Origin of the sequence: Pseudomonas lijiangensis, assembly GCF_018968705.1 — a bacterium.
Taxonomy (GTDB): Bacteria; Pseudomonadota; Gammaproteobacteria; order Pseudomonadales; family Pseudomonadaceae; genus Aquipseudomonas; species Aquipseudomonas lijiangensis.
Window position 1 is genome coordinate 1,086,209 of record NZ_CP076668.1, and the last position, 57,671, is coordinate 1,143,879.

The 57,671-nt window shown below is 57.5% G+C and carries 45 protein-coding genes (1 of these 45 cut by a window edge); 17 read left to right on the forward strand and 28 right to left on the reverse strand.

The annotated features are described in order from the left end of the window. The 13 genes from KQP88_RS04800 to yaaA form a co-directional block, all read right to left on the reverse strand. Nucleotides 1-878: the 5' portion of a mannose-1-phosphate guanylyltransferase/mannose-6-phosphate isomerase gene (locus KQP88_RS04800; RefSeq protein WP_216704979.1), read on the reverse strand. It extends 574 nt beyond the left edge of the window; only the first 878 of its 1,452 coding nucleotides appear in the window; it begins with the start codon at nt 876-878; its stop codon lies off the left edge, out of view. A 128-nt stretch (nt 879-1,006) separates the two neighbouring features. After that, a complete protein-coding gene (locus KQP88_RS04805) occupies nt 1,007-1,675 on the reverse strand; it encodes an alginate O-acetyltransferase AlgF (protein WP_200995182.1) in 669 nt (222 codons plus the stop codon). A 12-nt stretch (nt 1,676-1,687) separates the two neighbouring features. After that, entirely contained in the window at nt 1,688-2,863 is a 1,176-nt protein-coding gene (locus KQP88_RS04810) for an alginate O-acetyltransferase (protein WP_216704980.1), read from the reverse strand. 10 nt (nt 2,864-2,873) lie between these two features. Beyond that, nucleotides 2,874-4,424, reverse strand: coding sequence for an MBOAT family O-acyltransferase (locus KQP88_RS04815; protein WP_216704981.1), 1,551 nt, complete (start codon nt 4,422-4,424; stop codon nt 2,874-2,876). A 165-nt stretch (nt 4,425-4,589) separates the two neighbouring features. Continuing rightward, entirely contained in the window at nt 4,590-5,723 is a 1,134-nt protein-coding gene (locus KQP88_RS04820) for a mannuronate-specific alginate lyase (protein ID WP_025258716.1), read from the reverse strand. Nucleotides 5,724-5,731: 8 nt separating this feature from the next. Continuing rightward, nucleotides 5,732-7,171, reverse strand: a complete 1,440-nt coding sequence (locus KQP88_RS04825; protein WP_216704982.1) for an alginate O-acetyltransferase AlgX-related protein — start codon at nt 7,169-7,171, stop codon at nt 5,732-5,734. 14 nt (nt 7,172-7,185) lie between these two features. Next, nucleotides 7,186-8,790: a mannuronan 5-epimerase AlgG gene (gene algG / locus KQP88_RS04830; RefSeq protein ID WP_216704983.1), complete on the reverse strand. Its 1,605-nt coding sequence runs from the start codon at nt 8,788-8,790 to the stop codon at nt 7,186-7,188. A gap of 27 nt (nt 8,791-8,817) precedes the next feature. Further along, nucleotides 8,818-10,326 (reverse strand): alginate export family protein, encoded by a 1,509-nt coding sequence (locus tag KQP88_RS04835; protein WP_025258719.1) that lies wholly within the window; start codon nt 10,324-10,326, stop codon nt 8,818-8,820. Further along, on the reverse strand, nt 10,323-11,732 hold the full coding sequence (algK, locus tag KQP88_RS04840) for an alginate biosynthesis TPR repeat lipoprotein AlgK (protein ID WP_025258720.1): 1,410 nt from the start codon (nt 11,730-11,732) through the stop codon (nt 10,323-10,325). The genes KQP88_RS04835 and algK overlap by 4 nt, the downstream gene beginning before the upstream one ends. 2 nt (nt 11,733-11,734) lie before the next feature. Continuing rightward, entirely contained in the window at nt 11,735-12,904 is a 1,170-nt protein-coding gene (locus KQP88_RS04845; protein WP_025258721.1) for an alginate biosynthesis protein Alg44, read from the reverse strand. A gap of 40 nt (nt 12,905-12,944) precedes the next feature. Next, on the reverse strand, nt 12,945-14,426 hold the full coding sequence (alg8, locus tag KQP88_RS04850) for a mannuronan synthase (RefSeq protein WP_025258722.1): 1,482 nt from the start codon (nt 14,424-14,426) through the stop codon (nt 12,945-12,947). Between the two features lie 101 nt (nt 14,427-14,527). Then, nucleotides 14,528-15,844, reverse strand: coding sequence for a nucleotide sugar dehydrogenase (locus KQP88_RS04855; protein WP_216704984.1), 1,317 nt, complete (start codon nt 15,842-15,844; stop codon nt 14,528-14,530). 797 nt (nt 15,845-16,641) lie between these two features. Further along, nucleotides 16,642-17,421 (reverse strand): peroxide stress protein YaaA, encoded by a 780-nt coding sequence (gene yaaA, locus KQP88_RS04860; protein ID WP_216704985.1) that lies wholly within the window; start codon nt 17,419-17,421, stop codon nt 16,642-16,644. Between the two features lie 317 nt (nt 17,422-17,738). On the opposite strand from yaaA, the gene KQP88_RS04865 reads away from it, so the two are divergent. The 5 genes from KQP88_RS04865 to moaE all read left to right on the forward strand — a co-directional run bounded on the left by KQP88_RS04865 (nt 17,739) and on the right by moaE (nt 21,954). After that, nucleotides 17,739-18,875, forward strand: coding sequence for a polysaccharide deacetylase family protein (locus tag KQP88_RS04865; RefSeq protein WP_200995176.1), 1,137 nt, complete (start codon nt 17,739-17,741; stop codon nt 18,873-18,875). A 335-nt stretch (nt 18,876-19,210) separates the two neighbouring features. After that, entirely contained in the window at nt 19,211-20,605 is a 1,395-nt protein-coding gene (locus tag KQP88_RS04870) for a PhoH family protein (RefSeq protein ID WP_025258726.1), read from the forward strand. Between the two features lie 169 nt (nt 20,606-20,774). Then, a complete protein-coding gene (gene moaC, locus KQP88_RS04875; protein ID WP_198727782.1) occupies nt 20,775-21,260 on the forward strand; it encodes a cyclic pyranopterin monophosphate synthase MoaC in 486 nt (161 codons plus the stop codon). After that, on the forward strand, nt 21,257-21,502 hold the full coding sequence (locus tag KQP88_RS04880; RefSeq protein ID WP_198727781.1) for a MoaD/ThiS family protein: 246 nt from the start codon (nt 21,257-21,259) through the stop codon (nt 21,500-21,502). The genes moaC and KQP88_RS04880 overlap by 4 nt, the downstream gene beginning before the upstream one ends. 2 nt (nt 21,503-21,504) lie before the next feature. Beyond that, nucleotides 21,505-21,954, forward strand: coding sequence for a molybdopterin synthase catalytic subunit MoaE (gene moaE / locus KQP88_RS04885; RefSeq protein WP_117164345.1), 450 nt, complete (start codon nt 21,505-21,507; stop codon nt 21,952-21,954). Nucleotides 21,955-22,009: 55 nt separating this feature from the next. Here the strand turns inward: moaE and rhlB are convergent, their stop codons facing one another. Both rhlB and KQP88_RS04895 read right to left on the reverse strand, forming a co-directional pair. Next, nucleotides 22,010-23,461, reverse strand: coding sequence for an ATP-dependent RNA helicase RhlB (gene rhlB, locus KQP88_RS04890; RefSeq protein ID WP_216704986.1), 1,452 nt, complete (start codon nt 23,459-23,461; stop codon nt 22,010-22,012). A 127-nt stretch (nt 23,462-23,588) separates the two neighbouring features. Next, entirely contained in the window at nt 23,589-24,248 is a 660-nt protein-coding gene (locus tag KQP88_RS04895; protein ID WP_200995172.1) for an alpha/beta hydrolase, read from the reverse strand. 480 nt (nt 24,249-24,728) lie between these two features. Between KQP88_RS04895 and KQP88_RS04900 the strand changes: the two genes are divergently transcribed. The 7 genes from KQP88_RS04900 to KQP88_RS04930 all read left to right on the forward strand — a co-directional run bounded on the left by KQP88_RS04900 (nt 24,729) and on the right by KQP88_RS04930 (nt 31,219). Further along, on the forward strand, nt 24,729-25,757 hold the full coding sequence (locus KQP88_RS04900; RefSeq protein WP_200995171.1) for an amino acid ABC transporter substrate-binding protein: 1,029 nt from the start codon (nt 24,729-24,731) through the stop codon (nt 25,755-25,757). Between the two features lie 70 nt (nt 25,758-25,827). Next, a complete protein-coding gene (locus tag KQP88_RS04905) occupies nt 25,828-27,009 on the forward strand; it encodes an amino acid ABC transporter permease (RefSeq protein ID WP_200995170.1) in 1,182 nt (393 codons plus the stop codon). Between the two features lie 10 nt (nt 27,010-27,019). Further along, nucleotides 27,020-28,117, forward strand: coding sequence for an amino acid ABC transporter permease (locus tag KQP88_RS04910; RefSeq protein WP_200995169.1), 1,098 nt, complete (start codon nt 27,020-27,022; stop codon nt 28,115-28,117). A gap of 10 nt (nt 28,118-28,127) precedes the next feature. Then, complete coding sequence (locus tag KQP88_RS04915) at nt 28,128-28,892, forward strand: amino acid ABC transporter ATP-binding protein (RefSeq protein WP_198728530.1); 765 nt, start codon at nt 28,128-28,130, stop codon at nt 28,890-28,892. 145 nt (nt 28,893-29,037) lie between these two features. Beyond that, the gene (locus KQP88_RS04920) at nt 29,038-30,264 is read left to right on the forward strand and encodes a CynX/NimT family MFS transporter (RefSeq protein ID WP_216704987.1); all 1,227 of its coding nucleotides are present in this window, start codon (nt 29,038-29,040) and stop codon (nt 30,262-30,264) included. Between the two features lie 117 nt (nt 30,265-30,381). Then, nucleotides 30,382-30,873 carry a nuclear transport factor 2 family protein gene (locus KQP88_RS04925; RefSeq protein ID WP_200995167.1) on the forward strand — a complete coding sequence of 164 codons (492 nt, stop codon included), beginning with the start codon at nt 30,382-30,384 and terminating at the stop codon, nt 30,871-30,873. Then, complete coding sequence (locus KQP88_RS04930; RefSeq protein ID WP_200995166.1) at nt 30,866-31,219, forward strand: GIY-YIG nuclease family protein; 354 nt, start codon at nt 30,866-30,868, stop codon at nt 31,217-31,219. The genes KQP88_RS04925 and KQP88_RS04930 overlap by 8 nt, the downstream gene beginning before the upstream one ends. Here KQP88_RS04930 and KQP88_RS04935 read toward each other — a convergent pair. Further along, nucleotides 31,209-36,539: an RHS repeat-associated core domain-containing protein gene (locus KQP88_RS04935; RefSeq protein WP_216704988.1), complete on the reverse strand. Its 5,331-nt coding sequence runs from the start codon at nt 36,537-36,539 to the stop codon at nt 31,209-31,211. The genes KQP88_RS04930 and KQP88_RS04935 overlap by 11 nt on opposite strands. Before the next feature lie 353 nt (nt 36,540-36,892). Here KQP88_RS04935 and KQP88_RS04940 point away from each other — a divergent pair, with 353 nt between their 5' ends. Together KQP88_RS04940 and KQP88_RS04945 are read left to right on the forward strand one after the other, a co-directional pair. Further along, the gene (locus KQP88_RS04940) at nt 36,893-37,828 is read left to right on the forward strand and encodes a glutathione S-transferase family protein (protein ID WP_200985853.1); all 936 of its coding nucleotides are present in this window, start codon (nt 36,893-36,895) and stop codon (nt 37,826-37,828) included. 403 nt (nt 37,829-38,231) lie between these two features. Beyond that, complete coding sequence (locus KQP88_RS04945) at nt 38,232-40,436, forward strand: alpha/beta hydrolase (RefSeq protein WP_216704989.1); 2,205 nt, start codon at nt 38,232-38,234, stop codon at nt 40,434-40,436. 133 nt (nt 40,437-40,569) lie between these two features. Here the strand turns inward: KQP88_RS04945 and KQP88_RS04950 are convergent, their stop codons facing one another. Further along, nucleotides 40,570-40,920 carry a glutaredoxin family protein gene (locus KQP88_RS04950; RefSeq protein WP_216704990.1) on the reverse strand — a complete coding sequence of 117 codons (351 nt, stop codon included), beginning with the start codon at nt 40,918-40,920 and terminating at the stop codon, nt 40,570-40,572. Between the two features lie 5 nt (nt 40,921-40,925). Beyond that, the gene (gene yejK, locus KQP88_RS04955; protein WP_025258743.1) at nt 40,926-41,927 is read right to left on the reverse strand and encodes a nucleoid-associated protein YejK; all 1,002 of its coding nucleotides are present in this window, start codon (nt 41,925-41,927) and stop codon (nt 40,926-40,928) included. Between the two features lie 390 nt (nt 41,928-42,317). Here yejK and KQP88_RS04960 point away from each other — a divergent pair, with 390 nt between their 5' ends. Next, nucleotides 42,318-42,599 carry an HU family DNA-binding protein gene (locus KQP88_RS04960; protein WP_020304671.1) on the forward strand — a complete coding sequence of 94 codons (282 nt, stop codon included), beginning with the start codon at nt 42,318-42,320 and terminating at the stop codon, nt 42,597-42,599. Nucleotides 42,600-42,757: 158 nt separating this feature from the next. Here the strand turns inward: KQP88_RS04960 and rlmF are convergent, their stop codons facing one another. The 5 genes from rlmF to KQP88_RS04985 all read right to left on the reverse strand — a co-directional run bounded on the left by rlmF (nt 42,758) and on the right by KQP88_RS04985 (nt 49,362). Beyond that, nucleotides 42,758-43,720, reverse strand: a complete 963-nt coding sequence (gene rlmF / locus KQP88_RS04965; RefSeq protein WP_216704991.1) for a 23S rRNA (adenine(1618)-N(6))-methyltransferase RlmF — start codon at nt 43,718-43,720, stop codon at nt 42,758-42,760. A 215-nt stretch (nt 43,721-43,935) separates the two neighbouring features. After that, nucleotides 43,936-46,782: a valine--tRNA ligase gene (locus KQP88_RS04970; RefSeq protein WP_216704992.1), complete on the reverse strand. Its 2,847-nt coding sequence runs from the start codon at nt 46,780-46,782 to the stop codon at nt 43,936-43,938. 137 nt (nt 46,783-46,919) lie between these two features. After that, nucleotides 46,920-47,378 (reverse strand): DNA polymerase III subunit chi, encoded by a 459-nt coding sequence (locus KQP88_RS04975; RefSeq protein ID WP_216704993.1) that lies wholly within the window; start codon nt 47,376-47,378, stop codon nt 46,920-46,922. Between the two features lie 7 nt (nt 47,379-47,385). Beyond that, nucleotides 47,386-47,814, reverse strand: a complete 429-nt coding sequence (locus tag KQP88_RS04980; protein WP_216704994.1) for a DNA polymerase III subunit chi — start codon at nt 47,812-47,814, stop codon at nt 47,386-47,388. A 57-nt stretch (nt 47,815-47,871) separates the two neighbouring features. Continuing rightward, a complete protein-coding gene (locus tag KQP88_RS04985) occupies nt 47,872-49,362 on the reverse strand; it encodes a leucyl aminopeptidase (protein WP_216704995.1) in 1,491 nt (496 codons plus the stop codon). A 327-nt stretch (nt 49,363-49,689) separates the two neighbouring features. On the opposite strand from KQP88_RS04985, the gene lptF reads away from it, so the two are divergent. Together lptF and lptG are read left to right on the forward strand one after the other, a co-directional pair. Beyond that, nucleotides 49,690-50,811 carry an LPS export ABC transporter permease LptF gene (lptF, locus tag KQP88_RS04990; RefSeq protein ID WP_200995160.1) on the forward strand — a complete coding sequence of 374 codons (1,122 nt, stop codon included), beginning with the start codon at nt 49,690-49,692 and terminating at the stop codon, nt 50,809-50,811. Next, nucleotides 50,804-51,865 carry an LPS export ABC transporter permease LptG gene (lptG, locus tag KQP88_RS04995; protein WP_025258749.1) on the forward strand — a complete coding sequence of 354 codons (1,062 nt, stop codon included), beginning with the start codon at nt 50,804-50,806 and terminating at the stop codon, nt 51,863-51,865. The genes lptF and lptG overlap by 8 nt, the downstream gene beginning before the upstream one ends. A 50-nt stretch (nt 51,866-51,915) precedes the next feature. Here the strand turns inward: lptG and KQP88_RS05000 are convergent, their stop codons facing one another. From KQP88_RS05000 to gcvH, 5 genes are all read right to left on the reverse strand, one after another. Next, the gene (locus tag KQP88_RS05000) at nt 51,916-52,401 is read right to left on the reverse strand and encodes an RDD family protein (protein ID WP_200995159.1); all 486 of its coding nucleotides are present in this window, start codon (nt 52,399-52,401) and stop codon (nt 51,916-51,918) included. 100 nt (nt 52,402-52,501) lie between these two features. Continuing rightward, nucleotides 52,502-52,714, reverse strand: a complete 213-nt coding sequence (locus KQP88_RS05005; RefSeq protein WP_007931076.1) for a cold-shock protein — start codon at nt 52,712-52,714, stop codon at nt 52,502-52,504. 394 nt (nt 52,715-53,108) lie between these two features. Continuing rightward, on the reverse strand, nt 53,109-54,233 hold the full coding sequence (gcvT, locus tag KQP88_RS05010) for a glycine cleavage system aminomethyltransferase GcvT (RefSeq protein ID WP_216704996.1): 1,125 nt from the start codon (nt 54,231-54,233) through the stop codon (nt 53,109-53,111). Nucleotides 54,234-54,299: 66 nt separating this feature from the next. Continuing rightward, entirely contained in the window at nt 54,300-57,155 is a 2,856-nt protein-coding gene (gcvP, locus tag KQP88_RS05015) for an aminomethyl-transferring glycine dehydrogenase (protein WP_216704997.1), read from the reverse strand. Between the two features lie 10 nt (nt 57,156-57,165). Further along, nucleotides 57,166-57,549: a glycine cleavage system protein GcvH gene (gcvH, locus tag KQP88_RS05020; RefSeq protein WP_025258753.1), complete on the reverse strand. Its 384-nt coding sequence runs from the start codon at nt 57,547-57,549 to the stop codon at nt 57,166-57,168. Between the last annotated feature and the right edge of the window lie 122 nt (nt 57,550-57,671).

The window sequence follows — 57,671 nt, forward strand, 5'->3', positions numbered from 1 at the left end:
TCGCCTTTGGTGACGTTGCCGTTGCTGTCTTTTTCATGCACTTCCCACAGCGACGACCAGCAGCCGACATCGCTCCAGCCAGCAGACAATGGCACGACGCAAGCGCGCTGGGTTTTTTCCATGACGGCGTAGTCGATGGAGTTGTCCGGGCAGCAGGCGAAGGTCGCTGGATCGATTTCCACTGAACCTGCGTCCTGCTGGCTGCGCTCGAGGGTCAGCAGGCAGGTGTCGTAGATGTCCGGATCGTGCTTTTTCAGCTCTTCCAGGAAGCGGCTGGCGCGGAACAGGAACATGCCGCTGTTCCAGTAGTAACCGCCTGCTTCGACGAATTCGGCAGCGCGTTTTTCGTCTGGCTTCTCAACGAAGTGCGATACGCGGCTCACGCCTTCAGGCAGCAGGGCATCGGCGGTGGATTTGATGTAGCCGTAGCCGGTTTCAGGCTTGTTGGCCGGTACGCCGAACAGAACCATTTCGCCACGCTCGGCTGCGACGGTGGCCAGGGCCAGTGCGCGCTGAAGGGCTTTCTGGTCTTCGATCACGTGATCGGCCGGCATGACCAGCATCAGCTCGTCGTTGCCTTCATTGACCAGCATCATCGCTGTCAGGGCCACGGCGGGTGCGGTATTGCGCCCGAACGGCTCCATCAGGATGGCCTGGGTGTTGAGGTCCAGTGCTGCCAACTGCTCGTTTACGATGAAACGATGCTCCTTGTTGCAGACCACGATGGGCTCTTGCATACCCTCGAACACCAGACGCTCCAGCGTTTGCTGGAACAGTGTGTGTTCGCCTGTCAGTGCCAGGAATTGTTTAGGGAATTGTTTACGCGAAAGCGGCCAGAGTCGTGAACCGCTACCGCCTGACAAGATCACTGGAATCATTTTGTTTCTCCAATAGCATTCAATAAGTCAATAAGGGCTGTACGTGGTTTCTGTCGTTTCTGTCTTGTTCTTGTACTGCGCTAGCGGGTCCGTGGCTGACAGAGGCCATGAACCCGCCAACTTGATCTTTAGCGAGTTGCTACTGGTGGCTTGACCCACACTGGCGAGAGGTTGCTGCCGCTGCCGGTGATGTACAGCACGGCGGCTTCGCCACGCTCCAGGGCCACAGGCTTCACGTCAGTGACTTTCTTGTCGCCGTCGTACAGCGCCAGGCTGACTTTGACCGGGTTGATTTCACGCTCGCCGGTGCCTTTGGCGCCTACGGTCTTGACCACTTCGGTCTTGCCGTCGGCAGTCTTCAGAGTCAGCGACTTGTCGCTGAGGTTCTGTACGCGAACCAGAGACTTCTGCTTGTTCTTGAACGGAGCTTCTTCAACCAGTTGCGGCTTGCCGCTGGCGTTGTTGACGATGGTGTAATAGTGATCACCCGCCAGTTTCACCGGCAGGGTCTGGCTGCCCAGCTTGGCGGTGTAGTCGCCCTGTGGCATGAAGCTGAACGCGGTGCTGCCCAGTGGCGCGACTTCGTTCAGGTTGGTGTTGCCGACGCTGGCGCTGATCTCGGCGTTGCTGGCGTTGTAGACGCGCACGAAGGTCGAGCCTTTCGGTGCGGTCGGGCCGTAGAGGGCGGAGTCACCGGCAAAGGCTTGCAGGGACATCAGGCCCAGGGTTGCAGCCAGCGCGCAGGTTTTGAACAGGCTTTTCTTGGCCGAACGATTTGGAGTGTGCTGTAGGGTCATAATTGAGTCCTCTCAGTTTTGCGCCTGGTCAGGCGACTCGGATTGTTTGGTGTTAAGGGCCAGGTTCTCTTGGCTATCACGTGACTTTTTCAACTCGGCGATCCACTTTTGATCGAACTCGCCAAGGTCGTTATGAGCAGGCAGATAACGCTCCGGGAACTCCCAGATAACCACTTGTGGTGGAGTGGTCTTGAACGCATCGGTTTGCAGATACTTGAGCATCGGCAGAATCGGTCCGTGACCGTCTTCTGCATAGTTGACGACGTCGCTGCGTAGTGCCTGCTTCAGTGCGCCGACGAAGTTCCAGTTAGGGTTGGCGCTGTAACTGGTGCCAACCAGGCCAACAGGAATTTCGGTGTCTGCAAACAAGGCATCATCACCGGCAGCAGTTCCTTCGACAGGATTTGTGCTGCGTTGTTGCAAATCATCTGGCTTTGGAAGCAAATTACTGAACAGCGGATCCAGTGGCAGGAAGTTGGTCAGGTCGCCTTTGTAAGGCGTTGCTTCTTTGGCCTGAGTAACGAATTGCTCGGGTTCACCTTCCAACGGAGTCTTGCTGGAAATCGCGACACCCAGTTGCTGCGCGGCCACTTCTGCACCCATCGGGGTCCAGTGAGTGTCGGTGCGCAGGAATACCTGGCCTTTCTGCTTGGCGGCCTGCAACGGCGCCAGCAGGTCAGGGGCGAAGATGCCGGCTTGCGCGACCTGCGCATGGAATTGCTGGTACAGGTCGGTGTGCAAGGTGGCCGGTTTTTTATCGCCCATGTGCTCGGGATACAGACGGGTCTTGGCTGGAACAATCGCCAGTACCAGTTCCGTACCCTGCTTTTTCAGCTCGTCGCGTACGCCCTGGATAATTGCCAGGTTGTCCGCTTCGTTTTTCTCGCTATTGGCAATGGCATCGAACTCTTCGTCGGTGTAGAGCCACTGGTCCTTGCCGACCACGACGCCTGGACGGCCTTCGTTGAACAGCTTGAAGTCCAGGGCAGCCCAGAGGTTGGTGCCCAGGCGCTTGATCGGGAACTCATCGTCGTAATGAGTTTCCGCCGCCTTGGTCCACTTGCCGTCGAGCACTGTGGTTTCAGCCGAGGTCGAGAAGTTGCTGAAACTGCGCAACGACCAGATACCCAGGATCACCAGCAGTGACATGAACAGCGTGACGTAGAGGATTCGTAATGAACGGGTCATGTCAGGCTCCTCAGAACTGGAAGTAAAGGAACGGCGAGAAGCTCTGCGCCGAAAGTTTGAGAATCGAAGCGATGAACAGCAGCAGGATCAGCGCACGCATGGCGTAGCGAGACCAGTCGGCAGTCCAGTAGGCCGGTTGCACCTGGGCGTTGGTACCGACGGTGTAGCCAGGCAGGTTGATGCTGCCAGGTGCGTCGCCAGGTACTGCCTTGATGGTGCCGGGCTCTGCGGTCGCCGGGCCGTCTGCCTTGGGCTTGTCGCTTTCCGAGCGGCCCTGGTAGAAGTCGCGCAGACCGAAGAACGCCAGCGTTGCGTAGGCCAGGACCAGCGTTGCCACTTGAATGCCGGTCAGGCTTGCACGGTTGAGTTCCGACAGGTTCCAGTCGCCGAAGCTGAACATGGCGCTGTACATGCGGCCTGCAACGTGCAGGTTTTCAGCACGGAAGATGACCCAGCCGATAACCACCAGCAGGAAGGTCAGTGCCCAGCGGATCGGGTTGAAGCTGTAAGGCTTGGTGTTGATGCCTACCGCTTTTTCGATCGCCAGCCACATGCCGTGCCACGCACCCCAGATCACGTAAGTGATGTTCGCGCCGTGCCACAGACCACCCAGCAGCATGGTCAGGAACAGGTTGCGATAGGTCGCGATTTTGCCGCCACGGTTGCCGCCCAGCGTGATGTACAGGTAGTCACGCAGCCAGGTGGAGAGGCTGATGTGCCAGCGACGCCAGAACTCGGTGATCGACTGGCTGATGTAAGGCTGTTTGAAGTTTTCCATGAAGCGGAAACCCATCATCAGACCCAGACCGATTGCCATGTCGCTGTAACCGGAGAAGTCGAAGTACAGTTGTGCGGTGTAGGCCAGTGCACCCAGCCAGGCATCGCCTGTGGTAGGGTTTTCCAGTGCGAAGCAATGGTCGGCGACAATGGCCAGGGTGTCGGCGATGAACACTTTCTTGATGAAGCCCTGCATGAAGCGCGTGCAGCCTTCGGAGAACTTGTCCAGCGTGTGCGTGCGGTTGTTGAACTGGTCAGCCAGGTCACGGAAGCGCAGCACAGGGCCTGCAATCAGGTGCGGGAAGATCGCAACGAATGCAGCGAAGTCGATCAGGTTGCGCGTGGCCGGTGTATCACCGCGGTAGACGTCGATGATGTAGCTGATGGACTCGAAGATGTAGAACGAGATACCGATCGGCAACAGCACGTGGGTCAGGATGAAAGGTTCCAGGCCCATCGAGGTCATGGCAGCGTTGATGCTGTCCACACCGAAGTTGGCGTACTTGAAGTAGCCCAGGATACACAGGTCTACGCCCACGCCGAGCAGCAGCCAGCGCTGTGCCGGTTTGGTCCTGACTCCACTGGCCCCGATCTGCAGGCCGATCCAGTAGTTCCAGACAGTGACGGCGATAAACAGCGCCAGGAAGTCCACACGCCACCAGGCATAGAAGATGTAACTGGCGATCAGCAACAGCAGGTTGCGGTAGCGTTGCCCGCTTATGTAGTACAAGCCGAAGAAGATCGGCAAGAACAGAAACAGGAACACGTTGGATGAGAAAACCATCCTTATCTCTCCGTTTGTCCAACATTCAAGGGCTCAAAGCCCCCCCAAACCCCCCATGAAATTCGGGGGGAATACTGCATTTACCTGTGCCTGTTCTGTGGGAGGGAGCTTGCTCGCGAACAGCTCAGTCGCGAGCAAGCTCCCTCCCACAGAGCCATGCGTGAATCACGAACCGCCTTTGTCACCTTTGTCATGGGACGGGTCGTAGACTTTGGTCAGGTCGCCGCCCAGACGGAACGTCTTGAACGGTTGCATCTCATGCTTGTGTTCGATCACATCCGGGCTGCAGCTGTAGAGCGAGCAGAACGGTTCGAGCCAGGCGAATTTCGGATCTTTTTTCAGCTCGCTCATGTCCTGCTTCACGCCACCGCGGGAAGAGAAGTCGTCAGGGTCCTTGACCCCGGCGAGTACGCGGTCACCCAGGCGTTTGAGCGCGCCGTTGTTTTCGTTACGCAGATCGATGCCATTGGCCAGGGAGAAGCTGGCGATCATGGCCAGCGGTGGCAGGGCGTAGTTGTGATACGCCAGTGCGCGCTGACGACGCTTGACTTCGTTCGGCAGGAAACCGTCCTTGTCGATCTGGAAGGCAGCGATCTTGTATTCCTTGATTGCCCAGTCGAACAGGTCGCGGCGGTTGGTGGCGACAGCGGTCGCCATCACCGACCAGGCGGCCCAGTACGAGTGGTTGTTGATCTTCTCCATCGGCAGGTTGCTCCAGTCACTGACCACCTGGTCGGCCAGCTTGCTGAACCAGGCTTCGATGACTTGAGTCTGCTGCTGACGGTTGGCCAGCGGGCGCGACTCGGAGAACTTCAGGTGCAGATAGGACGAGGCCATGCTGCCCAGTGCCCATTTGCGCATGGACTTGCCGGTGTGGTTGAACTCACGGGACTCCAGTGCATCGGCCTGGGCCCAGGTGGTGAGCATGTTCAACGCACAGTCGAGTTGTTCCGGGCGGCCGTCACGCATGTACTGCATGACGACTTTGCTGATACCGCGCTCAAGGGTCGTGATGTCTTTGGTTGCATCGCGAAATGCTTCTTCGGACTCTTCATTGAGCGTGGCCCGAGCCTTGTCGGAGCCTTCGTACTTGCTGCGAAACACCAGCTTGTCGGTGTAAGGCTTTGGCACGGCTTCACACTGGAAATCGTGGCTGCCGGTTTTCATTTTCTCGATAGGCGCCAGGTAACCCTGGGGGGGAACCAGCGCCGTGGTGGCGGATGCGCCCGATACCCATGCCATCGATGACAGGATTGCCATAGACAGCAGGGTAGGGCGTATCAGTTTCGGAGTCTGCATAAGTCACCTCATAGTCCGGCTTGAGCGGTGTGTTGCGCGCCGCTTGGGAACACATTGCGCTTGCATACTTTTGCTTCGACTTTCAGTGGTTCTGTTCCGGCTTCCGGGCCCTGGATTTCAAGAGCGAGCAATTGTTGGTTTGCCCAGTCTTCGTCCTCACGCAATTCAAAGGCGAAACGTCCGTCGGTATCGGCGGTGTCCGGCTTCTCGATTTTCAGGTCCTCGTGACGACCGTTCATGTACCAGAGTCTGGCCTGAAGGGTTTTCACCGAGGTGTCGTCGAACTTGATATCGATCTGGTTCTGACTGTTGCGGATGTCCTTGATGCCATTCTTGCCGTTGACCAACACTTCGTTGTTGCCCGGCTTGAGAGTGGTGCTGGCGCTCATCACCGCAGGCTTGCCTTCGCAACCGTTATCCAGCAGTGCCATCATCTGGCGGTAAATGGTTTCCTGGTCCAGGCGATACAGCGGCGAGAATTCCCAGATCAGGATCTTCGGTGGACGCTTCTGGAAGTCTTCGCTGCCCAGGTACTGCAGCATTGCGCCTTCCAGACCGCCACCAGGGAACGCCACGTTCAGCACATCGGCACCGATGTATTCCTGGAGGAATCCACCGAAGTTGTAGTTCTTGCCGCTGTGACTGGTACCGACCAGGGTGATTTCCGGGTTGCCGGAATCGCCGAACAGATCGCCGTCACCTGCTTCGCCCTTGGGCTCGGTGGTGAACTGATCCATGTACTGAATCGCGTAGCTGGTGCCGCACAATTGACCAGCCATGTTGTGCAGGGTTCCGGTCTTGCCCATGCGTCCGGACTTGTGACTCTCGAATTCACGCTTGGGAATGTCGGCGTAGCCCGGAACTTTCTTCACGGTTTCGGAAACGATTTTCGCAGTGCGTTGTGCGCCGTACGGTGTCCAGTGCTGGTCGCCGCGGAAGTAGAAATCATGGGCCTGTTGCTCGTTGGTCAACGGCGACAGGTCGGGCACCCAGTAGCCCATCTTGCTGAATCGACCGAGCATGGCCTGATAGTTTTTCAGGGCCTTGTCGTAGTCGAATTTGTCGCGATCGGCAGGAAACAATTTGTTGCGATCTACCAGGCCGCGAGTCGGCTGATAGACCATCACCAGCTCCACGCCCTTGCTCTTGAAAGCCTCGTGCAGTTCTTTCAGGCGACGATAGCCGGCGGGCGTCGTGTCGAATTCGGTACGCAGGTCTTCCTGGGTACGGAACAGCCAGTCGCCCTCGGCCTGGATCAGGGTGGTGAAGTTCTGCTGATAGCGCGTGGTGTAGTTCTTCGCGTCATGGGCAGCAGGGCACAGGCTGCAGCAAGGCTCGGCCGTAAAGGTCGGCGCTTGCGAGTCATCTGCGCGAGCCGCACCAGCGGCGGCCATCAAGGCGGCGGTCAGGCTGGAGAGGCTCAATAGCTTGATCAGTTTGGCGTGCATAAAAATACCTTTCCTCATTCCCGCAGTTCGGTCTGGCTTTCAACGGGGTCGATCAATACGGCTTTCTTCTGACGTATCAGCAGGTCAAGGATCTCGTCCTGACGTTCACCCAGGATGCCATTGAGGCTGATGCCTACTTGTTTGGTCGGGGCGAGCATCGATACGCGATAAAGCTCCACGCTCAGGGGCGAGTCGATGGACAGCGGGCCGGAGCCGTTGCTGGTCAGTTCGCCACCTACCAGGATCAGCGACACTTCGGCGTCGAAGGGGTCCAGGGCGATGTCGCGGTCGGTATTGGTCAGGTCCTTGATGTGTCCGTAGACGCCCATCAGGCCGTTGGCCATGGCAACGTTTTCATAGAGCTTGATGTTCACGCTGTTACGCACGCGGATACCGTGACGGCGGTTGGCGATGACGCGGTTGCCCCACAGCAGGTTGTTGCCGCTTTCGTACAGGGTGATGCCGTCGGTGTGGTTCTGGTAGATCTCGTTGTAGGCGACGATGTTGTTGACGCTGTTACGGTCCAGTACCACGCCCGAGAGTTTGTTGTTGTGGCTCTTGTTGCGGAAGATGAAGCTGTTGTCCACTTCCCGGGAAATGATGATCCCGTGCTTTTTGCGGGTCCCGTAGACTTCGTTCTCGGCAATGATCAGGTTGTGCGAGCGGTCATGGGGGTCAATGCCATAGACAATGTTGTCTTTGTAGGTATTGCCCTTGACCACGAAGTCGCGGGTCTCGTAGCAGTAGAAGCCGTACCACAGGTCAAAGAACTCCGAGTCGACAATCCAGCCGGTCGGCTCGGGGCGCTTGAGGATCTTCGCGGTGTTGGGTGTGTACTGGGAAATACTGATGCCGTAGGACTTGCTCTGGTCATAGCCCATGCTCGACATCTTGGTATTGGCGATCCAGGTTTCGGAACCGCCCCAGGTCAGTAGGAATGGCCGGAACTCGTCAGGCTTGCGATACAGCGCCAGACCGTTGCGTTCTTCACTCCAGGCGTCGACCTTGGTGTGAGTGATGAGCAACTTGCCTTCGCTGACCAGGAACGAGCCTTTCTCCTGAGACAGGCGCAGTTCCCGGGTTCTCTTGTCGATCTCGAAGATGCCGGTTTCCTTGACCAGGATCGGCAGGCGAGCGATGTACACGCCTGGCGATACTTCGCTCAGAAACTGCTTCGGCACTTTCTTGGCCAGGTCCTGCAGGCTCACATAACCGTCGGAAATCATGATGGCCTGCGGGATGCCGCGTTGGCGGACAACCCATTCGGCCATCTTGTTATCGCCGCCGATGAACTCCTTCAGGCCCGTTTCTTCCATCATGCGCGCCACGGTGACTTTACCCGGCTTGCTACGATCGATCTTTTTCAGGGCCGCTTCAGCGGTGTAGCCGCTGATGTCCGGCAGTACAGGCTTTTCCATCGCCAGCGGCTCGATGGGCGCGCTGCTGACGGTGTAGCTCTTGGCCTGTTGCAGCTCCTTGACGATCGCCTGGGAGGCGACCGGCGCAGTGTTGGCCAGCGCAGCAGTGCTGGCCATCAGCAGTGCGCTGCTCAGCACTGCGCTTTCGAGCAGGGCGTGAGGCCAGGTGCGGTTACGCACATTGCTTGCTTGACTGTTCATCTCATCGCACTCCTTTGGCGGTTCGCATCAGAAGCGCCAGATGACGTCGACAATGGCGCGGTGCATGTATTCATCCACGCCGTTGTGGTAAGCGTCGCCGGGCTTGAAGACACCTGCACGCAAGCGCACCAGTGCCGAAGGTTCGTCGATCGACTGGCTTACCGACGCAGGCAGCAGGCCCTGTTTGAAATACTTGGTGACGACCAGATCCATTTCCTGACCCAGATCCTTGCGGCCGTCTTCCAGCGGCAGGGAACTGAAGGTGTTGGTCGGTATGCCGTTGGCATCGACGATTTCGCGATTCGGGTTGATGCCCGCGCCGCCGATACCCGAGTTGCCGTCCACGCGACGGAACTTGTGGTAGATCAGGGACGCGTCGTATTCGTCGTTCATGCGCCACGAAGCGAACAGCGAGCCGGTTTCCACGTTGGCCATTTCGCCCTGGAAGGCTTCACCGAAGCGGTGAATCCGCGAGCGGGTGCCGGTCCAGTTGGAGCGGTTACTTTCCAGACCGTTCTGGACGTAGTCCTTGCTGGCGCGCGAGTAGGCGGCACCGACTTGCCATTGCGGATCGAGACGCAAACGAATGCCCAGGTCCGTGGCCCAGCCATTGAGGTCATTGCTGGTTTTCTGGCCGGCAAGGTACTGGTCGGTGGCCGGGTTGTAGATGGCACCGATTTCGTCGCGATTACCGGTCATCGCGGTCAGGCTGCCCCAGTAGTTGACGGTGTTGGTATTGCGATGGTTGTAGGCATCGCTGTCAGCCGTCAGACCCAGCCAGGTCAGGTCGCCATTGGACGTCTTGTCCAGATCGTCCAGGACTTCGTTCTGGTTCTTGAGCTTGCCGTCGTCCTGGCTGTGGTGGGCACGGATACCCACCCATTGGCCAGGTGTCCACTGGTAGCTGGCCGAGCCGAACAGGTGCAGGCGGTCTTCATCGTCCGGAGCCAGTTCGGTCAGGTCGGTGCGGTATTCGCTGAAGCGTTGTGCAGCGCCCAGTTCGGCACGCAGCAAGGTGGTGTCGAAGGTCCAGTTGATGGCTTCGATGTTGGTGTCGTGCCACTGACCGTCATCGTTGCGCAGACGCTGGCGACCTACCTTGAGGATTTCGCCAGGGTAGGGCGTGAAGCCGCTGTAGCCGATCCAGAATTCACGCAGTGCCGCGTAGCTCTTTTCGACTTCGCGCTCGCTGGAGTTGCCACGGGAACGCTGGGTGCCGGTTTCGCCATTGTTGGAAGTGGTGGTCTGTTCCAGCGGGTCAGTCTGGATGGTGTCGGTGGCGGTAACCACCTGGCCCATGGCGTAAGCGCTCCAGTTGCCGCTCTGGCCGTAGACCCATGGACGCAGGTCCAGACCCAGGCCCTGTACGTCACCGCCGGAGCGGGTGCCCAGGTCGCGGTCGTCTTCGGACTGTGCGCTGACCTTTACTTCGATACCGAAATTCTGTTCTTCAGTCAGCGCAGCCAGTGTCGGGCAGGCCCACAGCAGAGTAAAACCTAGGCCCATGCCGGCGGCCATCAGGGGATTCAACTTCATAGCGCTTCCTCACCGTCTTTTTCTTCTGTCAGGGTCTGAACCAGTACGTTCTGTCTGGCTGTTACGCCCCGAACCTTTTGTTCGCGTTGCAGCAACCCTTGGGCGGCGGCGCGTTTTTCAGGCGGTAGTTGAGCATCCAGTACCTGGGCAAGCTCGGTGGCTTGCGGTGTGCCTTGAGCCAGTGCCAGCTGGCCGAAGACCCAGGCGTTGACCGGATCGGGCTTGGTGCCCTTGCCTTGTGAGAACAGTTGCGCGATGGCGAAATCGGCGCTGTTCTGGCCGCCACGGGCGGCGGTCAACAATTCATCCAGAGCCTTCTGTGGGTAGACTTCACCCAGATAGCCGCGACGGTAGATCTGACCCAGGTAGTAGTGGGCGGAGAGTTCGGTCGCTGCGGCTTTCTGCAGGTGCTCTTCGGCTTTCTTCGCGTCGGCCGGAACCCACTTGCCTTCGTAGTAGAGACGGCCCAGCAGCAGTTCGGCGCGGGGTTGATCCGCAGCGCGACCGTTGTCCAGGTATTCCATCATCTTGTTCACGTCACCCAGTTCAGGGAAGTCGTAAAGCAGTTTGGCCAGGGTGACCCACGAAATCGGGTAGCCGGGTGCGATATCTTCCAGCAGTTGCTGGGCCGTCTTCTCGTCCGGAGTACCGATCTGGCTGTCACCCAGCACGCGGGCTACGCCGTCCACTCGCTGAGCACCGACGCGACCCGAGGCATGTGCGCTCTTGAGTTGCTCGATCAGTGCTGCCTGCTGCTCGGTCTGGCCGCGTTTCTGGTAAACGGTGGCCAGTTCGACGTAGCAGATATCGGTGCTGTTGAGTGCCTGCTTGCAGATGCTTTCGACTTCATCCAGGTGCTGGTCATAAGTGCCCTGGGTGCGATACAGCAGCACCTGGGCCAGACCGGCTTCCGGATAACCCGTGGCGCGCCACTGGTTGATCTTCTGCTGGGCATTCACGTTAGGGAAGCTTTGCGGGTATTGCAGGTAAAGCATGGCCAGCGGCAGCAGGGTGCCCGACTCACCATTGGCAAATGCCTTGGTGAGCAGCGCTTCTGCTTCGTGGTGCTCGGCCACTGTGGCATCGGGCTTCACGGCCAGCAGACGCCCCAGACGCGATTGCGCCCGAGGTGACGTTTCGGCAGCGGCACGATAGGTGGCCTCTGCCTCTTTGAGCTGAGCCGGATCCCCGGTGCTGACCTGGATGTCGGCCAGGCCGACTTGTGCATCGCTGTAGCCCAGGTCCGCCAATTGCCGATAGTTCTGCTGCGCCAGTGCGGTGTCGCCGTTTTTAAGGGCTTCATTGGCGAGGCGTTGATCGGGCAGGCCGGCACAGCCGCTCAGGCCGATCGCGACGGCGAGGCTCAATAGCGTGGGGGTCGACAGGCGTCGTAGTGGGCTGTTCATGATTACAGACCCGCAGCCATGGCTTTATCGATCAGCCAGTTAACGGACGGGCCACGGTCGCTGACGACTTCGACAGGACGGCCGGCCAGGCTGCTGCTCAGGCTTTCGTCAGGCTGGATCTGTACACGGATGTCGGTAGACAGGTCGGTGTTGCTCAGGTTGCTGCTGCTGATGATCTTGCCGGTACGCAGTTGATCTTCGCCAGCGATCTGGAAGCTCACAGGAGTACCAGGCTTGACGTCGTTGAACTGGCGATAGGTGAAGCGTGCTTCGACAGTGGCAGGTGCGTTACGTGGCACCAACTGGAAGATCACCTGGCCTTTGGAGGCGAACTGGCCATCGGCAACCAGTTGACGAACCACAACGCAATCGCAAGGGCTGGTCATGGTGCCGCTCATTTGCTTGCCATACAGCTCTTCGATCTTGGCCGGTTGCAGGTCTTCACCGGTCAGGCTGCCCTTGAGCATTTCCAGCATGCTGGTGTTGAAGGTTGCCAGCGGTGCGCCTTTGGCGGCATCGCCATTGACCTGAACCAGGCTTTGCACAGTACCTTCGCGAGGCATGGTCACATCCATGCTCGGCACCGATACCAGACCGGCCGAAGCGTGGCTGACGAAGTACAGGCCGTAGACGGTCTTGAAGATGAAGCCGAAGGCCGCCAGACCGACGATGAAAATACCCAGGCTGAAGGTCACTGCACGCAGACGACCCAGGGCGCTCATGCCTGTGGTTTCTTTCTTGTTCTTGCGAGCCTTGGTGAAGTTGTCACGCTGCAGGGTAGCCAGTACTTCACCCATGCTGACGATGTCGCCGCTCAGGTGGGAAGTGATGATGTGGCGCAGGGTGGCGATGTCTTGTGCTTCAAGGTTCTGGAACTGGCAGCCGATACGACCGCTGGAGCTGATGGAGCGCACTTGCATTTCGACGTCCATGGCCAGGCCGAGGTTGTCGATGAGGAACTGCAGGCGACCCTTGATAACTTCGCCTTCGGTCATTTTGACGTTGCTTGGGGCAACGAAGCTCAGACCACCGGCCGACAGGTCTTCGACCCGGACCAGAGGAGCATTCTGCTCACCGTTGAGCAGGCGCAGCTTGGCTGGAACCTTGACCCGTGCGTGTTGGCGCTGGGCTTCGGATTCATGTACGACGTTCGCATTCACGGCTGTATTCATGGCTAATTTTCCTACTTGAGCAATTGATTCATTGGCCCGGTCACACCATCGTCAGCAGTACTGCGACGAAGATGGTGCCAGCTGAAAAAGTCATGGTTCGGGACGACCAGGTGTTGAACCAGCCCTGAAAGCTGGCCATGTCGCGGCTTAGTTTCGTGTCCTGACGCGTCCAGGACTGTCGATCCAGGCGGAAGAAAACGTAGATTTTCATCAGGGCGCCGACGATCTGGTTGTAATAGAGAATGATGGGGTAGGCAGGCCCTATCCTGTGTCCCGAGCAGGACAGCAGCAGTGTCAGGATCAGGCGGGTCATGCCGATCCACAGCAGGTACATCAGGATGAATGCGCCGCCATACTTGAAGCTGGCGATGATGGCGACGGTCAGGCCCAGGATGGATGTCCACATCGACACACGCTGGTCGAACAGCACAACGCTTGTGAACAGACCCAGGCGACGAATGCCCAGACCCAGTGCGCGGGAGTTCTGACGCAGGTTGTTGCCGTACCAGCGGTACATCAATTTGCGACTGGCCTTGAGGAAGCTTTTTTCTGGCGGGTGTTCAACGGTGTTGATGGCTGCATCGGGTACGTAGAACGTGTCGTAGCCCAGACGCATCAGGCTGAACCAGCTCGACTTGTCGTCACCGGTCAGGAACTTGAAGGTCCCCAGACGCCAGTGATTGAGCGAGTCGCTCTCCACGTCGGCAATGAACTCCGGATCGGTTACCACGGTGGCGCGGAATACCGACATGCGACCGGTCATGGTCAGGACGCGCTTGGACAGAGCCATGGAGCACATGTTGATGTGACGCTGGGCGAAACGCAGCTTGTGCCATTCGCTCATGATGTAACCGCCACGAACTTCACAGAACTCGTTGGTGGTCAGGCCGCCGACGTTATCGAACAGGTGGAACCACGGAACGGTCTTGCTGACGACGCCTTCATTGAGCACGGTGTCGCCGTCGATCACTGCGACCACTGCACGATCATCGGGCAGGTGACGCGAGATGGCGCGGAAGCCATAAGCCAGGCCGTCGCGCTTGCCGGTGCCAGGGATACGCACGAAGTCCAGCTTCACACGCTCAGGCGGGTTCATCTTGGTCCAGAGACTCTTGACCAGCAGCTCATCCGACATTTCCACCAGCGAGCAAACGATGGTGGTTGGCAGACCGCAGTTGATGGCTTCACGAATGACCGAGCTATACACCTGGGCAGTGGTCAGGGCTTCGATACGGAAGCTGGTGACCATCAGAAACACATGGGATGGATCTGCAGCCTTGCCCATTTTTTTCAGCTTGCGGCGCAAGTGTGGATAGACCACATACAGAAACAGCATCCCCCGCACAAAGTGCGTGATGCCCATGGAGTAGCGCCAGATGCCGACAGCACCAATCAGGAAAATAAAGTTCCTCGACTGTGAGTCGAAGATACTTGTGGGCAATGCAGTTGCGATGCCCATTAATAAACTTAGGTAAAACAGCCAGCCTGCGGCCTCTAGTAGGCCGTGCTTTAGCCTGTCCATATCCATGATCTGTATCCCAAAGTCAGTTGCAAGCACCAAGCCCCAGGCTGCAAGCGGTAACGCTTGAGCTTGTGGCTTGGTGCCTGGCGCTTGCGGCTGATTTACCAGCAGATACCTTCAGCGCGACCGTCTTCGCTGGTCGGCTTGGACATGAAGCCCACCAGGTCTACAACGTGCTTGCCGTGTGGAGTCTGGTCAGCCAGGGCGCGGAAGCGCTCGTCGCCGTTACCCAGGATGATCACGTCGGAGTTGTTGATGACCTCGTCGAAGTCCGAGTTCAGCAGGGACGACACGTGAGGGATCTTCGACTCGATGTAGTCCTTGTTGGCGCCGTGTACGCGAGCGTATTCGACGTTGCTGTCGTAGATGCTCAGGTCGAAACCTTTACCGATCAGCATTTCGGCCAGTTCGACCAGCGGGCTTTCGCGCAGGTCGTCGGTGCCGGCCTTGAAGCTCAGACCCAGCAGGGCGACTTTGCGGGTGTCGTGGCTGGCCACGATGTCGAAAGCGTTCTGTACCTGGGAGACGTTGCTGCGCATCAGGGAGTTGAGCAGCGGTGCTTCCACGTCCAGGCTGCCTGCACGGTAGGTCAGGGCGCGAACGTCTTTCGGCAGGCACGAACCGCCGAAGGCGAAGCCTGGGCGCATGTAGTACTGGGACAGGTTCAGTTGCTTGTCCTGGCAGACCACTTCCATCACTTCACGACCGTCGACGCCGACTGCCTTGGCGATGTTGCCGATTTCGTTTGCGAAAGTAACTTTGGTGGCGTGCCACACGTTGCAGGTGTACTTGATCATTTCGGCAACGGCGATGTCCTTGCGGATGATCGGTGCGTCGAGTTCTTCGTACAGCGATTGCAGAACGTCACCGGAAGCCTTGTCGAACTCGCCGATAACGGTCATTGGTGGGTGATCGTAGTCTTTGATCGCGGTGCTTTCGCGCAGGAACTCAGGGTTCACTGCAACGCCGAAGTCGACGCCGGCTTTCTTGCCGGAGCAGTCTTCCAGGATCGGGATCACAACGTTGGCTACGGTGCCCGGCAGTACGGTGCTGCGTACCACGATGGTGTGGCGGGAGGACTTGTCACGCAGGACATAACCGATCTCACGGCATACCGACTCGATGTAGTCGAGTTCCAGGTCGCCGTTCTTCTTGCTTGGCGTGCCTACGCAGATCATCGATACGTCGGTGGCGCGGATGGCTTCGGAGAAGTCCGTGGTACCGCGCAGTTTGCCGTTGCGAATGCCCTGTGCCAGGAGGTCTTCCAGGCCCGGCTCAACGATAGGCGACTTGCCGTTGTTGATAAGGTCGATCTTGGTGGTGGAAACATCCACACCCACAACATCGTGACCACGTGCAGAAAGGCAACCGGCACAGACTGCACCGACATAACCCAAACCAAAGATGCTGATACGCATCGTACTCTCCTCGATTTTTCACGCCATAAAGTTGGCTGGATATTAATTTTGGCCAGCAGATGTCACACGCGAGTCAGTAGGGCTTCTAAAAGCCACTGAACTAACGCAGGCATATTTAATTAATGAGTGCCCAAACAAAGGTGGCAAACTCAATGACACTAAGTGCAAGTGGCAGGTCCCCTGATCGGGCCGTGCTCTCTTGTGTGTGGCAAACCACTCCTTGTATAGCGATCCTCGGCAGGTCGATCTGCAAGCCTTGGCTTTGACGATCTGGAGCCCTGCTCTATACACCGTTCACGGTGTTCGCTTGTCTACCTGACTCAATTAGTGATGTGAGTTTAAGTTCAGAGTCGTAAGTAGTGATTCCGCAGAATTACACACGACCTCTGGCAACTTCCTTTTGCTCTCACTGCGCTGTAAGTGATCTCTTACAGGGCTGTCGAGAATTGTTACGGGATGTAGGAGCATATGGATTCGGGATTAGTTCCGGGCCGCTCGTCCTCTTTTTGAGAATTTTTCCGATCTGCTTTTGGCAGCCCATACTTTCAAAATGATGGCACTTTTGTTGGAGGCCTTATCAATAAAGGGGTTCCCGAGCGGAGATATTTTTTTGCCATTACAGGAGTGAGGCGCTGTGCCACTGCTCAAAAAAGTTGTCTTTTTTTCGAGAAAGTTCGTTTTGAAAATGAACGCCGCGTCGAGTGATGTTTATCCGGCGTCACAAAAATGGCGTAAGAGGTTTGAGATAGACAGGCTGGCTTGCGTAGCGCCTCTGGCACTACGCAACATTGACGCCATCACTGCTCTGGAGTGTCGCGCAGGAAGACCAGTTTGTCCGTAGTCGACTGTTCGGCGCTGTAGCGGTAACCCTGCACATCGAATTCCTTCAGTGCCTCGGGTGTGTTGATCTGCTCGGTGATCACAAAACGGCTCATCATGCCGCGGGCTTTCTTGGCGTAGAAACTGATGATCTTGTACTGACCGTTTTTCAGATCCTTGAACTCGGTATCGATGATGCGGGCTTTTAATGACGAGCGTTTGACTGCAGAAAAATATTCGTTGGACGCCAGGTTCAGCAGCAGGTCATCACCCTGATCGGCCAGGGCCTGGTTCAGCCATTCGCTGATGCGCGTGCCCCAGAACGCATAAAGATCCTTGCCACGGGCATTGGCCAGCTTCGTCCCCATTTCCAGCCGATAGGGCTGCATCAGGTCCAGAGGGCGCAGCAGTCCATAAAGGCCGGATAGCATGCGCAAGTGATCCTGGGCGTAGGAAAGCTGGGCATCGGTCAGCGTTTCGGCCTGCAACCCGGTATACACATCGCCCTTGAATGCCAGCAGCGCCTGTTTGGCGTTGTCGGGCGTGAAGGCCGGCGTCCAGCTGCCGAAGCGCGCCGCGTTCAGGCCCGAGAGCTTGTCGGACAGGTGCATCAGTTCGCCGATCTGTGCGGGTGTCAGCTCGCGAAGCTGAGTGATCAACTCCTGGGAGTGATCCAGATATTGCGGCTGGGTGTAGCGTTCGGTGGTCGGCGGGGTCTCGTAGTCGAGGGTTTTCGCTGGGGAAATCACCATCAGCATGAAGTCGTCTCCTTTAATCGTCGGCCGATTCTATGGGGTGATGGGATATGACTCCAGCTATGGTGGCGATAACAGACCGTGTGAAAACTACTGCGCTCGGTCATGCTGCGTTGAAAACAGGCTCGGAATGCTCATTTACAGCCAGTAAACTCCGCTTCCTCGCCTGTTTTCGCCTTGCCTGACCTTCGCTCGCTACGTTTTCACACGGTCTGTATGAACAGTGGCTTTGTAACGCGCCGGGCATAAGACTCTGCCCCGGATCAGCTATAGTGCCGCGCGGGTGATGGCGTTGATATTGGATCGAGAGGGCATTGGTTTTGCGTATCGTTTTAGCAGTTTGCGCGTGTCTGTTCTGGTTTGAAGCTCAGGCGGCGGTGCCTGAAGTTGCCACCATTGATCGCAGTGTATGGCCCGAGCGTCTGGAGACGCCGGCCTTGTTCGATGTTGCCTCCCGTGCCGAGATCCTGGCTTTCGCCCATGCCTTGTCTGTCAGTGAAACCCTGGGCGAAGAAGGGCTCAAGCAACGCCTGGGCCTTCGTTATATCAACGTGCCTTCGTTGAACGTGGTTCGCCACCGGCTGTGGCTGCGCCTGCTGGAGAACTATCAGGCGGCCCAGAAGAGCTGTGAGGAAGATGCAAACTTCTGTGTGCTGGTCGAGGACATGGAGCAACTGCGCCAGCGCGCCGAGGAATATCAGGTTTCGCCCGATTCCTTCTATACCGCATGGGCCAGACCCAGTGCGGTCTTCCACGAGCGCTACCTGAACGAATTGCTGTACATGGCCGCCCTGTTTCCTCAGACCAGCAGTGAAATCGAGCGCTATAACTCCGATGAAATGAGCGGCGACGAAATGCCTGATCGCACCTTCGTGCTCAATTTCGACAGCGGCCCGAGCCCGGCAGACGGCAATACGGACTGGCTGGCCGACTTCATGCGTCAGCAAAAAATGACGGCGACCTTCTTCGTGCTGGGTAAAAGCCTGCAGGCGCGCCTGGAAAGCAGCTCGGCCGCCAGTCTGCAGGCGCTCTACCGGCAGCAGTGCGTGGGGATTCAAGGCTGGGAGTATCGCTCCCACAGCAACTGGGTCGACTGGCAGGATTCCGTGCAGCGCAGTGCCGCTCTGGTCCAGCAGGTTCTCCCTGACAACTTCGTACCGCTGTTCCGGCCGCCTTATGGTCATCGTCGTGCTGACAGCGGCGAATACTTCCGTTCGCAGCACTTGCGGGTGTCGCTGTGGAATATCGACTCCCAGGACGCCATGGGACGTCTCTCGGCCCAGCAGGTGGGTGACCGGGTGCTGACCCTCATGCTGCTCTGGCGCAAGGGCACAGTGGTGTTCCATGACATGGGCAACAAGGCGCAGTCGGCGCTGCCGTTGTTGCTGGCCAATACCGCACAAAGCGAATTGATCTGGGATGACTGCCGGAATTTCTCTGAAACCCAGGAGGAATAAGGGGTTGAGGGTATAAAGCGGAGGGAGCGGGGCAGGTTTTTTCGGCCAATCCGGCCTGAGGTGACTTCCGACTGTAAACGTGCAGAAGGCACTCGCCAAGCGCTATTCGTCATACTGTGAAATAAACTTCAAAAAACTGTCAAAGAGCTTTTTTCTGTCATCGGTTTTGCTGTATTACGACAGCAGACCGCCGAAACCTGCAACACAGGTGGCGTCCTCAACGACCCATCTTGAGCAACATTCTTCCCTGCCTCAAGGGAAGGAACCGGCGGCCTTTTCGTGGCGCAGCTTTGTAGTGGTTCTGCGCCACCTGGCTTCTATAAAGGTGAGCGAGTATGGATGATCACGGACGCAACCCTTCCACTAACCAGCCTATCCTTTACGTGCTCGATACCAACGTATTGATTCATGATCCAAACGCACTGCTGAATTTCGAAGAACACCGCGTAGCCATTCCGATGACGGTTCTGGAGGAACTGGACAAACTCAAGGACGGCAAGCATTCGGTCGCCGCGGAGTGCCGGCAGGCCATCCGCCTGATCGACAAGACTCTGGGTGAAGCCTCACCGGAAGAAGTCGAAAAAGGCGTGCCTATCGACCGTGGCACGGGCGTATTCAAAGGCTTCCTGTCGATTCTGATGAGCCGACGCGAGGAGCCCAACAGCCTTCTTCCCGAACATTTGAACGACAACATCATCATCAACCAATTGGTCGACCTGCACGCCCGCGACAAGGACTTGCGTCTGGTGCTGGTGACCAAGGACATCAACATGCGCCTCAAGGCGCGAGCCTGTGGCATTGCCGCCGAGGATTACAGCACCGACCAGTTGGTGGATGACGTCTCGCTGCTGTCGCGTGGCTACCACGATATTCCGGGCTCGTTCTGGGACCGGGTCAGCAAGGTCGAAACCCGTCAGGACCATGGCCGCACCTGGCATCGCGTGCAGTTGAGCGAAAGCCTGCCCGCGGTTCACATGAACGAGTTCATCATCGACGAGCAAGGCTTCGTCGGTTGGATCAAGGGCGTGCGCAGCGACGAACTGCTGATTCTCGACATGCATCAGGAGCCTTTGCTGCATCAGGAAGCCTGGGGACTGAAGCCTCGGGATATCTACCAGGGGCTGGCGCTGTTCGCGTTGCTCGATCCGGATATCCATCTGGTCAACCTGTCCGGCGCGGCAGGTTCGGGCAAGACCATCCTGGCGCTGGCCGCTGCCATCGAGCAGACCATGGTCAGCAAACGCTATCGCCGCATCATCGCAACCCGCAGCGTACAAGGCCTGGATCAGGAAATAGGCTTCCTGCCCGGCACCGAAGCGGAAAAAATGGAGCCATGGCTGGGGGCAATCACCGACAACCTCGAAGCCTTGCACATGGATGACGAAAACACCCATGGCAGCGTCGATTACATCCTCAGCAAAGTGCCGTTGCAGTTCAAATCCCTCAACTACATCCGGGGCCGCAGCTTCCAGCAAAGCCTGATCCTGATCGACGAGTGCCAGAACCTGACGCCGCACCAGATGAAAACCATCATCACCCGTGCCGGTGCCGGTTCGAAAGTGGTCTGCCTGGGTAACCTTGCGCAGATCGACACCCCCTACCTGTCAGCCACCAGCTCGGGGCTGACCTACCTGACGGAGCGCTTCAAGGATTTCCCCAACGGCGTACACATCACCCTGCAAGGGGTTCCACGCTCGGTACTGGCTGAATATGCCGAGAGTCATCTCTAACGAGTAGGCGACAAGCGGCAAGCTATAAGCTGCAAGAGAAGTTAGAACGTGCTTCGCTTGTAGCTTGTAGCTTGTAGCTTGTAGCTTGTAGCTTGTAGCTTGTAGCTTGTAGCTTGTAGCTTGCGCCCCTAGCTATCTACAATCGCCTCTCCTGTTCAGGAGTAAGGCTGTGCTGACTCATCTCGATTCCCAAGGTCGCGCCAATATGGTCGACGTCACGGACAAGGCTGTGACGTCCCGTGAGGCTGTGGCCCAGGCGCTTGTGCGCATGTTGCCTGAAACCCTGCAAATGATTGTCAGCGGTGGCCATCCCAAAGGGGATGTGTTTGCCGTTGCGCGTATTGCCGGTATTCAGGCTGCGAAGAAAACCAGTGATCTGATCCCGCTCTGCCATCCGCTGATGCTCACCAGCGTCAAGGTCGAGCTCAGTGCCCAGGGCGACGATGCGGTGCTGATCGTGGCGCGTTGCAAGCTGGCCGGGCAGACGGGCGTTGAAATGGAAGCCCTGACCGCCGCCAGTGTGGCTGCGTTGACCATCTACGACATGTGCAAGGCGGTTGATCGCGGCATGGTCATCGAGTCGGTGCGGCTGCTGGAAAAGCTCGGCGGCAAGAGTGGTCACTTCATTGCTGATGAACCGGGGGCCGCGCAATGAGCGTGCAGGTTCAGTATTTCGCCCGCTATCGGGAAGCCTTGGGGCTGGACGGCGAGCGTGTCGAAGGTGCTTTCGCGACTCTGGACGAGCTGCGTCAGCACCTTGTGCAACGTGGCGAAGCCTGGCAGGTGCTGGCCGAGCAGAACCTGATGTGCGCCCGCAATCAGGAGCTGTGTCAGCTGGATGAGCCCTTGGAAGATGGCGACGAAGTGGCATTCTTTCCTACCGTGACCGGAGGCTGAACATGGCGATTCGCGTGCAAGCGGCGGCGTTCGATCCGGGAGCCGAGGTCAATGCGCTGCATGCGGCCAATGTCGGCATCGGTGCGGTGGTCAGTTTTGTGGGGTATGTGCGCGACTTCAACGAAGGGCGTGAAGTCTCGGGCATGTTTCTGGAACACTATCCGGGCATGACCGAAAAGGCTCTGGCAAAGATCGTTGCAGAAGCCGAACAGCGCTGGCCATTGCTCAGGCTGGAAGTGCTGCACCGGGTCGGCGCTCTGGAGCCGGGCGAGCCTATCGTGTTTGTTGGGGTTGCCAGTGCCCATCGTCAGGCCGCGTTCGAGGCCTGCGATTTCGTCATGGACTACCTCAAGACCCGCGCACCGTTCTGGAAGCGCGAAAACACTGCCGAAGGCCCGCGCTGGGTCGAAGGGCGGCACAGTGATCAGGCAGCGGCGGATCGCTGGAAATGAGTTCGCGAATGAATTCGCTCCCACTGGTGTGTATGTGTGTGGGAGCGAAGAAGGATCAGGCCTTGCGCACCACAGCCCGCAACAACTCGGTCGGTGGCATTTCGCAGCTGATCTTGCGACCCAGTTTCTCTTCGATGGCCGGGAGCTGATAGGAATCGTCTTCCCCGGCAAAGCTGATCGAAACGCCATCGGCGCCCGCACGGCCTGTACGACCGATCCGGTGCACGTAATCGTCCGGCACTTCCGGCAGGGTGAAGTTGATCACGTGGCTGATGCCATCGATGTGAATACCGCGACCTGCGACGTCTGTCGCCACCAGAACCCGGATCTTGCCTTCGCGGAAGCCTTCCAGGGTCTTGATCCGTTTGTGCTGCGGAACATCGCCTGACAGTTGCGCGGCGTTTACGCCGTCACGTACCAGACGCTCCTCGATGCGGCGCACTTCGTCCTTGCGGTTGGCAAAGACCATCACCCGTTCCCAGCCGTTGTCGGTGACCAGGTTGTACAGCAGCTTGTACTTGTCGGCTGCAGCGACCGCGTAGATGTGCTGTTCGACGTTGCTGTTGGCGACGTTCTCGGCTTCGATTTCGACGATGGCCGGATCGGTCGTCCATTGCTTGGCGAGGTTCATCACGTCATCGGTGAAGGTCGCGGAGAACAGCAGGGTCTGGCGTTCGCCCTTGTGCGGAGTCTGGCGAATGATCTGGCGGACCTGCGGGATGAAGCCCATGTCCAGCATGCGGTCGGCTTCGTCGAGGACCATCACTTCGACCATGTCCAGATGCACTTCACCGCGCTGGTTGAAGTCCAGCAGGCGTCCCGGTGTCGCAACCAGGATGTCGCAATGACGTGCTTCGAGCTGCTTGAGCTGCTTGTCGAACTCCATGCCGCCCACGAACGTCATGACGTTGAGGTTGGTGTACTTGGTCAGCGCCGCGGCGTCCTTGGCGATCTGCACCACCAGTTCGCGGGTCGGGGCGATGATCAGGGCGCGAGGTTCGCCCATGTAGCGCTCTTTGGGCGGTGGTGTCTGGGTCAGTTGCGTGATGATCGAGATCAGGAACGCGGCGGTCTTGCCGGTACCTGTCTGGGCGCGGCCGATGGCGTCCCTGCCCTTGAGGGTGTAACCCAATACGCCCGCCTGGATCGGCGTGCAGTACGGGAAGCCCAGGTCATGGATCGCGTGCATCAGTTCGGGGGCCAGGTCGAAGTCATGGAAACGGCTTTTGCCTTCCTGAGGTTCGACGACGAAATCTTCCAGCTTCCAGGCGACGACCGGCGGCTTGGGTGCGCGCTCTCGACGTGGACGTTCTGCCTTGGGCTTTTCGCTTCGTGTCTGAACGGGAGCAGCGGGCTCCTTTGCCAGAGCTGGAGCCTGGGCTGTACGATTCTGTGATTCGCCTTCAGTGCGAGTCGGGGATACGGGGCTGGATGCTGCGTGGTTGGGCGCGAGCTGCTCAGCCTCGCTTTTACCGAACATCTTTTTAAGTGCTTTGAGCACGGTCATCTCGTCAATTGATTAAGGAATGTACGCCGAGCAGTGTAATGCAAGAATCGGGCGCGGCGTAGTGTCATCCTTGGTTCGCTACAAAGGTCTGCGATCAGGCCGGTTCAAAGCTCTATTAAAGAAGATGTTACCGAAGTTTCTCGGCAAGCCAGATTTGTATGTCGGAAATTTCCTGGGGTAACACTTGATGACCCATTGGGTACTCTTTCCATTGGGCGGTTACACCCAGAGTCTTCAGGTACTCGTAAGCGGTTCGCCCCATGGCGTTGTGGACCACTTCGTCGTGAAAACCATGCAGGCACAAGGCCGGAATGCGTTGCTGACTGGCCGACAGCGTCATCTGGTCATTGAAGGTCGGTGCGTAAGTGGAGAGCGCCAGTACGCCGCCCAGCGGACCTTGCCAGCGTTTGTAGGCCGTGTGCAGCACCACGGCGCCGCCCTGGGAGAAGCCGGCCAGGAAGATTCTTGCGGGGTCGATGCCGCTGTCGCGTTGTTGTTCGATCAGGCTCAGAACCTGTTGGGCCGAGGCTTCCATCTCGTCGTGGTCGATGGAGCGGGCTTCGGAGGTCATGCTCTTGATGTCATACCAGCTCGGCATTTCATAACCACCGTTGACGGTGACAGCGCGTTTCGGGGCCTGGGGCAGGATGAAGCGCGTGGTGGTCAGTGTTTCCTGCAGGGCCTCGGCGACAGGCAGGAAGTCATAGCGGTCGGCTCCAAGGCCGTGCAGCCAGATGACGCAGGCATCAGGTTCGGCGGTAGGTTGCAGGATCAAGGACTCGCTCATGAATGCTCCAATAGTGTGCGTTGGTTGTTTTTCTGCGCATTAATTAGGTGCGTGCGCAGTTTAAAAGTGAAAGAAGATGTCGCAAGGTTACAATTTTTCGACTTGACCTGTCGCTAATTCGACATCGCCAGCATGATGGTACGGCCTTTGCTATGAAACGTTTGGAGTCAAAGCGCTCACATCGATCGGTAACACTATTAGGCTACTACTTGTGACGATCGAAGGCAGCACGGGAGTCCATGCGTCAGGACTCTTGCCATGATTGATCCTGTACCGCTCTGGTGCGGGGAAAATACGGGGCTTTGGTAGAAGGGCTATAAATGAAGGATGAATGTGAGTGATGAGAGGCTCTCATACTCGATTCATGATTCTCGCCCAGCGTCGCATGACCCAAAAAAAAGCCAGCACGGGTCATTAATGCCTCACAAGGGTGCGGCGTGACTGAAGACCCACACAATAAAGAGCACACTGGAGGTTTGAATGAAGATGTTGAAATCCACACTGGCGGTCGTGACAGCTGTAGCAGCACTCGGCGTGACCGGTGCAGCTAACGCCGGTGCCACACTTGACGCTGTCCAGAAGAAAGGTTTTGTTCAGTGCGGTGTCAGCGATGGCCTGCCAGGGTTCTCCGTTCCAGATGCTACAGGCAAGATTACCGGTATCGACGCAGACGTGTGCCGTGCCGTAGCTGCTGCCGTTTTCGGTGACGCGACCAAGGTAAAATTCAGCCAGCTGAACGCCAAAGAGCGTTTCACCGCGCTGCAATCGGGCGAAATCGACATTCTGTCGCGTAACACCACCTGGACCAGCTCCCGTGATTCGGGCATGGGCCTGGTATTCGCCGGCGTGACTTACTACGACGGTATCGGCTTCCTGGTAAACAACAAGCTGGGCGTCAAGAGCGCCAAGGAACTGGACGGTGCAACCGTTTGTATCCAGGCTGGTACTACCACTGAGCTGAACGTCTCCGACTACTTCCGCTCCAACGGTCTGAAATACACCCCGATCACTTTCGACACCTCCGACGAAAGCGCCAAGTCGCTGGAAGGCGGCCGTTGCGACGTGCTGACCTCCGACCAGTCGCAGCTCTACGCACAGCGCAGCAAGCTGGCCAAGCCTGACGACTACGTCGTTCTGCCAGAAGTCATCTCCAAGGAGCCTCTGGGCCCGGTCGTGCGTAAAGGCGACGAAGAGTGGTTCTCCATCGTTCGCTGGACCCTGTTCGCTCAGTTGAACGCTGAAGAAGCAGGCATCACTTCCAAGAACGTCGAAGCTGAAGCCAAGGCCACCAAGAACCCTGACGTTGCCCGTATGCTCGGCGCTGACGGTGAGTACGGTAAAGACCTGAAGCTGCGCAAGGACTGGGTTGTTCAGATCGTCAAGCAGGTAGGTAACTACGGCGAGATGTTCGAGCGCAACCTGGGCGAGTCGACCCCGCTGAAAATCAAGCGTGGCCAGAATGCTCTGTGGAACAAAGGTGGCATTCAGTACGCTCCACCAATTCGCTGATTGACCCGGCGCCCGACAGGCTTTCAAGCCTGTCGGGCGTTGTTCTGTTCGATTTTTCCTGGGGCATTTCATGGAAAAGCAAATCGTCGCACCAAAGCAAAAGCTCTCTTTGAGCGACCCAAAAGTGCGCGCGTGGTTATTTCAGATCATCACCGTAGTGGCGGTGGTCTCGTTGGGCTGGTTCATGTTCGACAACACCCAGACCAACCTGCAGCATCGTGGTATCACATCGGGGTTCTCGTTTCTTGAGCGCAGTGCCGGTTTCGGTATTGCCCAGCATCTGATCGATTACACCGAAGCGGACAGCTATGCCCGCGTTTTCGTCATCGGCTTGCTCAACACCTTGTTGGTATCGGTCATCGGTATCTTCCTGGCAACCATTCTGGGCTTCATCATCGGTGTCGCTCGTCTGTCCCAGAACTGGATGATCAACAAGCTGGCGACCGTGTATGTCGAAGTCTTCCGCAACATTCCGCCGTTGCTGCAGATCCTGTTCTGGTACACCGCCGTCTTCCTGACCCTGCCCGGACCACGTCAGGCTCACGGCTACCTGGACATGTTCTTTGTCAGCAGCCGCGGGTTGAACATGCCCAAGGCCATTCCTGCCGAAGGTGCATGGGCGTTCCTGATCAGCATCGTCATCGCCATTCTGGCGGTGGTCGCGATGGTGCGTTGGGCCAACAAGCGTTTCGAAGCCACCGGCGAGCCGTTCCACAAGTTCTGGGCTGCTCTGGGGTTGCTGCTGGTCATTCCCGGCCTGAGCATGCTGATCTTCGGCAGCCCGGTACACTGGGAACTGCCGCAGCTCAAAGGCTTCAACTTCACCGGCGGCTGGGTACTGATCCCTGAACTGATCTCCCTGACCCTGGCGTTGACCATCTACACCGCGGCGTTCATCGCCGAAATCGTGCGTTCGGGTATCAAGTCGGTCAGCCACGGCCAGACCGAAGCGGCTCGCTCCCTGGGCCTGCGTCCCGGGCCAACGTTGCGCAAGGTCATCATTCCGCAGGCTCTGCGAGTGATCATCCCGCCGTTGACCAGCCAGTTCCTGAACCTGGCGAAGAACTCTTCGCTGGCTGCAGCCATTGGTTATCCGGAAATGGTTTCGCTGTTCGCCGGTACGGTACTCAACCAGACCGGTCAGGCCATTGAAGTCATTGCCATCACCATGAGTGTGTACCTGGCGATCAGTATCAGCATTTCCATGCTGATGAACTGGTACAACAAGCGCATTGCGCTGATCGAGCGGTGAGGAAACGCGCATGACGACTCATACTTTCAAACCTGACATGCCACCACCGGGCAAAGTATTCGGCCCGGTCGCGTGGATGCGGCAGAACCTGTTCTCCAGCTGGATCAACACGCTGCTGACCCTGTTCTCGTTCTACCTGATCTACCTGATCGTCCCGCCGATGATCAGCTGGTCCCTGCTGGACGCCAACTGGATCGGCACCACCAAGGAAGACTGCACCAAGGCAGGTGCATGCTGGGTATTCGTCCAGCAGCGTTTTGGCCAGTTCATGTATGGCTACTTCCCGACCGAACTGCGCTGGAGGGTTGATCTGACTGCAATCCTGGCGATTGTCGGTGCTGCGCCTCTGTTCATCTCGAAGTTCCCGCGCAAGGCGTTCTACGCCATCGGCTTCCTGGTGATCTACCCGGTCATCGCGTTCTACCTGCTGCATGGTGGCGCGTTTGGTCTGAGCACCGTCGCAACCAGCCAGTGGGGCGGCCTGATGCTGACCCTGGTGATCGCGACCGTCGGTATCGCCGGTGCATTGCCGCTGGGTATCCTGCTGGCGCTGGGACGTCGTTCCAACATGCCGGCCGTGCGTGTGGTGTGCGTGACGTTCATCGAGTTCTGGCGCGGCGTGCCGTTGATCACTGTGCTGTTCATGTCCTCGGTCATGCTGCCGCTGTTCATGCCAGAAGGGATGAACTTCGACAAGCTGCTGCGCGCCCTGATCGGCGTCATCCTGTTCCAGTCGGCGTACATCGCCGAAGTGGTGCGCGGTGGCATGCAGGCAATTCCGAAAGGGCAATACGAAGCTGCCGCGGCCATGGGCCTGGGCTACTGGCGTGCAATGGGTCTGGTGATCCTGCCGCAGGCGTTGAAGATGGTTATCCCCGGCATCGTCAACACCTTCATTGCCCTGTTCAAGGATACAAGCCTGGTGATCATCATCGGTCTGTTTGACTTGCTCAACAGCGTCAAGCAAGCCACCGCCGACCCGTCATGGCTGGGTATGGCCACTGAAGGCTATGTCTTCGCGGCCCTGGTGTTCTGGATCTTCTGTTTCGGTATGTCCCGCTATTCCATGCATTTGGAACGTAAGCTGGACACAGGCCACAAGCGTTAGGAGTTTTGTGATGAGTGAAGTTATCAGTAAGCCTCTGGGCGCTGAAGGCATGATCCGGATGGAAGGCGTACACAAGTGGTACGGCCAGTTCCATGTATTGAAAGACATCAACCTGAACGTGCGTCAGGGCGAACGTATCGTATTGTGCGGCCCGTCGGGCTCGGGCAAGTCGACCACCATTCGTTGCCTGAACCGTCTGGAAGAGCACCAGCAGGGCCGCATCATCGTCGATGGCACCGAACTGACTTCCGACCTGAAGCAGATCGAAACCATCCGCCGTGAAGTCGGCATGGTGTTCCAGCACTTCAACCTGTTCCCGCACCTGACCATCCTGCAGAACTGCACGCTGGCGCCGATGTGGGTTCGCAACATGCCGAAGAAAAAGGCCGAAGAAATCGCCATGCACTACCTGGAGCGCGTACGCATTCCAGAGCAGGCTCACAAGTATCCGGGCCAGCTTTCCGGTGGTCAGCAACAGCGTGTGGCGATTGCCCGTGCCCTGTGCATGAAGCCGAAAATCATGCTGTTCGACGAGCCGACCTCGGCACTCGACCCGGAAATGGTCAAGGAAGTACTCGACACCATGGTTTCCCTGGCCGAAGAAGGCATGACCATGCTCTGCGTAACCCACGAAATGGGCTTCGCCCGTACCGTGGCCAACCGCGTGATCTTCATGGACAAGGGCGAGATCGTCGAACAGGCTTCGCCTAACGACTTCTTCGATAACCCGCAAAGCGACCGTACCAAACTGTTCCTCAGCCAGATCATTCACTGAGTCGCAGACGCTGCATGAAAAACCGGACCTTGTGTCCGGTTTTTTTATGGCTGTTTTCAGGCGAACTTGTATTTGGCAAGGTTCTCCAACAGGATGCACACCCTTTGCGCACTGCGCTGTAACACATCCTGCCCTCGAGAGACTCATGACGACCAAGGCGCCTCAGGCGAGCACGACCCCGACTCAAGACACGCCCATCCTCAAACGCCCATGGCTGCTACTGCTTGGCCTGGTGCTGGTTGCCCTGAACCTGCGTCCTGCGCTGTCCAGCGTTGCGCCACTGCTCAATGCGGTGTCCGACAGCCTCGGACTGTCTGCGGCCAGGGCCGGGCTTCTGACGACGTTGCCGGTGTTGTGTCTGGGGCTGTTCGCACCACTGGCACCGAGACTCGCAAGACGTTTCGGCAGCGAGCGGGTAGTGCTGGGGATTCTGTTGGTGCTGGCCGCAGGCATCCTGCTGCGCAGCCATTTCGGTGAAGTCGGGTTGTTCGCCGGAAGCCTGCTGGCCGGTGCGAGCATCGGGATTATCGGCGTGTTGTTGCCGGGTATCGTCAAGCGCGATTTCCCAAGGCAGGCCGGTGCCATGACGGGCGTCTATACCATGGCGCTGTGCCTTGGAGCAGCGATTGCTGCCGGGCTGACGGTGCCCCTGACCCAGTATTTCGATAATCGCTGGAGTGTCGGCCTGGGGTTCTGGATGATCCCGGCAGTGCTGGCTGCACTGGTCTGGTTGCCTCAGGCTCGCGAGCTGCATGCTCATCATCAGGTGGCCTATCGCGTGCGCGGTCTGCTGCGCGATCCGCTGGCCTGGCAGGTCACCCTGTACATGGGCCTGCAATCTTCCTTGGCCTATATCGTTTTCGGCTGGTTGCCCTCGGTGCTGATCGACCGTGGCATGACGCCGACCCAGGCGGGCCTGCTGCTGTCCGGCTCGATCATCGTGCAACTGATCAGCGCCTTGAGTGCGCCCTGGCTGGCAACTCGCGGCAAGGATCAGCGTCTGGCCATTGTGCTCGTCATGCTGCTGACCCTGGCCGGACTGTTCGGTTGCCTGTATGCGCCGCTGGAAGGGCTGTGGGGCTGGGCCATTCTGCTGGGGCTGGGGCAGGGCGGTACGTTCAGCCTGGCACTGGCGCTGATCGTGTTGCGCTCCCGTGACTCCCATGTGGCGTCCAATCTGTCAGGCATGGCGCAGGGTATCGGCTACACCATCGCGTCCACAGGACCGCTGGCAGTAGGCGTCGTGCATGACGTGACCGGGAGCTGGGATTCCATCGGCTGGATCTTTGCAGCATTGGGGCTTGGGGCCATTGTGGCCGGGCTGGGTGCCGGCCGGGCGCTGTATGTTCAGGTCGTCAGTGAGAAGGTTTGAACCGGCGTGCGGGGGTGATTCATTCGAGAACGACATTTATCCTGCGAATGATGATAGCAATGTGTCGATTTGCCGCTTATCTTGCACCATCTTTTGCCTTCAAACGGACCTGCATGCATGAGCAATGAACAAACAAGCCAAGCCAACAGCGCACTGATTACCCGCTTCTACGAGGCTTTTGCCCGTCTGGATGCCGAAGGAATGGCTGCCTGCTACAGCGATGACGTGCTCTTCAGCGACCCCGTCTTCGGCGAGTTGCGTGGCAAGCAGGCCGCTGACATGTGGCGCATGCTGACCTCCCGTGCCCGGGATTTCTCGGTGGTGTTCGACAATGTCCGCGCCGATGAGCGCAGTGGTGGTGCCCATTGGAGGGCCACTTACCTGTTCAGCCAGACCGGTCGCACCGTGGTCAACGACATCCAGGCTCGTTTCGTCTTCCACAACGGCAAGATCACCGAGCACCATGACAGCTTCGACCTGTGGCGCTGGTCGCGTCAGGCGCTGGGCACCAAGGGCCTGCTGCTGGGCTGGACACCGCTGGTGCAGAACGCGATTCGTGCCCAGGCCCAGAAAGGGCTTAAAGTCTTTACAGAAAAACGCCATGCCTGATGCTGTGAATACCGCCACTGATGTCGCCGCACCTGTCGGCAAGCCCTGGTTTGTCTACCTGGTGCGTGCGGCCAATGGTTCGCTGTATTGCGGCATCAGCGATAACCCGCAACGGCGGTTTGCTGCTCATCAGCGTGGCAAGGGCGCGAGCTATTTTCATTCCAGCCCTGCGGTGGCTCTGGTGTACGTGGAAGCCTGGCCGAGCAAGAGCGAGGCTTTGCGTCATGAGCGGTTGATCAAGAAGTTGCGCAAGAGTGCCAAGGAGGCTTTGGTAGCAAGCAATGGCGCTGAAGTGCCAAGGCCCAATAGCAACCTTGGCACTGAGGTCTCAGCCATCAGAATTTAACGGGTCTGTAATTGAAGCCAGCGTAGAGGATAGGATTCTCCCAAAGGCTGTAAGGGTTTTGCTTGAGCACTCGATGTTGAATCTGTTGCGAAAAGGTCGAGGAGAGTGCCGCAGTTCCTGCGGTCCCTGATTGCGCTGCTGCGGCGAAGACTTTGGCCATTGAAGTAGAGCCTCGAGTCATTGTGACCGGGCCAATGAACCCTTTGGTCGGCCTGTTGACGAGACTCCTGAATTGCGCGGCAAATGAATTGCTTCCACCGTTACCCGAAAAGCAGACGAGCAGACGAATATTGTCATAGAGCGTCGGGTCAACGCCTTTGTCATTGAGCATTCTCAAGACATCGGCAGCGGAGTGCTCCGCGTTATTGAGGATCACGCTTGAGCTGCTGTTGAGCAGTTTCTCTTCAATGATATTCAGGTCTTTGCCATGCACGGCAATATTCAGACGGTCTTTGGCCTTGTAGGTATCAACGAAGGTATAAAGCTCTCCGTCGATTTGCGTGAGCGATCGCATGGTCCCGCTCATTGTGACGAACTTCTCGGTAGTGTCAGAGGTTGTATTCAGGGCTACAACGGCACGGCGCTCGGCATTGATGGCAATGCCTGACAACGAGCCTGTGGCATAGCGCCCGACCTTGATCATGTCGGCAACATCAAAAACGTTACCGATTGTCGATGTGCCAAACGAAACCCAGTCCAGTATGTTGGCGGTGTGAGGGTCGCGCTCTGCCAGAGCTGCCGCCGCGACGCCAAAACTTCCAGAAACGATTTCAAGCCCCAGCGTGGCAATTCCAAAAGCTGTGGATGTACCTCCTGTAGCCACTGCCAGTGTGACACCTAAAGCCAGGTCCATCGAGGCCCTGACAATCGGGTCCTCAACGAATGCGCCATGAGAGACTACGCTGTACTGCCTGACAATCTCGGCATGGCCATCCGGATCACTGAAGTTAACCGGGTCATTGCTGCAATACGCATAGCCATTAAGCCCACCTCTCCCGAAGGGGCTGAAGCTGTCCGGCGTCTGGAAGGTCTGTATCGCACTGTTATAGACACGCACGCCATTGCCCAGATGATAAGTACCAGTAGGCCGGTCGATGGGCTCGCCGTTGAAACCCAGCCAGCTTCGCTGGCTCCAGTCATCGGGACGATAACCGAATGGCGTATAACTGAAGAGCGTCTGGGCCTTGGTCGCTGTGTCGTAACTGGCAATGACGGAGCCCATGGAGTTCTTGAGTTCAAAGCTGTTGCTGAGATTACTGCTGCTGGCGGTTTCTTCTGACTTCAAGGTCTGCTGCAACAGATGGCAGGCGTCACTCTGGTTGGCAATACGGGACAGGCGCGAGTAGTAGATGCCCTTGATCTGGATAACACCATCTCGCGCATATTGCTGGCCATCACGGTAATAGTAGCGTTCGTAATAGTAAGTCCCGAAGCAGGCCCCGACCTTGCCTTGTTCGTCATAGAGATAGCTGTATTCACGGAAGTCCGAACCGGAACGAAGGATCTGCCCAAGTTGCCCGGCATTGTTGTATGTCAGTGAGTAACCACTTTCGTTATTGCTCAGGCGTCCAAACGTGTCGTAATCAAGCGTAACGGCACCGATGCCAGTGGCTGAGTGAGTGATCGAACGAAGTTGAGTCTTGTCTTTCGCATCATAATTGAAGGTGGCAGTGTCCTGGCCGCCGTCGAAGACGCTGATGCACTGTTGAAGACTACCCAGCGGGTTATAGGAGAATGTTTGCTTGCTCAGTTTCTTGCCGCTGGCATCCAGTGGTCTTTGTGATCCACTGCATTCATAGACAGCCAACTGACCGCCAGAAGTGTAGGAAAAGCGTTCCAGAGACAGTTCAGTCTTGTCACGAAGCAGTGTGATACTTGCCAGTCGGTTATTGCCATCGAAGCTTTGTCTGAGGGTCAGGTCCGGGTACCCGGAAGCACTGAAAACACGCTCGATTTCACGGTTTCTGGCATCGTATTTATAGGTGATAGTCATGCAGGTCTTGCTGGCCTGTTCTGTGACACTCTCTTTGACAAGGCGCTCATCACTGTCATAACTCAGTGTGGTACTGACATCCTTGCCAGATGTACCGGTCAGGCGTCCCAAGAGGTCATAGGTGTATGTCGTCTGGTTGCCGAAATCGTCCGTGTATTTAAGCAAAACGCCTCGCAGCGAATAAGTGGAAGTGGCCTTTGTTGTAGTGGTGGGATAGCCGGTCGTCGTTTGGGTCAGTGTGGATGTCGATGAGTCATACGCGAATTGAGTACTCACCTTTTGGGACGCCGTGGTCGAGGGGGGAGGCGTGCTGCTCAAGATGCCCCATGTGTTGCTGCCCGTATAACTGAAGGTTTTCTTTCTGCCGCCAGTCTGTACTTCGACAACACGGTCAAGGCCGTCGATCTTGCGGCTTCCCCACTCATGCACGTATTTATCCGACGGCTTATTGAGTGTCAGGCGTGATGTCAGAGGGGAGGTCGTGTGAGCGGGATACTCACATGTATGTTCAACCCCGTCCCCGAAAGACTTCACCAGCCGATCAAAGTCGTCCCACTCAAACGTCTGTTCAATGCCGTTAATCCCTTTCTGTTTATTGATCCGACCAGCGGCATCGTATTCATACTGGATCGATTGGTATTCGATACCGCTCGCGTCTATCAGGGATTCCTTTTCAATGCTGCCCAGTGAATTGTATTGCGTGGTTTGCTTGCAGCATGCGGTGGAGAGGTACTGCTGTTTCGCCGTTCTTACCTGAGTGACAGGGTCATACTCGTCATATTGGGCAATACCGCCCTGCACCTGGATTTTTGACGGCTGGCCCCAGTTATCGTAAACGCATTCCAGTTGCCGTTTACCGATAGGCGATGTTTCAGACGCAGCGGGTGCATAGTCATATTCAACGGTGATTTTTTCTCGGCCCAAACCATCGTAGGACGTACTCGATAGCTGTCGCCATGCGAGCTTGGCATCGTTCGAACCACGGGTTTCGGTACTGGCGATACGGCCAAAGGCGTCATAGCATTCCCGGTATTGTTGCCCCCCTGGAAATGTCGTGATCACAGTAGGGCAACCCTGGGTCAGCGAATATTCAAAAACGGTTTTGTGTTGGGGGCCGTTTTCTTGAGCCTGTTCGGATTTGCTCAACATTCGACCATAGGCATCGTAGCTGTAACTCACGCTATTACCGTGTGGATCCAGCGAGTACAACAACTGCGAAGATCTCATGGAGTGCACTGCTTTGGTCACACTCTGAGTGTTTTCAGAAGACTGGAAGGTGGTGGTCGTTGTGAGCGTATCGCCCTGCAACTGGTAAACATAGGCCGTCTTTTGAAGCGACAGGGGAATAGCTTTTGCGGAAGGATCAAGCAGTCGTTGGGTCAGTGATTTGATGCGGCCGAAAGAAATGACACCAGGGTCCGTGTAATACTCGGTCTCCTGCACGACCATGCGGCTATTGAGCCAGTCTTTCAGTTTGATTTTGTCATCGGACTGCGGATTATAAATAATCAGCTTCACACTCGGTTTGAGCGTGGGGCCAGCGACTATCTGTCCCTTTACTGGCAGGCTGCTATAGCTATAGAACGTCCAGCGCAGATCGACACGTTTGCCGTTGACGGTACGGTAGCGCTTTTCGGATTCGACATAGGTCCGGAAGTAATTAGGATCGCCAGGGCACTCGATCTTGACGGGGAGGTTATAAGACTGGGCTCCGGTATTGGTCAGGTACGGGCTGTTTACGACGTTTCGATTTTCGATGGTTCCCCACGTCATCCCTTGTTTGCCAAACAATAAGAAACCCCAGCCAATAGGGTTCATGTAATCGAGTACCCATCCGAGTTTCCCATGCAGGCCTGAGGTGTCTGTATAGGTGCTCGTATTGACCACTATCTCCTCCTCCTTGGCCTGGCCTCGGTAGTAGGTGAACTCGGTCGTCACGTCATTCACGGTACGTTTGATGAGGTTGCCCAAAACGTCAAAGTTTGAATACTCGGTTTCGGTTCTTTGTGATTGCTTGTTTTTGTAGGTGGTCAGGGTGGAAAGCGATAATTGACTGGTTTTGGAGTCGAAGTCTCGCTTGAACTCAGTGGTCTTTACGCAATCGCCTTGGGTGATGATTTTTTTTGACAAAAGATCGTCGGCGTCAAACAGTAATTCTGTTGTGATCGATGCGGCGTCGAAGGTGGTCACCTGTTTGGCAGATGATGCGGTAAACGTATAGTCTTCTACCCGGTTGGATGAGGCATTGTTACCTGTCAGGGTGTAACGAGCGATACGGTTGTCTGTCGAGTAGGTCACCAGCTCTTTTACAGGACGAGAGTGCTGGATAGCCGTGAGGTACTGGCCGGTGTAGGTGAACTCCTGAGTATCGACATCCAGGCCATTGTTTTTTTCGTATTTGATCAGCCAGGAATTTTGCAGGTAAAGCGTGCACAGCGTCGTAGGGGCCTGATCCGGGCGCTCGATGAACTCAATGGCGTCAAGGCTGATTGTCTGATTGGCCAGCAGTGTTTTCTTTGTCAGGGTGTTTGTTTTCAGCAGCACCTGAGTATCGTCTGAGACTTTGCTGAGCAGGAGGCTTTTATTAAAGGTGCCTTCCCATTCAAAATAAAGAGAGCAGCCTGTGCTGTTGATGATTTGTATGGGGACAAGGCATCTGTCTGGGGGAGTGGATAGGGAATCAGAGGCGGAGGCTTCGCTAGTGATGGGTCTTTTAAATATGTCCTCCAGAATTTCCACCGTGCCGTCTTTGTGGATGACTTTCATCCAGGAAAAGGCGAATTCTTTAATAGTGATTCCAGGCTGTGGTGAGTAAGGTATCAGCGATTTAAAAAGGGTAAGTGTTTGCCCTGAATGCAAGTGAAGCTTGATCATGTCGTCATAAATCGTGACATAGCTGAAACGGGGAGCCCACCCTCCAGGCGTAAACTTTATTCCTGCGGAATAGTAATAGTTTAGGGCCAGTGAAGGACCCGCACCGCCATTTCCGACAAGAGTTGTAATGGGTAAGTAAGCATTGAATTCGCCCGTTTGTAGATTTCCGCTATTACTTTCTGAAGTGCCGGTATTTAAATAGGAAGGCTGGTCAAGGACTAACGAATGTGACTGTCCATAAAGGGTGTAAACAATACGTGTAATGTCGTCAGTGTTAAGTGTCGTATTAGACCTGTAATCCTCTCTGTAGAGGGTCAGGCTTTTTCGGGCAATATCAAAGGAGATCAGGTTACCTTTCTCCATGTCGCCTGAGCTAGACCCCAATCGTCCGTAAACTCGGAGTAGCGTATTTTTTGGCAGTTGGGTGAGTTGCTTGAGAAGTGCCTTTTCCATGGTGCTGTTCCATGATCAGGTTGTGTGCTCCTGATCGAGCGTTCTACGGTTGAAAAGATAAAATCCCTGTTTATTTTAAGTTTTATGGCGCTCTTGTCTGCTGATAAAAATGTCAGTGCTTAGTCTTTTATGAGGCGTTCATGATGTTTTTTCGGTTTTTTACAAGAAGGGGATAAGACGGGCGGTAAGCGAGCCTCACAAAAATACAGGTATGCAGGTATGGGATCTGATGAACAATGACTGGCGTATCGATGTCCACACCTGAGCAGCCTGTGCCACGTTATGGTTCATGCTGTGCTTCAGCCCCTTGAGCGGCTACGCTGAGGGCGACCGATCACAACAAGAGAGTTCACATGTCTGAGTTGATTCTGCATCACTATCCAGCATCGCTGTTCGCCGAAAAAGCCCGCCTGATGCTGGGTTTCAAGGGCTTGTCCTGGCGGTCGGTGATCATCCCGCCGGTCATGCCCAAGCCTGACCTGACGGCCCTGACCGGTGGTTATCGCAAGACGCCGGTTCTGCAGATCGGTGCGGATATCTACTGCGACACCGCATTGATCGCACGTCGTCTGGAACAGGAAAAGACCTCCCCCACCTTTTACCCCGAAGGCCACGAATTCACGGTTGCCGGTCTTGCTGCGTGGGGCGATTCGGTGCTGTTCATGCATGCGGTCAGTCTGGTGTTCCAGCCTGCCTCGCTGGCCGTGCGTTTCGCCAAGGTACCCCCTGAAGCGGTCAAGGCCTTCGTCGCAGACCGGGCAACCTTGTTCGACGGCGGAAGCGCATCACGCTTGCCGCTGGAACAGGCTCAGCATCAATGGCCAACCCTGATGGCGAGGCTGGAGCAACAGTTGGAGCGCAATGGCGACTTCCTGTTTGGCGAGCCTTCGATTGCCGACTTCTCCGTGGCGCATACCCTCTGGTTCCTCAAGCAGACTCCCGTGACATCACCTCTGGTGGACGATTATCCGGCGGTGTCGGCCTGGCTTGGGCGTGTGCTGGGCTTCGGTCATGGTGCGCATAACGACCTCGCTGCTGTCGATGCAGTGCAAATCGCCGCCGATGCCACACCTGCGGCATTGCCCGATGAAGCGTTTATTGACCCAAACGGCTTCAAGGCTGGTGATCGGGTGGCAATTTCAGCCGTTGATTATGGTGTGGATGCGGTAGAGGGCGAGTTGCTGTTCAGCGGGCGCGAAGAGCTGATCCTGCGCCGCGAAGATCCCCGTGCAGGCGTGGTGCATGTGCATTTTCCGCGGTTGGGGTTTCGGATCGTAAAACGGTCGTAAGTGAGTTATTCGCGAGAGGCCGTTATATCTCCCCAACATGTATAGTCTGAAATGCCGTCTTGCGGATAAATCCGCTTGTACGGCTTTTTCAGGGAAAACTTCAGGGCTGCTTGTTTATCACAGTTTATCCAAGGGCCACCCTTCGAGACGCATTTGGATAGTTTTGTGTACAGGTTGATTAGCTATTAGCTGTTCGATGCATGATTCAATAGGGTATGAAGGGGGCGTGTTTTCTCTTTGAGTTTTCATGTTGCATGTGCTTGACTCTTGTAATGAACTTAAAAAGTTTGTGCGTGCAGCAGGCCAGGGAACGTGTGCTGTACGCAATCACTCTTGGGTGAGACAGACTTGCGAAAGCCGGATAATGGATTCTATCAGGATGTACCAATACAGGAGTTTATCAATGAAATCTCAGGGCTGGAAAATTGTCAAGAACGAGTGGGGCGATTATGTTGAGCTTCACTTGGATGTGCCTCTGCCGATCAGCAGCAGGTACCCGACTTTACTCATCGATGGTTTGGAGTACGAAGCGATACTTTCGGAAGATCGTAAAGTGCTAAGAACGACTGTCCCTGTTTTTGAAGTTGAGCACGTGAAAGAGGTGACAAGTCCAGAGCTGTTTCTTCCGTGCAAAAATAAACATGATAAACCTTTTAAAAAAAGCAAAAGAAAGACTTCCGAATCGGCCAGGCTGGCTGCGCCTGATGCACTCTCCGTGGGGCCGTATGCTGTCATTCGCTATGATTATGATTACGGCGATGAAGCATTGGAGCTCCCGGACGGATGGTCAGGCATTGAGTTTCGAGCCGCGGTGTATATGCCTGATTCACAAGGTGTGTACCCGGTAGTTATTCTTTTGCATGGGAGGCACTCCACGTGTGAGTTTCCGAGTGAGTCCTATTGGCCTTGTAGAGGAGAGGCGCAGCCGATTCCCAGCTTTGAAGGGTATGGCGCCGCAGCAGAAGCACTTGCCAGTCATGGCTATGTCGTTGTCTCTTTATCTGCCAATGGCATCACTGCATACGAGTCGCTTAAGGAGAATGCAGACCGGGCGCGAGGGCATTTAATTCTGGCGCATCTCGATTTATTGAGTGAGGCAAATAAAGGGAACCGTCCGGAGCTTTCATTACTGGAAGGCAGGCTGGATCTGGATGCTATAGGTCTTATGGGGCATTCGCGTGGCGGATCCGGTGTAGCGTGGGCTGTCACCTTAAACAGGTTACTTGATAAAAACCATGGTATACAGGCTGCTGTACTATTAGGCAGTACGACGTTTGACGATATTGCCATTCCCGGCACGCATACGGCTGCCATCCTGCCATTTCTGGACGGCGACGTAGCCTGGTTAGACGCGCAACGTAACTCCGATATCTCTCGCTTTGCATTTGAAGATGACGTGTTTCGAAGTTCTGTACTGCTGTTAGGGGCCAATCATAACTACTTCAATACAGAATGGTCCCCCGGGAGCCGTTCTGGAGGAGATGATACCGAGGGGTTCTGGGGAGATATTGAAGTCAGTCGCCATCGACCTATAGAGCAGCAGCGTCTCGGTGCATTCTATCTGGCTGGATTTTTTCGCTTGGTCTTGGGGAGGGAACAGGAATTTTTAGTCCTGTTTGACGGTTCTCCAATCACCATCCCGACGCTTCCACGGGCGTCAGTACAAAGTACAGCGTATTTTCCGGCGTCAAGCCGTTATACCGTTCAAAGCTTTGAAAATATGCACTCTCATGACACCTTGTTGATGCCTGGAGAATGGGATTGGACTATAACTGAAGGTGTTGGAGAGGTTGTCGCGGCTCCCTTGCCGAAGTTTGGCGGGCTGCGGTCTACGCATCATCGACGTCACGGTTTTCTAAATCTCAAGAGCCTTGGCTTTCAGTTGCCAGCCAAACTGGAACTGCATGTTCGTGACGTGGGAAGCCCTGTTGATTTGTCGCTTTACACGCATTTGAGTTTTCATATCGATTACATGCAAGAGGAGAGCGCTGTAGAGTCCGTTGAGCTGCAGGTTACTCTGGATGGCGTTACAGTGGATCTTACCGCAACGCTACAGGAGAGATGGCCGCTTCCTGAGATAATTAATGGGGTTGAAACGTTTCTTCAGCGACAGATATCTGTGCCGTTAACGGCGTTCTCTTTGAAGGGGCCTGTGAGCGCGTTGACTTTTACTTTGCCCAGTGGCGGAGACATTGGCTTGTCCGATATTGTTTTCGTGAAACCTTCACTCGGAAAAAACGAACCCTTGAGGTTGCCGTTCGTCAGCGCGATGAAAGATATTTTTGTTGTCGCCACTGGCCAGGAACAAACGTTGGAAGTTGAAGTTTTTTTATCAGAGGCCAGTTTGGTTCGGGTGCCGATGTGGGTGAGTTTCAGAATAATACATAGAGTGTTTGGTGAGATGTATTTTGAAGAACCTCTGGTATTTGAACCCGGCGAGCAATCGAAAACGGCCAGGTTTACTATTCTGGCAGGTGGCTTCAGATCGTTCCTGGGTGGGGAGGTTGAGGGGCGTCCTTGTTATATCGTGCCTGTCAAGCTTGAGGCTCTGGCGAATGCGTTATTTGCTCGTCCGGCCATGCAGTTCCAGGTACTGCCGTTTCCCTGAAATAATAGCCAATGGTTTCGTGCGAAGAGCCTTTATAAAAAGGCCGCATGAGAAACGATGCTTTGGTTTTGTTAACATCTGAATGCAATCTCTGCAGGCGCTGCCTCCGGCAGCTCCTGCGGGTACTCTTCTGTCACTTCAGCGCTGCCAATATTGCCTCTTCGCTGAAGCCTCTGATAATCGTGCCATTCACATCAATCAACGGGATCCCGCGCCCACCCAGAGCTTCATAGGCTTTGCGGCCCTCTTCTGACTTCTCGATGTCGTATTCCTTGAACGGGATACCTTTGCTGTCGAGAAAGCGTCGGGTCTGTTTGCAGTAGCCGCACCACTCGGTGGCATACATCACCACGCGGGCTTGCGCCTGAGTCTGCGCAGGGATCGCATCCGCCGGGTTGAAGAAGTGCTCGATCTTGCCCCAGTTCTGATAAATCACGACCACCAGCATGATCAGCGCGAACTTCTTGAGGGTACGCAGCAGCATGTCGGTTAGCGCCGTTTCAGCTGGTCGGTGAGTTGGGTTGGCAGGCCCTTGATGATCAGGGTGCCGGCTTGTTCGTCATATTCGATCTTGTCACCCAGCAGGTGTGCCTCGAAGCTGATCGACAGGCCCTCTGCGCGGCCTGTGAAGCGCCGGAACTGGTTCAGGGTGCGTTTATCCGCAGGGATCTCCGGCGACAGGCCGTAATCCTTGTTGCGGATGTGATCGTAGAACGCACGGGGACGGTCTTCATCGATCAGCTCGGACAACTCTTCCAGACCCATGGGTTCGCCCATTTTGCTCTGGCTGCTGGCGTAATCCACGAGGGTCTTGGTTTTCTCGCGAGCGGACTCTTCAGGCAGGTCTTCGCTTTCCACGAAGTCGCTGAACGCCTTGAGCAGGGTGCGGGTTTCGCCGGGGCCGTCCACGCCTTCCTGGCAGCCGATGAAGTCGCGGAAGTACTCCGAGACTTTCTTGCCGTTCTTGCCCTTGATGAAGGAGATGTACTGCTTGGATTGCTTGTTGTTCTGCCATTCCGAAATGTTGATCCGGGCAGCCAGGTGCAGCTGGCCCAGATCCAGGTGACGGGACGGGGTTACGTCCAGCTCGTCATTCACTGCCACGCCTTCGCTGTGGTGCAGCAGCGCGATGGCCAGATAATCGGTCATGCCTTGCTGGTAATGGGCGAACAGCACATGGCCGCCCACTGACAGGTTGGACTCTTCCATCAGCTTCTGCAGGTGCTCCACCGAGACGCGAGAGAACGCCGTGAAGTCGTTTGCGCCGTCCAGATACTCTTTCAGCCAGCCGCTGAACGGGTGCGCACCGGATTCGGCGTGGAACAACCCCCAGGCCTTGCCCTGTTTGGCGTTATAGCTCTCGTTGAGGTCCGCGAGCATGTTCTCGATGGCCTGGGACTCGGCGAGTTCGGTATCGCGAGCGTGGAGAACAGCGGGCGTACCATCGGGTTTCTTGTCGATCAGGTGAACTATGCAATGACGGATCGGCATGGATATCTCGGCTGGTAATGATGAAGAGCGGACAGCTCGTGCAAGGCCGTCAGTGTAACGCAGGCCTGCGAAAAATGGCCTTGCAGAGCCCGGTTTTCCACTCGGCAGGATGTTTTATGATCAATTTTTGAGCGATTACCGCTTAAACCTGACCAAAAGGATAGGTAAGGGCGGATATTTGCCCGGCTCTGTGCTAGTTTTGCCCGGTCTTGCGCACTCAAGCGCGCCAAGCATGCAGATCGTCTACGTGTGGGCCGAACCAAATCCCGGTTTAAGTATCTACATTTCGCGATTTATCGTGGCTGCCAGCGGAGTCTGGTTCATTGCCCGGCCTTTGGCCGACGTTACGTTCTGCAATCCAAATGAATTTGATAGGGAAGGAACACCACCATGGCTCTTACCAAAGACCAATTGATCGCCGATATCGCTGAAGCTATCGACGCGCCAAAAACCACCGCGCGTAATGCTCTTGAGCAGTTGGGCCAAATCGTTGCCGACCAACTGGAAAACGGCGTTGAAATCACCTTGCCAGGTATCGGCAAGCTGAAAGTTGCTGAGCGTCCAGCTCGCACCGGCCGCAACCCTTCGACTGGCGCTGCCATCGAAATCGCTGCCAAGAAAGTCATCAAGTTCGTACCGGCCAAAGTGCTGAACGACTCGATCAACAAGTAAGCTCACGCTTGCTGTGAAAAAGCCGTGCACCGGTTAACCGGGCACGGCTTTTTTTGGTCCTGTAAGAGCGCGCTTGCCCGCGACCGAGTGCGAAGCGCTCGCAAAATTTACGACTGCTACGCAGCCGGTCGTCGGAGTGCCGCCCAGGGCAAGCGCTCTTACATGAAGGTCCAGGCCACAAAGCGGCTTTGCTTCTGGCCCTGGCCCATTTCCACGACCCGGCTCTTCAGCACGCCGGCTCGTGTCAGCGCAGCCTGAATGGCAGGCAGGTTCGAGGCCTTGGATACCAGTGTGCTGAACCAGCGCACCTGAGTCGGTATCTGGGCGCTTTCGTGGATCAACTGGGTCACGAAGCCGATCTCGCCACCTTCACACCACAGTTCCTGGGATTGCCCGCCGAAATTGAGCACCGGCAGCTTGCGCTTGGGGTCAGCCTTGCCCAGTGCGCGCCATTTACGCTGGCTGCCGCGCTGCGCTTCTTCCAGTGAGGAGTGGAAGGGCGGGTTGCACAGGCTCACCTCGAAGCGTTCGCTGCTGTCGAGCAGGCCCAGCAGGATGTGCTTGCGATTGGTCTGCTGACGCACGCTGATGGCCTTGCTCAAGCCATTGGCCTTGATGATGGTCGTGGCGGCGGCGATGGCGGTGCTGTCGATATCCGAGCCTACGAAGTGCCAGCCGTAGTCGCTATGGCCCAGCAAGGGGTAGATGCAGTTGGCACCGGTGCCGATGTCCAGGGCCTTGATCGACGCGCCGCGTGGAATCTCGCCATTGTTCTCGCTGGCCAGCAGGTCGGCGAGAAAATGCAGGTAGTCCGCACGGCCCGGAATCGGCGGGCACAGGTAGTCGGCCGGAATATCCCAGTGGGCGATGCCGTACAGCGACTTGAGCAGCGCCCGGTTGAACACGCGCACGGCCACAGGGTTGGCGAAGTCGATGCTTTCCTTCCCGTAGGGATTGAGAATCACGAACTCGGCCAGTTCCGGGCTGCTGTTGATCAGCCTGGGGAAGTCGTAGCGACCCTGATGGCGATTGCGCGGATGCAGCGTGGCCTTCTCGCGGGGTTCTGCCGGTTTGGCGGGACGTTGAGGCTTTTTGCGGGGAGGCTTGTGTGGCGTAGTCATGGTGAGTCGTTCTGAAGATGCGAAGCAGTTAAGGCGCAAACGCCACTTGTGGGAGGCAGCTTGCTGGCGACAAAGGCCTGAAAGCCGGCAGATATTCTGCGTCTGTAGGCTACAGTCGCCAGCAAGCTGCCTCCCACAAAGTGATTGATGACCTTGACTGATCGGTATTCGCGAGAGGCCTCAATGACCTCTCGCGCTCCTACCAGCACACAGGGCTACAAACTGGCGATACGTGCGTGTTGCTCGGCCAGCTTGCTCAGGGCCTGTTCGGCTTCGGTCAGCTTGGCGCGTTCCTTGGCGATGACTTCAGGCGGTGCCTTGTCAACGAACGCTGCGTTGGACAGCTTGCCGCCCACGCGCTGGACTTCGCCTTGCAGACGCTGGATTTCCTTGTCCAGACGCGCCAGCTCGGCGCCCTTGTCGATCAGGCCGGCCATTGGCACCAGCACTTCCATCTCGCCCACCAGACCGGTCGCGGACAGCGGCGCTTCTGCACCTTCAGCCAGTACGGTGATGGATTCGAGCTTGGCCAGTTTCTTGAGCAGGTAGTCGTTTTCGCTCAGGCGACGCTGGTCTTCGGCGTTGACGTTCTTGAGGAACAGTTGCAGCGGCTTGCCCGGGCCGATGTTCATTTCGCCACGGATGTTACGCACGGCCAGCATCAGGCCCTTGAGCCATTCGATGTCACCTTCGGCAGCCGGGTCGATGCGGCTTTCATTGGCCACCGGCCAGGCCTGCAGCATGATGGTCTTGCCGTTGATGCCGGCCAGCGGCGCCAGGCGCTGCCAGATTTCTTCGGTGATGAACGGCATGAACGGATGCGCCAGACGCAACGCGACTTCCAGCACGCGAACCAGTGTGCGACGAGTGCCGCGCTGACGTTCGATCGGAGCGTTTTCGTCCCAGAGCACAGGCTTGGAGAGTTCCAGATACCAGTCGCAGTACTGGTTCCAGATGAACTCGTACAGCGCTTGCGCAGCGAGGTCGAAACGGAACTGATCCAGCTGGCGGGTCACTTCGGCTTCGGTGCGTTGCAGCTGCGAGATGATCCAGCGGTCAGCCAGGGACAGTTCGACTTCTTCGCCGTTCTGGCCGCAGTCTTCGCCCTTGTCCAGCACATAGCGCGCTGCGTTCCAGATCTTGTTGCAGAAGTTGCGATAGCCTTCCACGCGGCCCATGTCGAACTTGATGTCGCGACCGGTGGACGCCAGCGAGCAGAAGGTGAAGCGCAGGGCGTCGGTGCCGTAGCTGGCGATGCCGTCGGCGAATTCCTGACGGGTCTGCTTTTCGATCTTCTTGGCCAGTTGTGGCTGCATCAGACCGCTGGTGCGTTTCTGCACCAGGGTTTCCAGGTCGATGCCGTCGACGATATCCAGCGGGTCCAGGACGTTGCCCTTGGACTTGGACATCTTCTGGCCCTGGCCATCGCGCACCAGACCATGCACGTAGACGGTCTTGAACGGTACTTGCGGCGTGCCGTCTTCGTTCTTCACCAGATGCATGGTGAGCATGATCATCCGGGCGACCCAGAAGAAAATGATGTCGAAGCCGGTGACCAGCACGTCGGTGGAATGGAAGGTTTCCAGCGCCTTGGTCTTTTCCGGCCAGCCGAGAGTGGAGAAGGTCCACAGGCCCGAGCTGAACCAGGTGTCCAGGACGTCGTTGTCCTGTTGCAGCGCAACGTCCGGCCCCAAGTTGTTCTTGGCGCGGACTTCGGCTTCGTCGCGACCGACGTAGACCTTGCCGGACTCGTCGTACCAGGCCGGAATGCGGTGGCCCCACCAGAGCTGACGGCTGATGCACCAGTCCTGAATGTCGCGCATCCAGGAGAAGTACATGTTCTCGTATTGCTTGGGCACGAAGGCGATGCGGCCGTCTTCCACGGCAGCGATGGCAGGTTCGGCCAATGGCTTGGTGGAAACGTACCACTGGTCGGTCAGCCACGGCTCGATGATGGTGCCGGAACGGTCGCCTTTCGGGACTTTCAGGGCGTGGTCATCAACGCTCACCAGCAGGCCGGCGGCATCGAATGCGGCAACGATCTGCTTGCGGGCTTCGAAACGGTCCAGGCCGGCGTATTCGGCAGGCAGGCGGCCGTCGATGGACTCGTTGAGCGTACCGTCGAGGTTGAACACCTGTGCGGCAGGCAGGACGGAAGCGTTCTTGTCGAAGATGTTCAGCAGCGGCAGGTTGTGGCGCTTGCCGACTTCGTAGTCGTTGAAATCGTGGGCCGGGGTGATTTTCACGCAGCCGGTGCCGAATTCAGGGTCGCAGTAATCGTCTGCAATGATCGGGATGCGACGGCCAACCAGTGGCAGCTCGACGAACTTGCCGATCAGCGCCTTGTAACGCTCGTCTTCAGGGTTCACCGCAACGGCCGCGTCACCGAGCATTGTTTCAGGGCGCGTGGTGGCAACGATCAGGTAATCCAGGCCTTCAGCGGTTTTCGCGCCGTCGGCCAGCGGGTAGCGCAGGTTCCACAGGTGACCTTTCTCGTCGTGGTTTTCCACTTCGAGATCGGAAATCGCGGTGTGCAGCTTGGTGTCCCAGTTGACCAGACGCTTGCCACGGTAGATCAGGCCGTCTTCATGCAGACGAACGAAGGCTTCCTGTACGGCGGCGGACATGCCGTCGTCCATGGTGAAGCGCTCGCGGCTCCAGTCCACGGACGAACCCAGGCGACGGATCTGACGGCTGATGTTGCCACCGGACTCATCCTTCCATTCCCAGATCTTTTCCAGAAACTTCTCGCGGCCCAGGTCGTGACGACTCTGGCCCTGAGCTTCGATGCGGCGCTCTACCAGCATTTGGGTGGCGATACCCGCATGGTCGGTGCCCGGCTGCCACAGGGTATTGCGGCCCTGCATGCGACGGAAACGGATCAGGGCGTCCATGATCGCGTTATTGAAGCCATGACCCATGTGCAGGCTGCCGGTCACGTTCGGCGGCGGAATCATGATGGTGTAGGAGTCACCCGCGCCCTGGGGAGCGAAATAGTTTTCGGACTCCCAGGTCTGGTACCAGGAAGTTTCGATGGCGTGCGGCTGGTAAGTCTTGTCCATGCGCGGCGGGACCCTGTGGCATTGATTCAGAAAAGCCGACAAGTATAGACCGGGGGGGAGTTGCAGGCTACAAGCTGCAAGTTGAAAGCTACAAGCTACAAGCTACAAGCGCAAAGCCCCGAGCTTTTTCTTGCAGCTTAAAGCTTTCCGCTTGCAGCTGAGGCCACAAGCCTCTCCACCCTAGCCTCAAGCCGGCGCTTTATCTCCGTCTCGATGTGCGGTGCAAAGTCGTCGATCACGTCTTGCATGATCAGTTGCGCCGCGGCCCGCAGTTCTCTGTCCAGATGCAGCAGGGCATCGGGGTTCGGGCTGGATTGCGGTTCCGGTTTCAGTTCCGGTTCGGGAGCGGGCTGAGGAGCTGCTGCTTGCACGGGGATGTCAGGCAGGAGCGTCGGAATGTCCGGATTGTCGTAATCCGCTTCCTGCATTCTGTCGGGCTTGTTGCCGACGACGTCGAACAGCAAGGGGATCTGGACTTCGCGGTGGATCGTGTCCGTCAGCAGGGGCGGTTGCAGGTTGTCATCGCCGAGCAGTTGGCGGATCGATTCGAGGTCGTCCAGCAGAAGCGCAGGTTCAGCTTTTTTTGAAGTATCCATCGTGTACTCAAAGACGCTGTAGTCGGTGATCTTGCGGAGGATAACCCTGTTCGCGGTACGAGCGGAAACTCTCTCGTGCCGCCAGACGTATTGCCGGTTCTTCCACGACGACTTCCGCCACCCGGGCGAAACGCTTGAAGAAGGCCGGGATACGGAGGTCAAGATTGACCAGCAGGTCCTGATGTTGCCCCGGATCGTCCCCAAGGCCCAGTACAACCGGAGCCTCGTGATCGCTTTCGGCTTCGCCATGGGGCAGGAAGACTTCGCCCTTGAAGCGCCACAGCCGTGCGTCCAGATCCTCGCGCTGGGCGCTGTCGCTGCAATGCAGATAGACCTTGTGGCCCAGACGCCAGGCTTTTTCCGTCAGCTTGCAGGCGAAATCCAGGCGTGCCGCAGGATCGGCGCTGGGGAGAATGTAAAAGTCGACTTGAGTCATGTCTGTTCCAGAGCAGGCGGCGTATCGACCGGCAAGGCCGATACGCCGCCAGGCATCTTATGCGCCAGCGCGGTCGAGCAGATATTGGGTCAGCAGCGGAACCGGACGACCGGTTGCACCTTTTTCCTTGCCGCCGCTCAGCCATGCCGTACCGGCGATGTCCAGGTGCGCCCAGTCATACGCCTTGGTGAAGCGCGACAGGAAGCAGGCTGCGGTGATGGTGCCGCCTTTCGGGCCGCCGATGTTGGCGATGTCCGCGAACGGGCTGTCCAGTTGCTCCTGATACTCGTCGAACAACGGCAGTTGCCAGGCGCGGTCGTCGGCCACTTTGCCAGCGTCCAGCAGTTGATTGATCAGCACGTCGTTGTTGCCCAGCAGGCCGGACGTGTGGCCGCCCAGTGCAACCACGCAGGCGCCGGTCAGGGTAGCGATGTCGATGACTGCCTGCGGCTTGAAGCGCTCGGCGTAGGTCAGGGCATCGCACAGCACCAGACGGCCTTCGGCGTCGGTGTTGAGGATTTCGACGGTCTGGCCGCTCATGGTCTTGACGATGTCGCCTGGGCGGGTCGCGGTGCCGCTTGGCATGTTCTCGGCGCAGGCCAGGATGCAGACCAGGTTGATCGGCAGTTGCAGTTCAAGCACGGAGCGCAGGGTGCCGAACACACTGGCTGCACCGCACATGTCGAACTTCATTTCGTCCATGCCCGCAGCCGGCTTGATGCTGATGCCGCCGGTGTCGAACGTGATGCCCTTGCCGACCAGCACGAAAGGTTTTTCGTTTTTCTTGCCGCCCTGGTAGTTCATGACGATCAGGCGCGGTGGCTGGGCGCTGCCCTGAGCCACGGCCAGGAACGAGCCCATGCCCAGCTCGGCCAGTTTCTTCTCGTCGTGGACTTCGACCTTGAGATTCTTGTGGGCCTTGCCCAAAGCCTTGGCTTCTTCGCCCAGGTAGGTCGGGTGGCAGATGTTTGGCGGCAGGTTACCCAGGTCGCGGGTAAAGGCCATGCCCTTGGCGATGGCTTGGGCGTGGGTGGCTGCGCGCTCTACATCGGCAACGCTGGCCTTGGCGGTCAGCAGGGTGATTTTCTTCAGGGCGCGAGGTTCGGCTTTCTGGCTCTTGAAGCGGTCGAACACGTATTCGCCGTCAGCCAGGGTTTCCACCAGCAGGCGGGCCTTGCCATAAGTGTCGCGATTTTTCACGGCCACCTGATCCAGTGCGATGGCTGCATCGCTGCCACCCAGACCCTTGAGGGTCGAAAGCACGCTGGCGATGACTTTCTTGAATTGACGATCCGACAGTTCGGTTTCCTTGCCGATACCCACCAGCAGGACGCGCTCGGCCTTGAGGTTGGGCAGGCTGTGCAGCAGCAGGCTCTGGCCAACCTTGCCAGCCAGGTCGCCGCGCTTGAGAACGGCGGCAATGGCGCCGCCGCTGAGCGTGTCCACGCTTTGAGCCGCGGTGCCCAGAACGCGATTTTCGCCCACTGCAACCACCAGGGTGGCGGTCTTCAAGGTTTCTGGGCTTACGCTTTTAACAACCAATTCCATGTCGGGTCCCCGAATAGACTGCGAGCTTTCGCAAAATGAATGATGTGAGCGGCAAGTCGAGGCCTTGTGCAGCCGACGCCAGCGTCAAGCCTTGCAGTTTGACCCTGCTTTGCAGCCGCTGACAACCCCGAACAACCGCTCTTACGGTCCGTGTAGGAAGTTGTTGTGAGAACTATCAGGACCGCGCAGTGACAGGAACACTCAATCACAGGATAATGCCGCATATTTTTTGGCGGCTCGCACCTTTGCCGGGTGTGAATGTCTGGTTGCCGTGGCTCATTTTTCCTTGTTCGGCTGCCTGAGCCTGACAACTCTGGAGTGTCTGGTTTGATTGTCTTCCGTTATCTGTCCCGAGAAGTGCTTGTCACCTTGAGCGCGGTAAGCGCTGTATTGCTGGTGATCATCATGAGCGGGCGCTTCATCAAGTATCTGGCCCAGGCTGCTTCGGGTGCGCTCGATCCGGGCGTATTGTTCCTGATCATGGGCTTCCGTCTGCCGGGCTTCCTGCAGTTGATCCTGCCGTTGGGGCTGTTCCTCGGCATTCTGCTGGCGTATGGCCGTCTGTACCTGGAAAGCGAAATGACCGTGCTCGCCGCTACCGGCATGAGCCAGCAGCGTCTGCTTGCTATCACCATGGCACCGGCCGCCGTCGTGGCGCTGCTGGTTGCCTGGCTGAGCTTCAGCCTTGCGCCGCAAGGTGCAACCCAGTTCTCGCTGCTGATCAACAAGCAGGATGCGATGACCGAGTTCGACACCCTGGTGCCTGGACGTTTTCAGGCGTTGCGCGACGGTTCACGGATTACCTACACCCAGGAGCTGTCCGAGGACCGTACCAACCTGAGTGGCGTGTTCATTTCCGAGCGACGCATCTCCACCGACAAGACCAAAGAGCCGAGCATCACCGTGCTGGTGGCCGACAAGGGTCACCAGGAAGTGCGTGCTGACGGCAGCCGTTTCCTGATCCTGGAAAACGGCTACCGCTACGACGGTAATCCAGGTCAGGCCGATTATCGTGCGATCAAGTACGACACCTATGGTGCGATGCTGCCCAAGCCTGAAATCAGCGAGGACGTCACCGACCGTGAAGCCATTCCCACCAGCGAGCTGATCGGCAACGACACGCCACGCTATCGGGCCGAGTTGCAATGGCGTATCTCGCTGCCGATTCTGGTCTTCATCGTGACCCTGATGGCCGTGCCGCTGGCACGGGTCAACCCGCGTCAAGGCCGCTATCTGAAGCTGCTGCCGGCGATTCTGCTTTACATGTCCTACCTGACCATCCTGATTGCCGTGCGCGGCGCCCTGGAGAAAGGCAAGCTGCCGATCGGCCTTGGCATGTGGTGGGTCCACGGGATTTTCCTGTTGATAGGCATGGCGTTGATTTACTGGGAGCCATTGCGGCTGAAAATGGCGAGTCGCCGTAGCGTAGCGGAGGTGGCTCGTGGTTAAGCTCGATCGATACATTGGTAAAAGCGTATTCCTGGCGATCATGGCGGTGCTGGGGATCATTCTGGGTCTGGCGTCGCTGTTCGCCTTCATCGACGAGATGGGCGACATCAGTGACAGCTACACCCTGATGGATGCTGGCAGCTTCGTCCTCATGACCGCCCCGCGGCGGGTCTACGACATGCTGCCGATGGCCGCCCTGATCGGTTGCCTGATTGGTCTGGGCACCCTGGCCAGCAGCAGCGAACTGACCATCATGCGGGCCGCCGGTGTGTCCATTGCACGCATCGTCTGGGCGGTCATGAAGCCCATGCTGTTCCTGATGGCTGCCGGTGTGCTGGTGGGTGAGTACGTTGCGCCTTACGCTGAAAACCAGGCTCAGGCCGCCCGCTCGCTGGCTCAGGGCAGCGGCGACTCCCAGAGTGCCAAGCATGGCTTGTGGCACCGTCAGGGCGATGAGTTCATCCACATCAACACGGTTCAGCCCAACGGGCTGATGTATGGCGTGACGCGCTATCGCTTCGATGAGCAGCACCACATGCTGACGTCGAGCTTCGCCAGACAGGCCAACTACATGACCGATTACTGGGAGCTGAAAGATGTCAGCACCACGTATTTCCGTGATGGCAGCACCGAGGTCATCAAGACCCCGGTGGAGCGCTGGGAAGTCTCCCTCAGCCCGCAACTGCTGAGCACGGTCATCATGCCGCCCGAGTCGCTGTCGATTTCCGGTCTGTGGAGCTATGCCCACTATCTGGCGGATCAGGGCCTGAGCAATGGTCGTTACTGGCTGGCGTTCTGGACCAAGGTCCTGCAGCCGCTGGTGACGGTGGCGCTGGTGCTGATGGCAATCTCGTTCATCTTCGGCCCGCTGCGTTCCGTGACCCTGGGGCAACGTGTCTTCACGGGTGTGCTGGTCGGCTTTACCTTCCGCATCATCCAGGACCTGCTGGGCCCGTCGAGTCTGGTATTCGGCTTCTCGCCGCTGTTCGCGGTGCTGGTGCCGGCAGCCGCCTGTGCCCTGGCGGGTGTGCTGTTGCTTCGCCGCGCTGGATGATCATCCAGTGAGTTGAAAAAGCCGACTTCGAGTCGGCTTTTTCATGGGCGCTATTTCTGTTTGGGGACCTTGACCAGCAGGGTGCCGGAGTACATGTCATGCCATGTGCGTTGCTGCTTGTCGAACAGGCTCCAGACAAAGCCCAGCCCCAGGCACAGCCAGGACGCAATGGACACGATAAAGCGCAGCAGCGCCTGCATCAGGCTGATGGCGGTGCCGTCGGCGTTCTGGACGCGAATGCCCCATACCTGCATGCCCAGCGTCTGACCGCCATGGGTCCAGAACTTGGCGAAGAAACCAAAGGTGACCAGCAGGAGAATGGAGGAGAGCAGGGGGTCGCCATCCAGCGAGCCGGATTCGGACAGGACACGCAGTCGGGCTTCGCCTATGAAAGCCATCAGCACCAGCTTGTAGACGAAGGCGGTAACCAGTTGCAGGGCGAAGCAGAGGAAGGCGTCGTAACAGATGGCTGCCAGACGTCGAGCAAGGCCAGCGGGGGCGAAATCGCCTTGCGGTCGAAGCAGGTGTTTGGACATCGCGAAGCTCTCGATTACGGTCAAGACCGCATCTTACGAAATCGCGTCCATAAAAAAGCCCCTGAGATCAATAAAATCAGGGGCTTTTCGGCTTTGGTTATTAACCTTCGGCCTGTACTTCATCAGCCTGCATGCCTTTTTGGCCCTGCACGGCAATGAAGGTCACTTTCTGGCCTTCTTTCAGGCTCTTGAAGCCGTTACCTTGAATTGCGCGGAAATGTACGAACAGATCCGGACCGCTTTCTGGAGTGATAAAACCAAAACCTTTTTCGTCGTTGAACCACTTGACGGTGCCGCTCTGACGTTGGGACATTTTCTTATTTCCTTGACGCTTGAATTGGTGACAGCCTCTTTCACACGAAAGAGTACTGGGGCTGGTTGCAAGAAGTAAGAAACGTAGAACGGGATGTAGCAACGCTTTGAGCTACTGCCCAGGTCCAGATTCAGCGACCTATGCAAACACAGTCAGGAAACTCTACGCCAACTCTCGTTACAAAAACAAGCCCCGGTTTGCCCCTTGTTTTCATGCTTGTCAGAGCGCTGCAGGGATCTTTCAGTCAGGGTGTAAAACTGCCCGTTTATGGACCGTTTGTGCACTTTGTCGGGGCATTTTTTCGACGACAGAAACCCTGTTGCGCGGCTCTGTGAAAGAGTCATGCAACAGGGCAATTGTGCCGTGAATAATCGCTGTTTTTTTGACGCGGTTATCAGCCGCGGAAGTAACGTTGCGCAACAAAAGGCATTTTACTTACCCGCATCGGGACTTTCTTGCCGCGTACCACTGCCCAGACTGGCGTATCCAGCGCAGTGAAGTGGCTGTCCAGATAGCCCATCGCCAAGGGACCGCCCAGTGTCGGACCAAAACCGCCGCTGCAAACGCTGCCGATTGTCTGGCCTTCTGCATCGACGATTTCGGTGCCTTCACGCACCGGCGTACGTTCCTGCGGTAACAGGCCGACACGTTTTTTTTCTACACCGGCTTGCTGCTGGACGAATATTTTTTCGGCACCGGGGAATCCGCCGGCACGAATACCTTCGGCGCGCCGTGCCTTGGAAACGGCCCACAGCAGGCTGGCTTCGACGGGGGATGTCTCGACATTCATGTCGTGGCCGTACAGGCACAGACCGGCTTCCAGTCGCAGCGAGTCACGAGCGCCCAGGCCGATTGGAGCCACTTCCGGCTCGTCCAGCAGGCGACGCGCCAGGGCTTGGGCCTGTGCGGCCGGAACCGAAATTTCATAGCCGTCTTCGCCGGTGTAGCCCGAGCGGCTGACATAGCACTCGCTGCCCAGCAGCGTGACACGGGTGAACTGCATGAACGTCATGCTCGCCACTTGCGGGGCCAGGCGTGCGAGCACGGTAGCCGCTTGCGGACCTTGCAGGGCGAGCAGGGCGCGTTCTTCAAACAGGGGTTCTATGGTGCAGTGTGAAGCCAGATGCTTGCGCAGGTGCGCCAGGTCTTCGTTCTTGCAGGCGGCATTGACCACCAGCATCAGTTGATCGTTGCCCAGGTTGGCAACCATCAGGTCGTCGAGGATGCCGCCGTTTTCGTTGGTGAACATCGCATAGCGCTGCATGCCGACCGGCAGGTCGATGATGTCCACCGGGACCAGGGTTTCCAGTGCCTGCGCGGCGCCTGCACCGGTCAGAAGAATCTGGCCCATGTGCGAGACATCGAACAGACCGGCTTTTTCACGGGTATGCAGGTGTTCTTTCATGACGCCGGCCGGGTATTGCACAGGCATGTCGTAACCGGCGAAGGGCACCATTTTTGCGCCGAGTTCGCGGTGCAGGGCGTGTAGCGGTGTGGTCAGCAATTGTTCTGTCGGCATGATGGATTCCGTTGTGAGAGGAGGCCTTCGCGAAGAACAGGAACGCTCTTCGCGAAGGCTGGGCGATCACGCCTCTTGGTAGCTTTCGATGGACGGGCAGGCGCAGACCAGATTGCGGTCGCCGAACACGTTGTCGACACGACCCACAGGTGGCCAGTATTTGCCTTCGATCAGCGACTCGACCGGGTACACGGCCTGTTCGCGGCTGTATGGATGGCTCCACTGACCGGCGATTTCCGCAGCGGTGTGCGGAGCGTTTTTCAGGGGGTTGTCATCCTTGTCCAGCGTGCCGTTTTCTACCGCGTGGATTTCCTCGCGGATCTTGATCATGGCCTCGCAGAAACGGTCCAGCTCTTCCTTGGATTCGCTCTCGGTCGGCTCGATCATCAGGGTGCCGGCCACCGGGAACGACATGGTCGGTGCGTGGAAGCCGAAGTCGATCAGGCGCTTGGCAACGTCATCGACGCTGATGCCGCTGGTTTCCTTGAGCGGGCGCAGGTCCAGGATGCATTCGTGGGCCACCAGACCGTTGCTGCCGGTGTAGAGCACCGGGTAATGGTCTTCCAGGCGACGGGAGATGTAGTTGGCGTTGAGGATCGCCAGTTGCGAAGCGCGCTTGAGGCCTTCGCCGCCCATCATGCGAATGTACATCCAGGTGATGGGCAGAATGCTCGCGCTGCCGAACGGTGCTGCGCAGACTGCGCCTTCCTTGCGCTCCATCTGGCCGTGGCCGGGCAGGAACGGTGCCAGATGCGACTTCACGCCGATCGGGCCGACGCCCGGGCCACCACCGCCGTGGGGGATGCAGAAGGTCTTGTGCAGGTTCAGGTGCGAAACGTCGCCGCCGAACTTGCCCGGTGCGCAGAGGCCGACCATGGCATTCATGTTGGCGCCGTCGATGTAAACCTGGCCGCCGTTGTCATGGATGATGCCGCAGATTTCGCGGATGCCTTCCTCGAACACGCCATGGGTCGACGGGTAGGTGATCATCAGGGCCGCGAGTTGGTCGCGATGCTCGACGGCCTTGGCGCGCAGGTCTTCGATATCGACGTTGCCGCGAGCATCGCAGGCGGTCACCACCACGCGCATGCCGGCCATGTGGGCGGTGGCCGGGTTGGTGCCATGGGCGGACGACGGAATCAGGCAGATGTCGCGGGCTTCATCGCCACGGCTCTGGTGGTAGGCACGGATCGCCAGCAGACCGGCGTATTCACCCTGAGAGCCCGCGTTGGGTTGCAGGGAAATGGCGTCGTAACCGGTGGCGGCGCAGAGCATCGTTTCCAGTTCGCTGGTCAGTTGCTGGTAACCGGCGCTTTGCTCGGCTGGCGCGAACGGGTGCAGGTTGCCGAATTCGGCCCAGGTGACCGGGATCATTTCGCTGGCGGCATTGAGCTTCATGGTGCAGGAGCCCAGCGGAATCATGGTGCGGTCCAGCGCCAGGTCCTTGTCGGCCAGCTTGCGCAGGTAACGCATCAGCTCGGTTTCGGAGTGATAGCGATTGAAGACCGGATGGCTGAGGATCGCCGATTGACGCACCAGGGCTTTGGGCAGATACGACTTTGCAGTGGAAGCCAGGGTTGCGAAGTCCGGCAGCGTCTGACCGTCTGCGGCGAAGATCGTCCACAGGGTTTCGACGGCCGACTGCGAGGTGGTTTCGTCGAAGGACAGGCCCAGGTATTCGGCGTTGATTTCACGCAGGTTGATATGGTGCGCGCGTGCCTTGGCGTGCAGCGAGGCGGTTTTGGTGCCGGTGTTGATGGTCAGGCTGTCGAAGAAGAATTCCTGCTCGACTTTCAGACCCAGCTGGCTCAGGCCTTCAGCGAAGATCGCGGTCATGCGATGCACGCGGTTGGCGATTTGCGTCAGGCCGGCAGGCCCGTGGTAGACGGCATACATGCTGGCGATGTTGGCCAGCAGCACTTGCGCGGTGCAGATGTTGCTGGTGGCTTTCTCGCGACGGATATGTTGCTCGCGGGTCTGCATGGCCAGGCGCAGCGCCTGTTTGCCGTGGCGATCCACCGATACGCCGACCAGACGGCCTGGCATGTCGCGTTTGAAGGCATCACGAGTAGAGAAGTACGCCGCATGCGGACCACCGAAGCCCAGCGGCACGCCGAAACGCTGGGCGCTGCCGATGGCCACGTCTGCGCCGAATTCGCCCGGTGGCGTCAGCAGGGTCAGGGCCAGCAGGTCGGCAGCCACTGCCACCAGCGCATTGGCGCTGTGGAAACGCTCGATCAGTTCGCGGTAGTCGAACACATCGCCATTGCTGGCCGGGTATTGCAGCAGCGCACCGAAGTAGTCGCTGACATCGCCCAGTTCTGCTTCATCGGCCACCACGACGGTAATGCCCAATGGCTCGGCGCGGGTGCGCAGCACGTCCAGGGTTTGTGGATGGCAGTGGGCCGAAGCGAAGAAGTGCTGGCTGCCTTTGTTCTTGCTCAGGCGCTTGCAGAAGGTCATGGCTTCTGCGGCGGCGGTGGCTTCGTCCAGCAGCGAGGCGTTGGCAATCGGCAGGCCGGTGAGGTCGCTGATCAGGGTCTGGAAGTTAAGCAGCGATTCCAGGCGGCCCTGGGAAATCTCTGGCTGATACGGCGTGTAAGCGGTGTACCAGGCCGGGTTTTCCAGCAGGTTGCGCAGGATCGGAGCCGGGGTGTGAGTGTTGTAGTAACCCTGGCCGATGTAGGTCTTGAACAACTGGTTCTTGCTGGCGATGGCCTTGATCGATGCCAGGGCATCGGCTTCGCTCTGGCCGGCGGGCAGGTTCAGAACGCTGGTGCCCTTGATGCTCTGCGGGATCACGCTTTCGCTCAGTGCTTCGATGGAGTCGAAGCCCAGGGTTTGCAGCATGGCCTGCTCGTCGCTGGCGCGAGGGCCGATGTGGCGGGCAATGAATTCGTTGGCGGTATTCAGGTCAGTCATGGCTCGCTCCTCAGGCTTCGGCGTTGGCTTTGATCAGTCGGTCGTAGGCGTCCTGATCCAGCAGGCCGTTAATGGCATTGGCGTCTTGCGGAATGAAGCGAAAGAACCAGCCTGCGCCCAGCGCATCTTCGTTGACCAGTTCTGGGGTGCTGTCGAGTTCGGCGTTGACGGCGACCACCTCGCCATCCAGCGGCATATTGATGCTGCTGGCAGCTTTCACCGATTCCACGACCGAGACTTCGGCGTGTTGAGTGTAGGTCTGTAATTCCGGAAGTTGCACGTAAACCACGTCACCGAGGGATTCCTGTGCATAAGGCGTGATGCCTACCGTGACACTGCCATCGGCTTCGGCCCGCAGCCATTCGTGTTCAACGGTGAATCGCAACTCGCTCATAACAACTCCTCAAGGGTAAAAGCCAGCGGCGTGCGCTGGTGCTATGAGAAGCTGTTCTGCAAATTTGCGGCCAATATGGAATTTGTCTTTTAAATCAATGGTTTATATTGTTTTTGGGTGGG

Coding starts and splice junctions, on each gene's coding strand:
- KQP88_RS04805 (WP_200995182.1), bottom strand. CDS start 1,675: ATGACCCTACAGCACACTCCAAATCGTTCGGCCAAGAAAAGCCTGTTC.
- KQP88_RS04855 (WP_216704984.1), bottom strand. CDS start 15,844: ATGCGTATCAGCATCTTTGGTTTGGGTTATGTCGGTGCAGTCTGTGCC.
- KQP88_RS04820 (WP_025258716.1), bottom strand. CDS start 5,723: ATGCAGACTCCGAAACTGATACGCCCTACCCTGCTGTCTATGGCAATC.
- KQP88_RS04895 (WP_200995172.1), bottom strand. CDS start 24,248: ATGAGCGAGTCCTTGATCCTGCAACCTACCGCCGAACCTGATGCCTGC.
- KQP88_RS04985 (WP_216704995.1), bottom strand. CDS start 49,362: ATGGAATTGGTTGTTAAAAGCGTAAGCCCAGAAACCTTGAAGACCGCC.
- KQP88_RS04810 (WP_216704980.1), bottom strand. CDS start 2,863: ATGACCCGTTCATTACGAATCCTCTACGTCACGCTGTTCATGTCACTG.
- algG (WP_216704983.1), bottom strand. CDS start 8,790: ATGAACAGTCAAGCAAGCAATGTGCGTAACCGCACCTGGCCTCACGCC.
- KQP88_RS04905 (WP_200995170.1), top strand. CDS start 25,828: ATGGAAAAGCAAATCGTCGCACCAAAGCAAAAGCTCTCTTTGAGCGAC.
- KQP88_RS04870 (WP_025258726.1), top strand. CDS start 19,211: ATGGATGATCACGGACGCAACCCTTCCACTAACCAGCCTATCCTTTAC.
- KQP88_RS04845 (WP_025258721.1), bottom strand. CDS start 12,904: ATGAATACAGCCGTGAATGCGAACGTCGTACATGAATCCGAAGCCCAG.
- KQP88_RS04835 (WP_025258719.1), bottom strand. CDS start 10,326: ATGAAGTTGAATCCCCTGATGGCCGCCGGCATGGGCCTAGGTTTTACT.
- KQP88_RS04980 (WP_216704994.1), bottom strand. CDS start 47,814: ATGACTCAAGTCGACTTTTACATTCTCCCCAGCGCCGATCCTGCGGCA.
- KQP88_RS05005 (WP_007931076.1), bottom strand. CDS start 52,714: ATGTCCCAACGTCAGAGCGGCACCGTCAAGTGGTTCAACGACGAAAAA.
- KQP88_RS04960 (WP_020304671.1), top strand. CDS start 42,318: ATGGCTCTTACCAAAGACCAATTGATCGCCGATATCGCTGAAGCTATC.
- KQP88_RS04815 (WP_216704981.1), bottom strand. CDS start 4,424: ATGGTTTTCTCATCCAACGTGTTCCTGTTTCTGTTCTTGCCGATCTTC.
- KQP88_RS04940 (WP_200985853.1), top strand. CDS start 36,893: ATGTCTGAGTTGATTCTGCATCACTATCCAGCATCGCTGTTCGCCGAA.
- KQP88_RS05000 (WP_200995159.1), bottom strand. CDS start 52,401: ATGTCCAAACACCTGCTTCGACCGCAAGGCGATTTCGCCCCCGCTGGC.
- moaE (WP_117164345.1), top strand. CDS start 21,505: ATGGCGATTCGCGTGCAAGCGGCGGCGTTCGATCCGGGAGCCGAGGTC.
- KQP88_RS04935 (WP_216704988.1), bottom strand. CDS start 36,539: ATGGAAAAGGCACTTCTCAAGCAACTCACCCAACTGCCAAAAAATACG.
- KQP88_RS04920 (WP_216704987.1), top strand. CDS start 29,038: ATGACGACCAAGGCGCCTCAGGCGAGCACGACCCCGACTCAAGACACG.
- yejK (WP_025258743.1), bottom strand. CDS start 41,927: ATGCCGATCCGTCATTGCATAGTTCACCTGATCGACAAGAAACCCGAT.
- alg8 (WP_025258722.1), bottom strand. CDS start 14,426: ATGGACAGGCTAAAGCACGGCCTACTAGAGGCCGCAGGCTGGCTGTTT.
- yaaA (WP_216704985.1), bottom strand. CDS start 17,421: ATGCTGATGGTGATTTCCCCAGCGAAAACCCTCGACTACGAGACCCCG.
- rhlB (WP_216704986.1), bottom strand. CDS start 23,461: ATGACCGTGCTCAAAGCACTTAAAAAGATGTTCGGTAAAAGCGAGGCT.
- KQP88_RS04930 (WP_200995166.1), top strand. CDS start 30,866: ATGCCTGATGCTGTGAATACCGCCACTGATGTCGCCGCACCTGTCGGC.
- KQP88_RS04970 (WP_216704992.1), bottom strand. CDS start 46,782: ATGGACAAGACTTACCAGCCGCACGCCATCGAAACTTCCTGGTACCAG.
- KQP88_RS04915 (WP_198728530.1), top strand. CDS start 28,128: ATGAGTGAAGTTATCAGTAAGCCTCTGGGCGCTGAAGGCATGATCCGG.
- KQP88_RS04945 (WP_216704989.1), top strand. CDS start 38,232: ATGAAATCTCAGGGCTGGAAAATTGTCAAGAACGAGTGGGGCGATTAT.
- KQP88_RS04910 (WP_200995169.1), top strand. CDS start 27,020: ATGACGACTCATACTTTCAAACCTGACATGCCACCACCGGGCAAAGTA.
- gcvT (WP_216704996.1), bottom strand. CDS start 54,233: ATGCCGACAGAACAATTGCTGACCACACCGCTACACGCCCTGCACCGC.
- KQP88_RS04950 (WP_216704990.1), bottom strand. CDS start 40,920: ATGCTGCTGCGTACCCTCAAGAAGTTCGCGCTGATCATGCTGGTGGTC.
- KQP88_RS04900 (WP_200995171.1), top strand. CDS start 24,729: ATGAAGATGTTGAAATCCACACTGGCGGTCGTGACAGCTGTAGCAGCA.
- algK (WP_025258720.1), bottom strand. CDS start 11,732: ATGAACAGCCCACTACGACGCCTGTCGACCCCCACGCTATTGAGCCTC.
- gcvH (WP_025258753.1), bottom strand. CDS start 57,549: ATGAGCGAGTTGCGATTCACCGTTGAACACGAATGGCTGCGGGCCGAA.
- rlmF (WP_216704991.1), bottom strand. CDS start 43,720: ATGACTACGCCACACAAGCCTCCCCGCAAAAAGCCTCAACGTCCCGCC.
- KQP88_RS04975 (WP_216704993.1), bottom strand. CDS start 47,378: ATGGATACTTCAAAAAAAGCTGAACCTGCGCTTCTGCTGGACGACCTC.
- KQP88_RS04925 (WP_200995167.1), top strand. CDS start 30,382: ATGAGCAATGAACAAACAAGCCAAGCCAACAGCGCACTGATTACCCGC.
- KQP88_RS04880 (WP_198727781.1), top strand. CDS start 21,257: ATGAGCGTGCAGGTTCAGTATTTCGCCCGCTATCGGGAAGCCTTGGGG.
- gcvP (WP_216704997.1), bottom strand. CDS start 57,155: ATGACTGACCTGAATACCGCCAACGAATTCATTGCCCGCCACATCGGC.
- KQP88_RS04825 (WP_216704982.1), bottom strand. CDS start 7,171: ATGCACGCCAAACTGATCAAGCTATTGAGCCTCTCCAGCCTGACCGCC.